This is a genomic window from Pseudomonas sp. SWRI18 (genome assembly GCF_014268345.1).
GTDB classification, from domain to species: domain Bacteria; phylum Pseudomonadota; class Gammaproteobacteria; order Pseudomonadales; family Pseudomonadaceae; genus Aquipseudomonas; species Aquipseudomonas cedrina.
Genome location: NZ_JACCQQ010000021.1, coordinates 55,314 through 110,390, shown reverse-complemented (window position 1 = coordinate 110,390; position 55,077 = coordinate 55,314). Strand labels below are relative to the sequence as shown.

The 55,077-nt window shown below is 59.2% G+C and carries 54 protein-coding genes, 2 tRNA genes and 1 pseudogene (1 of these 57 cut by a window edge); 23 read left to right on the top strand and 34 right to left on the bottom strand.

Features of this window, described 5'->3' with window-relative positions; translation table 11 throughout:
• Positions 1-64: 64 nt before the first annotated feature.
• The 5 genes and pseudogenes from H0Z09_RS21350 to H0Z09_RS21330 form a co-directional block, all read right to left on the bottom strand.
• Positions 65-565 (bottom strand): methylated-DNA--[protein]-cysteine S-methyltransferase, encoded by a 501-nt coding sequence (locus H0Z09_RS21350; protein ID WP_186693257.1) that lies wholly within the window; start codon positions 563-565, stop codon positions 65-67.
• 89 nt (positions 566-654) lie between these two features.
• Complete coding sequence (locus H0Z09_RS21345) at positions 655-978, bottom strand: hypothetical protein (RefSeq protein ID WP_186693256.1); 324 nt, start codon at positions 976-978, stop codon at positions 655-657.
• 78 nt (positions 979-1,056) lie between these two features.
• The gene (locus tag H0Z09_RS21340; protein ID WP_186693255.1) at positions 1,057-1,467 is read right to left on the bottom strand and encodes a type II toxin-antitoxin system HicB family antitoxin; all 411 of its coding nucleotides are present in this window, start codon (positions 1,465-1,467) and stop codon (positions 1,057-1,059) included.
• 22 nt (positions 1,468-1,489) lie between these two features.
• Positions 1,490-1,603 (bottom strand): annotated as a pseudogene (locus tag H0Z09_RS21335) (type II toxin-antitoxin system HicA family toxin); the annotation flags it as partial.
• Positions 1,604-1,621: 18 nt separating this feature from the next.
• A complete protein-coding gene (locus tag H0Z09_RS21330) occupies positions 1,622-1,930 on the bottom strand; it encodes an addiction module antidote protein (protein ID WP_186693254.1) in 309 nt (102 codons plus the stop codon).
• 443 nt (positions 1,931-2,373) lie between these two features.
• Here H0Z09_RS21330 and H0Z09_RS21325 point away from each other — a divergent pair, with 443 nt between their 5' ends.
• Complete coding sequence (locus tag H0Z09_RS21325; protein ID WP_076950179.1) at positions 2,374-2,613, top strand: DUF6124 family protein; 240 nt, start codon at positions 2,374-2,376, stop codon at positions 2,611-2,613.
• A gap of 80 nt (positions 2,614-2,693) precedes the next feature.
• Here H0Z09_RS21325 and H0Z09_RS21320 read toward each other — a convergent pair whose 3' ends face one another.
• From H0Z09_RS21320 to H0Z09_RS21295, 6 genes are all read right to left on the bottom strand, one after another.
• On the bottom strand, positions 2,694-2,999 hold the full coding sequence (locus H0Z09_RS21320) for a DUF6482 family protein (RefSeq protein ID WP_186693253.1): 306 nt from the start codon (positions 2,997-2,999) through the stop codon (positions 2,694-2,696).
• 196 nt (positions 3,000-3,195) lie between these two features.
• Positions 3,196-3,269, bottom strand: a tRNA-Gly gene (locus H0Z09_RS21315).
• Positions 3,270-3,631: 362 nt separating this feature from the next.
• Positions 3,632-4,516, bottom strand: coding sequence for an alpha/beta hydrolase (locus H0Z09_RS21310; protein ID WP_186693252.1), 885 nt, complete (start codon positions 4,514-4,516; stop codon positions 3,632-3,634).
• 111 nt (positions 4,517-4,627) lie between these two features.
• On the bottom strand, positions 4,628-5,320 hold the full coding sequence (locus H0Z09_RS21305) for a pseudouridine synthase (protein ID WP_186693250.1): 693 nt from the start codon (positions 5,318-5,320) through the stop codon (positions 4,628-4,630).
• Positions 5,320-5,532 carry a cysteine-rich CWC family protein gene (locus H0Z09_RS21300; protein ID WP_186693249.1) on the bottom strand — a complete coding sequence of 71 codons (213 nt, stop codon included), beginning with the start codon at positions 5,530-5,532 and terminating at the stop codon, positions 5,320-5,322. The genes H0Z09_RS21305 and H0Z09_RS21300 overlap by 1 nt, the downstream gene beginning before the upstream one ends.
• An 83-nt stretch (positions 5,533-5,615) precedes the next feature.
• Positions 5,616-7,238 (bottom strand): methyl-accepting chemotaxis protein, encoded by a 1,623-nt coding sequence (locus H0Z09_RS21295; protein ID WP_186693248.1) that lies wholly within the window; start codon positions 7,236-7,238, stop codon positions 5,616-5,618.
• 263 nt (positions 7,239-7,501) lie between these two features.
• On the opposite strand from H0Z09_RS21295, the gene H0Z09_RS21290 reads away from it, so the two are divergent.
• The gene (locus H0Z09_RS21290) at positions 7,502-7,864 is read left to right on the top strand and encodes a hypothetical protein (protein ID WP_076950190.1); all 363 of its coding nucleotides are present in this window, start codon (positions 7,502-7,504) and stop codon (positions 7,862-7,864) included.
• A gap of 54 nt (positions 7,865-7,918) precedes the next feature.
• Here the strand turns inward: H0Z09_RS21290 and H0Z09_RS21285 are convergent, their stop codons facing one another.
• The gene (locus H0Z09_RS21285; RefSeq protein ID WP_186693247.1) at positions 7,919-9,031 is read right to left on the bottom strand and encodes an enoyl-CoA hydratase/isomerase family protein; all 1,113 of its coding nucleotides are present in this window, start codon (positions 9,029-9,031) and stop codon (positions 7,919-7,921) included.
• A 134-nt stretch (positions 9,032-9,165) separates the two neighbouring features.
• On the opposite strand from H0Z09_RS21285, the gene ung reads away from it, so the two are divergent.
• The 4 genes from ung to H0Z09_RS21265 all read left to right on the top strand — a co-directional run bounded on the left by ung (position 9,166) and on the right by H0Z09_RS21265 (position 16,805).
• A complete protein-coding gene (ung, locus tag H0Z09_RS21280; protein WP_186693246.1) occupies positions 9,166-9,858 on the top strand; it encodes a uracil-DNA glycosylase in 693 nt (230 codons plus the stop codon).
• A gap of 158 nt (positions 9,859-10,016) precedes the next feature.
• Positions 10,017-11,975: a hypothetical protein gene (locus H0Z09_RS21275; protein WP_186693245.1), complete on the top strand. Its 1,959-nt coding sequence runs from the start codon at positions 10,017-10,019 to the stop codon at positions 11,973-11,975.
• A gap of 334 nt (positions 11,976-12,309) precedes the next feature.
• On the top strand, positions 12,310-14,325 hold the full coding sequence (locus H0Z09_RS21270) for a hypothetical protein (protein ID WP_186693244.1): 2,016 nt from the start codon (positions 12,310-12,312) through the stop codon (positions 14,323-14,325).
• Between the two features lie 227 nt (positions 14,326-14,552).
• On the top strand, positions 14,553-16,805 hold the full coding sequence (locus H0Z09_RS21265) for an autotransporter outer membrane beta-barrel domain-containing protein (RefSeq protein WP_186693243.1): 2,253 nt from the start codon (positions 14,553-14,555) through the stop codon (positions 16,803-16,805).
• 523 nt (positions 16,806-17,328) lie between these two features.
• On the opposite strand, the gene H0Z09_RS21255 is transcribed toward H0Z09_RS21265, so the two are convergent.
• The 5 genes from H0Z09_RS21255 to H0Z09_RS21235 all read right to left on the bottom strand — a co-directional run bounded on the left by H0Z09_RS21255 (position 17,329) and on the right by H0Z09_RS21235 (position 24,725).
• Positions 17,329-20,481 (bottom strand): hypothetical protein, encoded by a 3,153-nt coding sequence (locus H0Z09_RS21255; protein ID WP_186693241.1) that lies wholly within the window; start codon positions 20,479-20,481, stop codon positions 17,329-17,331.
• Positions 20,482-20,622: 141 nt separating this feature from the next.
• Complete coding sequence (locus H0Z09_RS21250; protein ID WP_186693240.1) at positions 20,623-21,651, bottom strand: AbrB family transcriptional regulator; 1,029 nt, start codon at positions 21,649-21,651, stop codon at positions 20,623-20,625.
• Positions 21,644-23,158 carry a tripartite tricarboxylate transporter permease gene (locus tag H0Z09_RS21245; protein WP_186693239.1) on the bottom strand — a complete coding sequence of 505 codons (1,515 nt, stop codon included), beginning with the start codon at positions 23,156-23,158 and terminating at the stop codon, positions 21,644-21,646. The genes H0Z09_RS21250 and H0Z09_RS21245 overlap by 8 nt, the downstream gene beginning before the upstream one ends.
• A 1-nt stretch (position 23,159) precedes the next feature.
• Positions 23,160-23,618, bottom strand: a complete 459-nt coding sequence (locus H0Z09_RS21240) for a tripartite tricarboxylate transporter TctB family protein (RefSeq protein ID WP_186693238.1) — start codon at positions 23,616-23,618, stop codon at positions 23,160-23,162.
• Positions 23,619-23,741: 123 nt separating this feature from the next.
• Complete coding sequence (locus tag H0Z09_RS21235) at positions 23,742-24,725, bottom strand: tripartite tricarboxylate transporter substrate binding protein (RefSeq protein WP_186693236.1); 984 nt, start codon at positions 24,723-24,725, stop codon at positions 23,742-23,744.
• A 230-nt stretch (positions 24,726-24,955) separates the two neighbouring features.
• Between H0Z09_RS21235 and H0Z09_RS21230 the strand changes: the two genes are divergently transcribed.
• Both H0Z09_RS21230 and H0Z09_RS21225 read left to right on the top strand, forming a co-directional pair.
• Entirely contained in the window at positions 24,956-25,627 is a 672-nt protein-coding gene (locus H0Z09_RS21230) for a response regulator (protein WP_186693234.1), read from the top strand.
• Entirely contained in the window at positions 25,620-27,005 is a 1,386-nt protein-coding gene (locus tag H0Z09_RS21225; RefSeq protein ID WP_186693232.1) for a sensor histidine kinase, read from the top strand. Before H0Z09_RS21230 ends, H0Z09_RS21225 begins: the two co-directional genes overlap by 8 nt.
• On the opposite strand, the gene H0Z09_RS21220 is transcribed toward H0Z09_RS21225, so the two are convergent.
• A complete protein-coding gene (locus H0Z09_RS21220; RefSeq protein ID WP_186693229.1) occupies positions 27,006-27,827 on the bottom strand; it encodes an HDOD domain-containing protein in 822 nt (273 codons plus the stop codon).
• A 36-nt stretch (positions 27,828-27,863) separates the two neighbouring features.
• Positions 27,864-28,805 carry a folate-binding protein YgfZ gene (locus H0Z09_RS21215; protein ID WP_186693205.1) on the bottom strand — a complete coding sequence of 314 codons (942 nt, stop codon included), beginning with the start codon at positions 28,803-28,805 and terminating at the stop codon, positions 27,864-27,866.
• A 139-nt stretch (positions 28,806-28,944) separates the two neighbouring features.
• On the opposite strand from H0Z09_RS21215, the gene H0Z09_RS21210 reads away from it, so the two are divergent.
• Together H0Z09_RS21210 and H0Z09_RS21205 are read left to right on the top strand one after the other, a co-directional pair.
• Entirely contained in the window at positions 28,945-29,199 is a 255-nt protein-coding gene (locus H0Z09_RS21210; RefSeq protein WP_076950210.1) for a succinate dehydrogenase assembly factor 2, read from the top strand.
• Positions 29,183-29,629: a protein YgfX gene (locus H0Z09_RS21205; RefSeq protein WP_186693202.1), complete on the top strand. Its 447-nt coding sequence runs from the start codon at positions 29,183-29,185 to the stop codon at positions 29,627-29,629. The genes H0Z09_RS21210 and H0Z09_RS21205 overlap by 17 nt, the downstream gene beginning before the upstream one ends.
• Here H0Z09_RS21205 and nadB read toward each other — a convergent pair.
• A complete protein-coding gene (gene nadB, locus H0Z09_RS21200; RefSeq protein WP_186693200.1) occupies positions 29,598-31,214 on the bottom strand; it encodes an L-aspartate oxidase in 1,617 nt (538 codons plus the stop codon). The two genes, H0Z09_RS21205 and nadB, sit on opposite strands and share 32 nt — an antisense overlap.
• Positions 31,215-31,677: 463 nt before the next feature.
• On the opposite strand from nadB, the gene rpoE reads away from it, so the two are divergent.
• From rpoE to H0Z09_RS21180, 4 genes are all read left to right on the top strand, one after another.
• Complete coding sequence (gene rpoE, locus H0Z09_RS21195) at positions 31,678-32,259, top strand: RNA polymerase sigma factor RpoE (protein ID WP_003172477.1); 582 nt, start codon at positions 31,678-31,680, stop codon at positions 32,257-32,259.
• 32 nt (positions 32,260-32,291) lie between these two features.
• Positions 32,292-32,879: an RseA family anti-sigma factor gene (locus tag H0Z09_RS21190; RefSeq protein WP_016975168.1), complete on the top strand. Its 588-nt coding sequence runs from the start codon at positions 32,292-32,294 to the stop codon at positions 32,877-32,879.
• Positions 32,880-32,894: 15 nt separating this feature from the next.
• Complete coding sequence (locus H0Z09_RS21185) at positions 32,895-33,857, top strand: MucB/RseB C-terminal domain-containing protein (protein ID WP_186693198.1); 963 nt, start codon at positions 32,895-32,897, stop codon at positions 33,855-33,857.
• Between the two features lie 224 nt (positions 33,858-34,081).
• On the top strand, positions 34,082-35,518 hold the full coding sequence (locus tag H0Z09_RS21180; protein ID WP_186693196.1) for a DegQ family serine endoprotease: 1,437 nt from the start codon (positions 34,082-34,084) through the stop codon (positions 35,516-35,518).
• A 61-nt stretch (positions 35,519-35,579) separates the two neighbouring features.
• Here the strand turns inward: H0Z09_RS21180 and H0Z09_RS21175 are convergent, their stop codons facing one another.
• Positions 35,580-37,013 (bottom strand): M48 family metalloprotease, encoded by a 1,434-nt coding sequence (locus H0Z09_RS21175; RefSeq protein ID WP_076950216.1) that lies wholly within the window; start codon positions 37,011-37,013, stop codon positions 35,580-35,582.
• Positions 37,014-37,107: 94 nt separating this feature from the next.
• Between H0Z09_RS21175 and H0Z09_RS21170 the strand changes: the two genes are divergently transcribed.
• On the top strand, positions 37,108-37,347 hold the full coding sequence (locus tag H0Z09_RS21170) for a sulfurtransferase TusA family protein (RefSeq protein ID WP_010212198.1): 240 nt from the start codon (positions 37,108-37,110) through the stop codon (positions 37,345-37,347).
• A 29-nt stretch (positions 37,348-37,376) separates the two neighbouring features.
• Positions 37,377-38,447, top strand: a complete 1,071-nt coding sequence (locus tag H0Z09_RS21165) for an AI-2E family transporter (protein ID WP_186693194.1) — start codon at positions 37,377-37,379, stop codon at positions 38,445-38,447.
• Between the two features lie 148 nt (positions 38,448-38,595).
• Here H0Z09_RS21165 and H0Z09_RS21160 read toward each other — a convergent pair whose 3' ends face one another.
• Both H0Z09_RS21160 and H0Z09_RS21155 read right to left on the bottom strand, forming a co-directional pair.
• Positions 38,596-39,069 carry a peroxiredoxin gene (locus tag H0Z09_RS21160; RefSeq protein WP_076950219.1) on the bottom strand — a complete coding sequence of 158 codons (474 nt, stop codon included), beginning with the start codon at positions 39,067-39,069 and terminating at the stop codon, positions 38,596-38,598.
• Between the two features lie 10 nt (positions 39,070-39,079).
• Positions 39,080-39,640, bottom strand: coding sequence for a glycine cleavage system protein R (locus H0Z09_RS21155; protein ID WP_012722773.1), 561 nt, complete (start codon positions 39,638-39,640; stop codon positions 39,080-39,082).
• A 273-nt stretch (positions 39,641-39,913) separates the two neighbouring features.
• Here H0Z09_RS21155 and dapA point away from each other — a divergent pair, with 273 nt between their 5' ends.
• From dapA to H0Z09_RS21130, 5 genes are all read left to right on the top strand, one after another.
• The gene (dapA, locus tag H0Z09_RS21150; protein ID WP_186693192.1) at positions 39,914-40,792 is read left to right on the top strand and encodes a 4-hydroxy-tetrahydrodipicolinate synthase; all 879 of its coding nucleotides are present in this window, start codon (positions 39,914-39,916) and stop codon (positions 40,790-40,792) included.
• 17 nt (positions 40,793-40,809) lie between these two features.
• Positions 40,810-41,925 (top strand): outer membrane protein assembly factor BamC, encoded by a 1,116-nt coding sequence (gene bamC / locus H0Z09_RS21145; protein WP_076950221.1) that lies wholly within the window; start codon positions 40,810-40,812, stop codon positions 41,923-41,925.
• 4 nt (positions 41,926-41,929) lie between these two features.
• Complete coding sequence (locus H0Z09_RS21140; RefSeq protein ID WP_186693189.1) at positions 41,930-42,688, top strand: MBL fold metallo-hydrolase; 759 nt, start codon at positions 41,930-41,932, stop codon at positions 42,686-42,688.
• A gap of 27 nt (positions 42,689-42,715) precedes the next feature.
• On the top strand, positions 42,716-43,429 hold the full coding sequence (gene purC / locus H0Z09_RS21135) for a phosphoribosylaminoimidazolesuccinocarboxamide synthase (protein ID WP_027604309.1): 714 nt from the start codon (positions 42,716-42,718) through the stop codon (positions 43,427-43,429).
• Between the two features lie 83 nt (positions 43,430-43,512).
• Positions 43,513-43,602 (top strand) — tRNA-Ser (locus H0Z09_RS21130).
• 80 nt (positions 43,603-43,682) lie between these two features.
• Here H0Z09_RS21130 and H0Z09_RS21125 read toward each other — a convergent pair.
• From H0Z09_RS21125 to H0Z09_RS21105, 5 genes are all read right to left on the bottom strand, one after another.
• Positions 43,683-43,970, bottom strand: coding sequence for a type II toxin-antitoxin system RelE/ParE family toxin (locus H0Z09_RS21125; protein WP_186693187.1), 288 nt, complete (start codon positions 43,968-43,970; stop codon positions 43,683-43,685).
• The gene (locus H0Z09_RS21120; RefSeq protein WP_186693185.1) at positions 43,960-44,199 is read right to left on the bottom strand and encodes a type II toxin-antitoxin system RelB/DinJ family antitoxin; all 240 of its coding nucleotides are present in this window, start codon (positions 44,197-44,199) and stop codon (positions 43,960-43,962) included. Before H0Z09_RS21120 ends, H0Z09_RS21125 begins: the two co-directional genes overlap by 11 nt.
• A 454-nt stretch (positions 44,200-44,653) precedes the next feature.
• On the bottom strand, positions 44,654-45,880 hold the full coding sequence (locus H0Z09_RS21115) for an MFS transporter (RefSeq protein ID WP_186693183.1): 1,227 nt from the start codon (positions 45,878-45,880) through the stop codon (positions 44,654-44,656).
• A 234-nt stretch (positions 45,881-46,114) separates the two neighbouring features.
• A complete protein-coding gene (locus H0Z09_RS21110; protein ID WP_186693181.1) occupies positions 46,115-46,486 on the bottom strand; it encodes a transcriptional regulator in 372 nt (123 codons plus the stop codon).
• A 3-nt stretch (positions 46,487-46,489) separates the two neighbouring features.
• Complete coding sequence (locus tag H0Z09_RS21105) at positions 46,490-46,792, bottom strand: type II toxin-antitoxin system HigB family toxin (protein WP_124357462.1); 303 nt, start codon at positions 46,790-46,792, stop codon at positions 46,490-46,492.
• Between the two features lie 302 nt (positions 46,793-47,094).
• Here H0Z09_RS21105 and H0Z09_RS21100 point away from each other — a divergent pair, with 302 nt between their 5' ends.
• On the top strand, positions 47,095-48,720 hold the full coding sequence (locus tag H0Z09_RS21100; RefSeq protein WP_186693179.1) for a methyl-accepting chemotaxis protein: 1,626 nt from the start codon (positions 47,095-47,097) through the stop codon (positions 48,718-48,720).
• A gap of 9 nt (positions 48,721-48,729) precedes the next feature.
• Here the strand turns inward: H0Z09_RS21100 and H0Z09_RS21095 are convergent, their stop codons facing one another.
• Genes H0Z09_RS21095 through H0Z09_RS21070 form a run of 6 tightly spaced genes read right to left on the bottom strand, consistent with a single transcriptional unit; the run spans position 48,730 to position 54,116 of the window.
• A complete protein-coding gene (locus H0Z09_RS21095; RefSeq protein WP_186693177.1) occupies positions 48,730-50,655 on the bottom strand; it encodes a response regulator in 1,926 nt (641 codons plus the stop codon).
• The gene (locus H0Z09_RS21090) at positions 50,645-51,508 is read right to left on the bottom strand and encodes an ATP-binding protein (RefSeq protein ID WP_186693175.1); all 864 of its coding nucleotides are present in this window, start codon (positions 51,506-51,508) and stop codon (positions 50,645-50,647) included. The genes H0Z09_RS21095 and H0Z09_RS21090 overlap by 11 nt, the downstream gene beginning before the upstream one ends.
• A complete protein-coding gene (locus H0Z09_RS21085; protein WP_186693172.1) occupies positions 51,501-52,508 on the bottom strand; it encodes an ATP-binding protein in 1,008 nt (335 codons plus the stop codon). The genes H0Z09_RS21090 and H0Z09_RS21085 overlap by 8 nt, the downstream gene beginning before the upstream one ends.
• Complete coding sequence (locus H0Z09_RS21080; RefSeq protein WP_076950232.1) at positions 52,499-52,903, bottom strand: ATP-binding protein; 405 nt, start codon at positions 52,901-52,903, stop codon at positions 52,499-52,501. The genes H0Z09_RS21085 and H0Z09_RS21080 overlap by 10 nt, the downstream gene beginning before the upstream one ends.
• Entirely contained in the window at positions 52,900-53,262 is a 363-nt protein-coding gene (locus tag H0Z09_RS21075) for an STAS domain-containing protein (protein WP_017254285.1), read from the bottom strand. The genes H0Z09_RS21080 and H0Z09_RS21075 overlap by 4 nt, the downstream gene beginning before the upstream one ends.
• A 2-nt stretch (positions 53,263-53,264) precedes the next feature.
• The gene (locus tag H0Z09_RS21070; RefSeq protein WP_186693170.1) at positions 53,265-54,116 is read right to left on the bottom strand and encodes an RsbRD N-terminal domain-containing protein; all 852 of its coding nucleotides are present in this window, start codon (positions 54,114-54,116) and stop codon (positions 53,265-53,267) included.
• A 292-nt stretch (positions 54,117-54,408) separates the two neighbouring features.
• Here H0Z09_RS21070 and H0Z09_RS21065 point away from each other — a divergent pair, with 292 nt between their 5' ends.
• Positions 54,409-55,077, top strand: partial view of a LysR family transcriptional regulator gene (locus H0Z09_RS21065; RefSeq protein ID WP_076950506.1) — the 5' portion only. 234 nt of this gene lie beyond the right edge of the window; 669 of the gene's 903 nt are visible here — the first part of the coding sequence; the start codon lies at positions 54,409-54,411; the stop codon falls past the right edge of the window.

Here is a 55,077-nt window from a genome sequence, read left to right as displayed (position 1 = left end):
AGGGACTCTTTGAAATTTCTTTTTACATTTACCCCCACGACAGCGCTCTACATCGCCTACCGACTTAAAAGGCCAGTTCGGCCTGACCGAAGCCTTCGAGCGCCAGCAGATACTGCTTGGCTGCCAGGCCCCCGGCGAACCCCGTCAGCCCACCCGATGCGCCGATGACACGGTGACACGGCGCAATGATCGAGATCGGGTTGCGCCCATTGGCTGCGCCCACTGCGCGTACCGCAGTCGGGTTGCCGATCTGTCGGGCAATCTGGCTGTAGCTGCGGGTTTCGCCAAAGGGAATCGTCAGCAACGCTTGCCAGACTTGTTTCTGGAACGCGGTGCCGGTGAAGTCCAATTCCAGCTCGAAACGGTCACGGCTACCGGCAAAATACTCTTGCAACTGGCGTTCGGTTTCCACCAGCACCGGGTTGCCCTTGGCCTCGCGCAATTCACCCAGGCGCACACGGTTGGCGCGCTCTGTTTCCCACAGGATGGCGCCGAGTTTTCCATTGCGCGCCACCAGGGTGAGTTGGCCGACCGGGGAGGGCATGAGCGTGTATTCGTAGGGCATGGGCTTAGTCCTTGAAGAAGGTGCGGTGCCACTATCCAACGTACGAACCTGGCGTAAAAGCTGTTTCTTGCGGTGAAATTCCACGACCGTTAGAAGCGCCAGTGGGGCCAGTTATTCGACCCATATACCCAGGCGATATTGAAGACAAACCAGGCTATGGAGGCCGTCCCCATTGCGACCAGCGAGCCCAAATTGAGCAGCGCCATGATGGTCGCGCCGATTGCCAGGCCTCGGCTGGCATGCCGCCACGCGTACCAGGCACCATAGAGGGATCCCGCGACGGCGGCTATCGCTGCATAGCGGCCCAGGCCGAAGGGCATCCGCATCAGTGGGAGAAGCAGTGGGATGATCAGCACGAACCCCACGACTTTTCTGAGCGTGCGTGTCGATGTTTTTTGTACCTTCGGGAGCATTCTGGTTTTGTCCTTTGGCTGCCAGGTGTTTCCCATACTGATAGGCTAATTTTCTCATACTTGTAGGGATTGGCTTAATCAGTGTTCCTGCTGAAGCACCTTCAGCGCTGCCGACGCCAGAAATCCCGAACGGCTTTTTTCTTCAGGATGGTGCAATACATATTCATCGATGCGATTGAGCAGATACCCAGGCAGGGTGATATTGAGCTTCTGTGCCTTGCCCAGGTACTTGGTGACATCGATGTCCACCACGGCCCACGTGCAGCCTGCGTACTGGGGGTTGGCGGCATGCAAGGTGACCTTTTGCGCGCTGGGAATCGGCGCACCGTCTTCCGCGAGAAGCTCGAAGTGTCCCTCGATGGCTTCGCGGGCCATCGCCATGGCGTCGTCCAGGTCGTCGCCGGCAGAATAGCAGCCCGGAATATCCGGCACCTCCACGCCCCATGCGTGGTCTTCGTCGCCGGTTGAAATTGCAATCGGGTAAAGCATGTCTGTTGTCCTCCTCGGACGGTTAACTCAACAGAGCCTGTTTCAAAATGCTCTTGGCTGTCTTGTCCAGCAGGTCCTTCTTTGGATGAGGAATCGTCACCAGCCCCGGTTTCGTCGGATGCTTGAAGTGCTGGTGAGGGATGCGGGGAAACGCTCAAACGATTGAGTGGCCGGCAATATGTCCAGCCCGGGCAAACAGGTCGATACCTAAGGAGTGGAGTACTTTGAGTACGGTGTCAAAGCGCGGTTTTGCGCCTGGAGCAAACGCTTTGTAAAGGCTCTCACGACCCATGCCGGCATCGGCGGCAACTTTTGTCATTCCTCGGGCTTTAGCCACATAGTCGATGGCGCGAAGAAATTCTTCATTGTCGCCTTCGGCCAGCATCTGGGAGAGGTATTCGCTGATGGCCTCGTCGCTGTCAAGCAGCTCTGCCATATCAAATGTCGTCAATGCTTGGGTCATGATCAGGCCTCCTTAGCTATTTTTTGGCTTTACGGATATCAGCATCTTGGGAGAATGCGGTGGGAGTAATTCGGTTTCAAACGTTCTTAGGAGATTTCCTGTTGCCAAAATTTGCAGCAGAAGCGGGCGGCACAAGAGCGGTGTTGAACCTTGCGGCATTGCCTACACAACGATCAGAATCGTCCGAGTTGTGCGCCTTGGGCGACCTCTTTAAGGTTCGTCTGCCGCTGCCCATCAGCGGTCGGGTTTAGTAGCCCGTTGAAAATTTATCCGGCGTACGGCTGTCCTTATCGTCAGGCACTTTCATGCCTGTACTTATGGTAGTTGTACGTAGGGCGTCTTCGGGCGCGCCGGTTTTTTCGGATGAATTTCCCCGGTCTACTAACCTGCGTACAGCTGCCACCCTAACCCTTCGGGTGGCGGTCCTTACCGAGGATCAACAGATGTGTAATGACTCATGTAATCCATCCGTAAAACTGTTCAGCGTCCGTCCCGAAGCCAACACCGAAGCATTGCTCGCCAACGCCTACGAAACCATCGCCGGCGCCGGAGCCATGACCAATGAGTTCGCCGAAACCCTGCCTTCCCAGCAGCGCTACCTGGCCCTGGCTATCCAGCAAATGATCGAGTTGGGGCTGATGCTGGTGGAAGCGGCGCAGGACCGCGTGGACCGCGCCGCGTAAGTCATTTCGCGCAGTGCCCAGGCTTGCCTTCCCAGGCCGCCCATACCAAGGGGGAGGGGAGCCAAAAAACGCCGCGCACCTTAAAGGGACGAGGCCAGCGTAAACGGAATGCGCAGCGCGCCGATCGGCCCTTCTCGAACGCCGCACATTTCATCGTGCGCGCACTGCTGCACCAGCACGCAGGGAAACGGCGGGACCCGTTGCAACAGGTCGCGCAAATGCGTGGTGGAGCCGATACGCAGCGGCTTGGCATCATCGCCCAGCAACGTCACCACGCCGCGATCCAGCCTGACCCGCGCGATGTAGAAGCCACCCTCCAGCGACAGTAGCTCCAGCTCACGAACCTCTCCTTTTACCGCGGATTCAGTCAGCATGTGCACGTTCATGATTCACCTCACTGCGGGTCAGTTGATCATTCGACGATGGGTTGAAGGATGGTTGTACAAAAATACTGATTTGTACAGGTTTGTGCGGCGTGCGGCTGACGTACCTTAAATCGCGGCCATAAAAAAACCGGCCTCAAAGGACCGGTTTTTTCATGCACTGCGCATCAAGATAGCTGACGCGCAATGAGAATCTGAGTGGAGCGGGTAGAGGGAATCGAACCCTCAACTAAAGCTTGGGAAGCTTTCGTTTTGCCACTAAACTATACCCGCTCAGAGCGGCTGACTTTGTACCAGATGTTCGCCGTGATTTGAAGTTTTTCTTCAAAAATGTGTGGGTTGCGGCGCTTAAGGCACACCTTATTGATGCTATCGCAGCATAGGTATCTACATATTTTTTGTAGTGAGCGGGCTTGGCGAATCGTCGCACCGCCCGCGCTGGGCTGCGAAGCGGCCCCAAACCAAGCTAATTGGATTTGTCTGAAACTGCGCGGCGTCTTTATTGAGGCGGCTTCGCCACCTAGCGCGGGACAAGCCCGCTCACTACAGGGAATTGTCAGCCTCTGAAAGTTGTGTAGATACCTATGGCTATCGCAGGCAAGCCAGCTCCCACCGTGCCAGCGGAAAATCGCGTTTCAAAGGGCAAAGGCCTGCTGCGTCTGGTCCTGTTGATAACGCGACCGGTTGACCCGCCGCTGCGCCGTCAAGAAGCCCACCACCGCATCCCGGCTGTCCCGACACGCCGCCTTGTGCTCCATGTCCAGAAAGTGCCCGGTGGCCTGGATGGTGCTGAAGCTGCTGTTCGCCACATGCTGGCCAAACAGCTTGGCATCCTGGGCGCTGGTGTACTCGTCCCATTCGCCGTTGAGAAACAACACCGGAATGTCGATCTGCTTCGCCGCCTTGAGGTAGCACGAGCGATCGCTGTTCAACACATGGCTGATGTGAAAACGAATCTGCCCGTATTCGTGCTCGGCCAGGCTGCTTACGTGTTTGTGATTAAAGCGTTTGAACAGCGACGGCAGATGTTTGCCGAGGGTGCTGTTGACCAGGTGCCCGACGCGGTCGCGGTCGAGGTTGCCGAGGTAGTCGACGCCGCGTTCAAGGTAGTCACGCATCGGTGCGTTGATCACCGGTGAGAACGAACTGATCACCGCCTTTTCCACACGGCGAGGGCGGTGGGCGAGGGCGACCAAGGCTGCAGCGCCGCCCCAGGAGAAGGACAGCACATGTTCGGCGGCGAAGTGGTCGATGAGCTCCAGCAGGAGCAGGCCTTCGACTTCCTTTGTCAGCATCTGCTCATGGCGGTTATGGATTTTGGAACGGCCAGCGTAGGGCTGGTCGTACAACACCACATTGAACTGCGGGTACAGGCTTTTCACGGTCTGGCCGAAGGACGCCGTGGTTGCCATGGAGCCGTTGACCAGGATGATGGTCTTTGCAGCAGCGTCCGTGCGATAGCACTCCGTGTAAACCCGATACTGACCCTGTATATCCAACACTGCGATTTCTGGCCTCATGTCGTCAGACTCCTGGCAAGCGGGTAGTGCGCGCAGATCACTTTGCACGTGCTTTATGACAGGTAGGCATACGCCTGGGAGAGGGAGGGTGCGTGGCGTTCCGAACGGTCGTCAGATTTGCCGGATTTCTTCGTCGGTCAGCGTCCGGTACTCGCCCGGTGCCAGTTCTGCGTCCAGCACCAACGGGCCCATCCGCTCGCGATGCAGGCTGACCACCTTGTTGTCGAAATGCCCGAACATGCGTTTGACCTGATGATAGCGCCCTTCGATGATGCTCAACCGCGCAGTCCTCGGCCCCAGCAGCGCCAGCTCGGCGGGTTGGGTGGTGAGGTCTTCGAAAGCGAAATACAGGCCTTCGGCAAACGTCGTTGCGTATTGCGCGCCAATGTCTTGCTCGGTCCCCACGAGGTAGACCTTGGGCAACTTGGTCTGCGGTTGCGTCAGGCGCCGCGACCACTGGCCGTCGTTGGTGATCAGCATCAGGCCGGTGGTGTTGAAATCCAGACGTCCGGCGATGTGCAGTTCGGCCTTGTCCGGCTCATCCAATAAGTCGAGCACGGTCGGGTGTTGCGGATCCGCCGTGGCGCTCACGCAACCCTTGGGTTTATGCAGCATGAAATAACGCGCGGGTTTACCCGCTTGCAGCACTTCGTTGTCAACGCATACATGGCTGAATTCGCGCACCTCATGATGAGGATCGCTGACCGCCACGCCATCGACCCACACCCGCCCTTCAACCAGCAACAGGCGCACTTGCCTGCGATTGAACCGCGGCAAATTACTGAGGAAGCGATCCACCCGCATTACGTCGGCTCAGCCCCACGCAATTGCTCATCGACCTGGGCGCAACGCGGGCACAAACAGGCTTTATTGCGCAGCTCAGGGGGCAGCGCTTGGAGCACGGCCTTGTCGATGGTGACGCTGTAGCACCAGCACGCCTGGTGGACGGTACGTGGGGCGGCCAGGGTGCAGTCGTTGCGGCCGCCGCAGGCGGGGCAGAGGGTTGGCGTGGTCATGGTCGGTTCGGGCCGGATCGGGCAAGGTTGCGGATACTCTCCGCGAGCCTCGCACGATACAGGGCCGGCCCGGCCCAGGCTACTCAGAGCTGGAACTTGCTGACCAATACATTGAACGAGGTGGCCAGGCGAGACAGGTCCTGGCTGGACGCATTGGTCTGGTGGGCACCGGCGGCCGTCTGGCTGGACAGGTCCTGGATATTCAGCAGGTTGCGGTCCACTTCACGGGCGACCTGGGCCTGCTCCTCCGAGGCCGAGGCGATCACCAGGTTGCGTTCGTTGATCATCGCCACACTGGCGGTGATCCGCTGCAATGCCTGGCCGGCATTCTGTGCCAGGGTCTGGGTGTTGTTGGCCCAGGTCAGGCTCTTGTTCATCGCCGCCACCGCTTCATCGGCGCCGGTCTGGACTTCACCGATCATCTTCTCAATGTCGACGGTGGACACTTGCGTACGGTGGGCCAGCGCCCGCACCTCATCGGCAACCACCGCAAAACCCCGGCCCTGCTCACCCGCGCGGGCCGCTTCGATGGCGGCGTTGAGCGCCAACAGGTTGGTCTGGTCGGCGATGCCTCGGATCACATCGATCACCTTGCCGATTTCCCGTACCTGTCCGGCCAGATCGGCCACCGATTGTGTGGAGTCGTTGATCTCTCCCACCATTGCGCTCATGCCGGACACGGCCTGTTCCACTTGCTGGCGGCCGTCCTCGGCTTCGGTGGTGGCCTGGCGCGACGCTTCTGAGGTGGAGACGGCGTTGCTCGCCACTTCGTCCACCGCGGCGGTCATCTGGTTGACGGCGGTGGCGGCTTGTTGGATTTCGTCATTCTGGCGCGTCAGGCCGCGGCTGCTTTCATCGGTGACCGCGCTCAACTCTTCGGCGGCAGAGGCCAACTGGTCGGAGGCGTTGGCGATTTCCACGAGGGTACTTTTCAAGCCGCCCTGCATATCCGACAGCGCCATCAGCAGTTGCCCGGCTTCGTCGGTGCGCTCGGTGATGATGGCCTGGGTCAGGTCGCCCTGGGCAATGCGTTGCGCGCTCTGCACGGCCTGGGCGATGGGGCGCGTGATCAGGCGGGTGATCAACACGCCAACGGTGATGGCAATAATGAAGGCCAGGACAATGCCGCTGATCATCCACGTCAACGCACTGGCGCGCAGCGCGTCGGCGGCGATGGCGCCTTCCTTGATCTGACGGTCATTGGACTCGATCATCATGCGGATCAGCTCGCGCGCCTGCCGGAAGAGTTCATTGTTGGTGGTGTTGAGCAGGGTACGGGCCTGGTCGACCTGGCCGCCGTCAAGCAGCGACATGATGCGTTCGGAGCTGCTGATGTAGGTGGGCCAGATCTGGTCGAGTTTGTCGCCCGCCGCCCGTTCGTCGTTTTCCAGCGGCGTTGCACGGTATGTTGCATACGCCGCCTGGCTGCGCTTGAGCTCGTTGGTGGTGTCCTGGCGCACGCGATCGCGGTCCTGGGACGCAACGTCGCCTTTGCTGGCGTCCATCAACCGGTACAGGCCGCGGTTATGGGCCACCAGACCATTGAGCGTAGTCCCCGTATTACTCACGGAAACCAGGTTGTTGGAGAAGGTCAGCTCCAAGGCGGTGGCCAGGCGCACCACCCCTTTGATGCCCAGCAGGCCTACCCCGAGGGTGACCACCGCGCACAGGAGAAAAGAGAGCAGCAGTTTGGTTGAGATTTTCATGCGGTCGAGTCCGGCAATAGTTGCGAAGGGCGCACGCTAGAGCCTCCCTGGCTTCGTGCGATATCATAGTGACATCATCGCAATTGATAAAGTTGCTCGCCAGGAAAATTTACTGAATCGATAAACCTGGCGTAGATGTATCAAGCTGTTGCTAGAACGCACCAGATTCTGTTTTTGATGTCAGATACTTCGTCATTCAGTGAAAGCTGAATGCCGCACTCCAGCGTCGCTGGAGGTGCTCTTCCGCGGTCCAGGAGGCCGCCATGTATCGACGACTGCTGCTCAGCGCTTTACTCGGTCTGACCCTTTGCGCTTGCGTTCCCTATTACGAAGGAGGCCAGAGTTATTACCGTTCCGAGGTCTACACCTCTCCGGCGCCGGTGTATTACTACGGCGGTGGCACCGCGTACCCGTACCGCCGGGACTATTACCCCGCGCCACGCTATTACGCGCCGCAACCACGCTATTACTCCGCGCCGCGCTATTACCAGCCGGCACCGCGCTACTACGGGCCACGCGCGGGTTATCGGCCTTATCCGAACCAGGGATGGGGCGGTGATCGGTGGGGTAACGGCGGACACGGTCGCGGTTCAGACCACGGACGAGGGCGCGGCGGTCACCGCTGAGTCCCACCTAAAAAAGCGGCGCTTGAAGCGCCGCCTTTTCATAGGCGAACTTAATCAGTAATCAGACAGGTCCGCCAAGGGATGGCGGCCTTCCCATGCCTTGCTGAAGTGCGCCTGCACCACAGCCTTCGGAATCGTGTTGATATCCGGCCAATGCCAATGCGGCGTCTGGTCCTTGTCGATCAACCGCGCGCGCACCCCTTCGCTGAATTCCGGGTGACGGCAGCAATTGAGGCTCAGGGTGTATTCCATCTGGAACACCTCGGCCAGGGACAGGTGCCGGGCGCGCTGGATCTGTTCCCACACCAGGTGCGCGGTCAGCGGGCAGCCTTCGCTCAGGGTCTTGCCGGCACGGCTGAACAGTGGATCGGCATGCTCGCGCAGTTGGCTCAATGCGCGCCACGCACCCTGCACATCGCCCACATCCAGCCATTCGTCGATCTGCTCGCGGCGCGGCAGCCATTGCGCTTGCGGCTGCTGGCCGACGGCTTCCTGCGCCAGTGCCTTGAGCAGGCTATTGAGTTGCATCGAGGTCTGCTCCTGCCAGTTCAGTTGCAGCAGGCCGTCGAGCAGTTCGTCTTGGTGGTCGTCGCGCAGGAAGCGGTCGGCCAGGCCCAGGTCCAGCGCGTCTCGGCCGTTGATGTGGGCCCCGGTCAGACCCAGGAACAAGCCGAGTTTGCCCGGCAGGCGCGACAGGAACCAACTGGCGCCGACATCCGGATACAACCCGATGCTGATCTCCGGCATGGCCAAGCGGCTGCTCGGCGTGACGATGCGCACCGACGCACTTTGCAGCAGGCCCATGCCGCCGCCCAGCACGTAGCCGTGGCCCCAGCAGATCACAGGTTTTGGGTAGGTATGCAGGGAATAGTCCAGGCGGTACTCCGCCGCAAAGAACTGCGCAGCCAGCGCCGGTACGGTGCCTGGCTGTTCCCGACATGCTTGCGCCAGGCTACGCACTTCGCCTCCGGCGCAAAACGCCTTGGGGCCATTACCACGCAGCAGCACACAGACGATGTTCGGGTCTTTGGCCCAGGTACCCAGGCGTTCGCTCAGGGCCAGGATCATCGGCAAGGAAAGGGCATTCAGGGATGTTTCAGCGTCGAGGCTGGCGATGCCGACGCGGGCACCGTCGCTGCCGGTCAGTTCTTCGAAGTGCAGGTTCATCGTGACCTCAATCGAGAAGGTGAAGGATGAGTATGATCGCTTGGCAGGAAAGTGCCGGGGTGTGTCAGATCAATTGACAAGCGGGGTCGGCTTTCCTAGGGTTCGCCTCATTCTTTTTACAAGACAATTCAACTATGACCGAAGAAGACCGTATCAAACTCGAACCCAGCTGGAAACACGCGCTGCGCGATGAGTTCGACAAGCCTTACATGGCCCAGTTGCGCGAGTTCCTGCGCCAGGAACACGCCGCCGGCAAAGAGATCTACCCGCCTGGCCCGCTGATTTTCAACGCGCTCAACTCCACGCCGCTGGACAAGGTGAAAGTGGTGATCCTGGGCCAGGACCCGTATCACGGGCCCGGCCAGGCCCACGGGCTGTGCTTCTCGGTGCAACCGGGCGTGCCGGCGCCACCGTCCCTGGTCAATATCTTCAAGGAACTCAAGCGCGACCTGAACATCGACATCCCCAACCACGGCTACCTGCAAAGTTGGGCCGATCAGGGCGTGCTGATGCTCAATACCACCATGACGGTTGAACGCGCCAACGCCAACGCCCATGCGGGCAAGGGCTGGCAGTTCTTTACCGATCGGATTATCGAGGTGGTCAGCGAGCATCAGCCGCATCTGGTCTTCCTGTTGTGGGGCGCGCATGCCCAGAGCAAGCAGAAGCTGATCGATGCCACCAAGCACCTGGTGTTGACCTCGGTGCATCCGTCGCCGTTGTCGGCGTATCGCGGGTTTCTGGGCTGTGGGCATTTCAGTCGCACCAACAAGTTTCTTGAGCAAAATGGCGAGACGCCGATCAATTGGGCGTTGCCACCTCTCTGAGTCTCTTGGGGCGGCGGACTGCCGTTCATCGCTCAAGGCTCGGACCTGTTATTTCTGACAGTATCCGAGTACTTTTTTTGCGCATTCAATAAGTATCCGGACCTGAGCGCGATGATCGCCCGGGTCGATCCTCGATTGATTGCTCAAGGAGTGTGACCATGTCTGATTCGAACGTGCCCTCAGGCCGGCGGCGCCCTCATTGGCCAAGACCGGCCCTGAAGTGCAGATGCCCCTCGGTGCGCGATGACCCGGTGATACTTGAGCTGGACGCGCCTAACCCTACCCAGGCACTGGATTTAGAGTGGGACGAAGCGGCTCGGACCTTGCCGCTTGTACGCCATGATCAGAATCTTGAAGTCACGATTGCACGTGTCTGGCCGTTCAACCTCCATGAGGAGGACATGGTGACAACGGTGGAATACCGTTGGGATGGCGTACCTGTGCATTCCTACACTATTCAAGGTCCGTACAGCCCTGACCACTACTTTCCGTTGGTGCAGTACTTGCCCAAATCGATCTTGTCAACCGAGGGCATCCGCCGGCTGACTTATAATGTCAGCGCCAGATTGATTGGGCCGACCGACTCATTTCCAACCTTCGTCAATGTCGACAAAACTGCTCCGAATGGCGGTAACCCTGGCCCGGATGTGCAGGTGGATGACGAGGCTCGCCATGAGGTGACAGATGAGTATTTGGTGACGCACGGTGGCATACCTTTTTGGCTGGCGCCTTGGTTTGATATGCGTATTGGCGATTTGATCCACGTCTTTTACGGAACACTTCCCGATGTAAACTTGGCCGCCACCTTTGTTATTACGAGAGCGCATGTGCAAGGCGCGCCCATCGCATTCACCCTTCCTGAGGCGCACGTGCGTGCCAGCGGTCGCGGTGACAGGTTCGTGTCCTGCCGGCTTGAGGATCGAGGCGGCAATGTGGGGCAGTTTTCTAATGCACTCAAGCTCAAGGCCTCACCGGTTGTATTGCCGGACCTGCCTCGTGCGTACATTGAACCGGCTGAGCAGAGTGGGGTGCTCTTTTTTGAAGATACCTGGCCCCCAAACAAACTGGCTATCACCGTCCCTCAAATAGATGACGCAGAAGCGGGGGACATGATTTTCCCCTATTGGAACACTCATCCTCTGGAGGTCATGACGGTGGGCGAAGTGCAGCAATGGCCGATGCGGGGGGGTGTGCCGTGGCTTGTTTTTGCTGCCGAAGGTTTCCAGAATCTCTACCCCTTGCGTGTGCGCTATCTATACAAAAGAGGTGCAGTTTCCAAGTCTTCCCCGGATAGCTTTTACCATGTCGAACCGAGGGTATTCGCCCCGGATCCCAGCGGGTTTACCCCGATTAATGGCCGGTTGGCCAAGCCGATCGTAAAGGGCGTGACAGGCGACAACGTACTGACCTCCGAAGATGGCCCCGGGCCTGTGCCCGTAGAGGTGCGCTTGCCTGTGAACCCGGAACCTGGCAAGCGCCTGGAACTGTGCTGGAACAGCGACGACGTCATCGTTGCCGCCTATGACGTGCAGCAGGGGGACAAGGAGGGGATGCTGGTCACTCTTTGGGTTCTCTGGGCTGTGGCGTCGTCCACCAACGTCGCTGAGGTTTATTACTGGACATACGGTAAGAACCCGCAGCGCAGTCCCTCAACGTGGGTAACGGTGAATCTCGATACCCTGACCGGATTGAAGAGCCCGCAATTATTGAATAACAGCACCGTTGACATGATCGCATGCGGAACTGTTCCAGAGCCTTATGTGGGGGTGTTCATCGGTGTGCTCTGGAACTTTATTCATTTCGAGCCTGGAGATCTCCTGCGTTTATATTGGATAAGTTACCCGTCGAAAAACGCCAGTGGTGACCCCTTTGATGGTACGAATGTATTTTTTGACCATGTGCTGACAGCGGATGATCGGGACAGGGGCCAAGTGGAAATCCAAATCCTGCCATTCAGCCCCCTGATCACTCTCCCTGGGTTGGTGAAGGATTTTGGCTCTGCGGTTACAAGGTATCGGCTGTTTAAGGCAACAGGGGGAACCGGGTTATCCTCCAGAAAACTTATATACGTTAACCTCAAAATACCGGGTGGTGGTACTTGTCTGGGGCCTGCATAACGACGGTGCGTGAAAATTTTAACTAAAATGACAGAGGGCGAAAGCCCTCTTTTTTTTTGGTTGGATAAAGATTGGCGATTTTTAAACCAGGCGAGTAGTAAGCATCAGAAAAAATTTAGATCGAGTAGCATTAACGGTAAGCGCTTTTGTACGGGTTGGCGATTAAAACAGTTGATAAGCTCGGGTATCAGTTAGAAGCACACTTTGTGCGTTTGCGCAGCTGTCAAGGTTAACAGGCTGTGCATTCAGGGTGAAAGAGGTCTAATTAAACTGTCATTCGTCTCGCGTCTCGGGCGATGAACTCGAACAGTCCCTCATTCACTGGAGTAAAGACATGGCTAAGTCGAACAGCACGCAAAAAGCCTCAACCGAGAAAACAAAGAAGTCAAAAGGCGAGGGCGGTACCAAAAATTACATCGACCCCTTGGTGAGTCCTGTTCCCCATGGTCTTGCGCCCCCCGGACCTAGGGCTGTGGATGATTTGATAGTTACCAATGCCCTTCCTCCAGTGATCGGTTTGCCGGATAATCTGATGGAGACTATAGTTGCGCAAACCCAAGGTATTGATATGGAAGTGGAAATGTGGACGGACACATTTCCGCTTCCTATAGGTAATCCCGACCAGTTTCAGCTCTATAAAGATGGTGTGCCTTACGGTGCTCCCATAATGCGAGCGAAACCATTGGCGGATCTGGATTGGCCAATGAAATTAAATGCCAAAGGCGACGATGTAGCGAATCATGCGGAGTATAAGTTTCATTATGAAATTGTTCTGGGGTCGGGTGGTAATGAGCAGTCCGCCACTACACGTGTGAACGTCGATACTATTGGCCCTGCCGGTGGCATTTTATTGGATGCTGTGACGCTGACAGGCGGTGCGGTGGGTGGGAAAGTCACGCTCGAGTCGTTGGCAGCGAATGGGGATAAACTCGAAGTTACTGTTCCGGGGCGTTTGATTGCACGTCCCAAGGATGAACTGTGGTTATATAAGAATGTTACCGATGAGGATCCAATAAAAATTGTTGCTGATCTGCCAGTTGATACTTTGCCTGTCGTTATTTCTCTCGATAAGGATGAGGTCGTCGGTGAGGGGTCACGTGTAGACCACATGTCGTATCGTTACTTTGACTACTCCGAGAACTCAACGATTTATCCGACAAAGTTGAGAGAGGTTGAGTATGTGTTAACGCCTCAGCCGATGAACTTGACTGACCCGGCGGCACCGACGGCACCGTGGGACCTTCGAGAAGCGCAGTTGAAATTGACGGAAGTGCATATTTTTGGCTGGGACAATTATAGAAGTGGCCAAACCCTGAACATCGACTTGGGTGGTCACGTGTTCCCGGCTGCAGTGTCAGAAGAGCCGACGCTTGCAAACCCCGCAAAAATTGAAATCAAATGGCTCGATCTCTTTATGGTCTATGGAATCACCGCTGCAGGTACAGCCAATCTTCGTTACCAAGTGGTCGATGGCGGCACTCCTTCAGCATGGTCCAACTCTATTTCGGTGGCTGCAAACTTCAGATCAGCCGCTGGAGACCCTGGAGGCCCCGGCCCGGTCAGGGATTACCTGCCGAAGATTACAGTCGAATCCTCCGATGGGCTCACAAACGAGATCGGGCCAGGCGATACCGGCGACGCTACTGCCGAATTTGATGTGTATACGGGAGCGGTGGCGGGGCACCAGCTTCAGATTTACTGGGATGGAATACCGATTTTCACCCCCACTCCTCATACCGTGACACAGGCGGAGATTGACTCAGGGACGTTTACCTTCGTTATTACTGCTGCGATCATCGCCGCAGGCGGTAACGGACTGGACAAACCCGTCTGGTACAGCCTGACGGATGGTGTGACCCCCAACATGGACACCTCTCTGTCTACGCTGGTTGATGTGTTTGCCAGTGAACTGACAGACCTGAAACCAGCGGAATTCCCTAAATCCGTAAGTGCGGGCGGCACCTTGCGCTCGATCAGTTGCAAGCAATTTGTTGAGCTTGGCATCGACACCAGAATCAAGGATGCGGTGAATCTGAAAACAGGCGACACGATCAGGCGTTTCTGGACCCTGTATGGAGAGGGCTTGACGTCCACCAACAAACTGGTCGAAGCAGAAATTCTTCCTCCGACTGTGGTCGCAAATGATCACAGCCTTCCGGGTCACAATGGCGAAGAATTCGTCGTGGATTTCACCACCTATATCCAGCCAGCGATTTTGGGGCGTGCCGAGTTCCATTACGAAGTACTCAAGGCTGATGGAGTGACGAAGGGCAAGTCTGTGCCGACGATCCTCTATATAAGCCGTCGTAACGCCGATAACACCATTTGCGGCAGTCCGCCTGCTCCTTGAAACCTCCCGAGGTACGATCCGTCATTGCCAGCATCGACGGTTCGTACCTTTTTACCTATCTGATCAAAACCAGTTCTTAAGCGTGATTAGGATAAGTCCTACGCGCCTGAGGACTTGGCCTACATGAACCTCCCTGCCTGATCCGTACCCTTGCCGCTTCTGAAAGCCCGAGTCGATGGTCCTTTAAATCGCCTGGCTTGTTCAGTCACCGACTAGAGGTACTTACCATGTCTATTGAAAAAAACTTTCGTGTTTCCCGATTGTCGCTTGCTATCAAAGTACTGGCGGTCATGCCTTTCACTATGGCTGCGACGCAAGCCTATGCGAAGAATATCTTCCCTGGACAGAACGTAGTCATCGACGCCGACTCGTTGGTTGACCGCTACAACCTGACTGAGGCAACCCTGACGTCAAATGGCGCGAGAATGCTGGGCGTCAAGGCTTATGACTCGACGTTCACCATGAACGGAGGCACCGTCTATAACACTGCGGGCAGTGAAGTCGGCGTGGCGCTTTATGGCAGCCAGGGCACCTTGCGCGATGCCTCGATTTCCAGCGGCGGGGCCGAAGGCTTGATTGTCGGGACTGCTTCGGAGCGTCCGTCGGCAGCGGAGGTTTTCAATAGCGATATCACAGGCGCCACAGATGGCGTCGTGCTCAGCGGTGCCAGTACATTGACGCTGCACGACACCCAGGTCAGCGGTGCAAACGCTGGCTTGAGAGCGTACGACGGACAACTCACCACGCAGGGCGGGCGGATCTACGGCGGGACCAATGGCATCGTCGCGTATCGCCTGCCTACGGTGGATAACCCCTCGGTACTGAACCTGAACCAGACTGAAGTGGTGGGCGGCACGGGGGCCGCGATCCTGGTGGACTATCCGGGTGGCACCCAAATCAATATCAACCATGGCACTACCCTGAACGGCGGCAACGGCAACATGCTCGAAATCGCCCATGGCGGTGCGGCCGACGTGAATGTCTACGACAGCGCCTTGAACGGCAATATCCAAGTCGGCAAAGACAGCGCCCTGGACCTGAACATGGATTTCGCCTTCATGAACGGCGATATCATCAACAGCGGCGGCACCGCCAATGTTGGTCTGAACAACGGCTCAGTGCTGACCGGGCGCCTGGACAATGTCGACAAACTGTCGGTCAACAGCGACGCCACTTGGGTAATGGTGGATGGCCAACAGGCGCTCAATGCGTTGTCGATGAATGGCGGTAACGTGAAGTTCGGCGACTCGGCCGCCTTTTATCAGTTGGACGTGGCCAACCTGTCCGGCACCGGCGGCACGTTCATCATGAAGGCGGATTTCGGCTCGTTGACCGGCGACTTCCTGAACGTAACGGGCACCTCAGCAGGTAACCATCAGTTGCTGCTCGCCGCCACGGGGGCCGACCCGTTGAACGAGCGCCTGCACATGGTGCACACCGCCGACGGTGTGGCGAATTTCAGCCTGGTGGGCGGTCGGGTCGATCGCGGTACCTATTCCTACGACCTGGCAGCGGATAACCAGAATCACGACTGGTACCTTGACCCGGACAGCAAGGTCATCAGCCCGAGCACCAACTCTGTATTGGCCTTGTTCAACGCGGCGCCGAGTGTGTTGTTGGGCGAAATGACCAACCTGCGTACGCGCATGGGTGAGTTGCGTTTCAATGGCGGCCAGACCGCCGGCTTGTGGACCCGCGCCTATGGCAATAAGTATGAAGTGTCCAACGACAAGACGGGCTTGGGCTATAACCAGAACCAGCGCGGCTTTACCCTGGGTGCGGATGCGCCGCTGGAGGCTGGCGATGGGCAATGGCTGATCGGCGCAATGGCCGGCCACAGCCAATCGGACCTGGACCTGAACCTGGGCAGCAAAGCTACTATCAACAGTTACTACCTGGGCGGCTACGCAACGTGGCTGGACAGCGAAAGCGGCTTTTACTTCGACGGCGTGCTCAAGTTCAACCGCTTGCACAATGAATCCAATGTGGCCATGAGCGACGGCAAGAAGAGTAAAGGCAACTACACGCAAAACGCCATGGGCGCCTCGGCGGAGTTCGGCCGTCATATCACGCTGGATGACGGCTATTTCGTCGAACCCTACGGCCAATTGGCGGCGGTGATCACCCAGGCCCAGAGCTACACACTGGACAACGGCCTGCAGGCCAAGGGTGACCGTTCGAGTTCGGTGATCGGTGAGTTGGGCGTCACTGCCGGCAATAACATCCAACTCGACAGCGGCGGCGTGCTGCAGCCTTACTTGAAAGCCGCGGTCGCCCATGAGTTTGACCAGAGCAACAAGGTGTTCGTCAACGACAACGCGTTCAACAACGACTTGTCGGGTTCACGATTGAAACTGGGGGCGGGTGTGGCGCTGTCGGTATCGCAGGCATTGAGCGTGCATGCGGACGTGGAGCGCAGCGTGGGCAAGAATATCAAGCAACCCCTGGGTGTGAATGTGGGGCTTCGCTACGCGTTCTAAGTGTCGTCGGGGCTGATTTCCGTTCGTCAGGCAAACCGCTAACCTGTCAAATCTGACAGTAGGCGGTTTGTTTTTTTGGGTGCTAACTGGATGGGCCTTCCTTATCAGGAGATTCCCATGCATCATTTTATTAGTAAAAAAACTATGCGTACTGTCCCCAAGGTTTTACTGGCAGCAGGCATGGCTGTACTGCTTGCCGCTTGTTCCAGTGGACCTTCCGAGACGGTCTCAAGTGAGTACCCCGGACTTGATCCTGCCTGCACTAGCGCAGGTTATTTCAAAAGCATATCGCCCGGTTGGTATTATCGGTGTGTGTGGAACGGCAGTATCAATCGGTGGATAAAATACCCAAACCAATGCCCGGCTGGGCAAGAGTTTGATGAAGCCCTTAAACGCTGCTTACCCAGGACGTAACACATTGAAAGGCCTCTCTTCCTGACGGTAGAGAGGCCTTTTTTATTGCCTTAAGAATCGTGGTGTCAGGTGGCAATATCACCACCCAGCAGCGTTTTTAACAATAAGCCTATGGCTGCTCCACAACCAAAATATCATCCAGTGAAAACTCTGCCCCTGAGTAGGTACTCTTGAAGTAGATGCGCACAGGCAAGAACTGAGAGGGAACTCCGGCAGGCAATGAAAAGGTCCTCGAATGTGAGGTCCACACACCTGGGTTAATATGGACGAACGTCTGTGACTGAGTGCCGAACTCTATGAAAACCTGGGGTTGATAGGGGTTCAGGTCCACCTTCATCTTGAAGCTCAAGTCGTAGGTTTTACCGCTCTTGATATAAAAGGTTTTAATGACGCCGGGAGCGACAGGGCTGCCGTTATTCAGTTTTACATACCAGAAATTATTGTTATTGATATTTCTGATTACGCCGGTACCGTTGATGATATTGACCCATCCGTTCCAGGACAATAATTCAAAGTCTGTCAAATCATAGAGCCGAAGCGCTTTGATGATGTAGGTGCTCAACGGAAAGGACTTGGCGTTCAGTTCATTTGAATTACCATCGAAAGTGACGGCTGCCTTTGCCGTAACCTGGCTGTCATCTGCGAGTGCGGTAAACCAACTGCGCATTGCCTTTTCATTCACTATCCCGTTGTCGGCTTGGGTTTGGTCGATCGGATGGCCGTTCAACAGTGTTAAGGGTATTGCACCAACACTATGGAGCCTGAGCCAGATCCGTTGGTCTTTTCTGCTCAACGGCCACCGCGCCAAGTCCACCCAGCAGTCGGTGTTGAATGTGTTCAAGTCCACGATTGAGCCGGGTTTCAGGCCATTGAGTCTTGGCTGCGGCAGTGGATTGCCGCCGGGTAGTTCATCGAAGTCCAGTACGCGCAGATTCAGTACCCTGGAGTCATCGGTGACGCCGTTGGTGGTGACATGATACAGAAGACGCAGGACGCTCCCAACGTGGTCACCGATCACACTGTTGGAGAACTTGAAATCGACGAAACCTGTGGTGGGGTTGCCGTATTGGGGCGTTATGGACGGCAGCGTCGCACCGGGTTTGCCCAGCAGTTCGAGCTTAATCAGATCGTTCGAAGACATCGGTGCAAACTGCACGCGCGCCGTCACCTCGGGAGTGTTGTCAGCAATCACCGGGCTGATCGTCGCGTTTTCGTCGTCCACCGGCGTGCTGTTGTAAACGAGGGGCGCAGGTAGATGGCGCACTGCGAGGATTTTCATGGGCACGGTGTACGAAAAGCGTGTTGCAACGCTTGGGCGGGAGCGGTCGTAGAAAATATTCATGAATTGATTGAGCAGGATGTACTGGCGCTCGAGCGTGAAAGGCAGCGGCCGGTCTTTCCAAGTGTCTGAGACAAAGAAGGGTTGCGGCGGAGCGCTTCCTCTGTCGCCTTCAGCATGCAAGGTGACCGTATCCCCCACTTTGATATCCTTGTTGGAATCGACCTCAATGGTGGCATCGCCGGTGGATTGGCTCGGATCAAACACGTAATCAGGCGGCGGCGCTTCATGCACCCTTGGTTCGGGCAGTGCGGCCTCGGAGGCACCGACATAAACCGTTGTATCCGGGGATGGCCGTATTCCCTCGCTATTCTCACTGGTATACGAGGCTGTCAGGCTGCCCCCTGCCAATTTGGCAATATCACCCTCGGGGCCATTGATAATCGAGAACACCACATTGCCCGCGCCTGCATTCTTGGATTCTTCGTGGTAGTAAAACTTGCCGTTAGGGTAGCGGCCCAGCAGCTTCAGCGTGATGCGGTCAAAGAAATCCTGTCCGTGAGATTTACGGATGTCAATGTTAACGATGGGGGTATCAGCAGGCAGTATTTCACCGACAGCCTCCCGAAATATCGGGGCGTAGAGCCCACCGGGAAGGGCGCTGCCGATCACTCTGACCTGGGTGAGGTGTGAGCCTCTATTCGGCGCGCCAAAGCGAATGCGCTCATAGCGAAGTCGAGCCTGCCCTCCGATCAACGGGACCAGGTCGCCTACCGGGCATGGAATTTTGAGCTGGCGCGTCGTGGTGGATGTCAGGGGATCGGAACTGTAGGTTTTCTTCACCGTTTGCCCATACACCGTCCTGCCGGTGAGGGTCACCTTGATCACGTCGCCCAACAGGTAGGCGTTACCCGCGATTAGAATGATGATTGTCACGAAGGCACCAACGACCTCGTCGAGGTTGAGGATGTCTTCCGGAGCCTCATCGAAGAAGCAGTGGGGCAACAATGGCTCTGAACCATCGTTCAAGAATACCTGGATGAATTCGGGGAGCGACCAGCCGTCCGAATAGTTTCCGCACTCATCAATCACGTTCCACTCAGCGACGTGAGAGCCGCTGCCGATCTGGCGCCAATGTTCAATGCAAAGCCTGAAGACAATGTCGTCAAAGTTATCCGCTTCTGGCTGCGACACCTCGTGCTTGAATAATGCGTCGCCGATTTTAAGGCGAACAACATCACGCACGGCCCGATGGGTACGGGGTGACAATGAGGTATCGGCGGGGTAGAAGGGGACGCGAATCTCTATGCAGTTTTGCGCGTCGTCTTCTGTAACGCCATAGTCGAGAAATTCTTGGGGAATGATCGGCTTGAGCAGGTTCGTGTTTACAAAACTGTGGTCGTCCGGGTTTTTCCCGGCAGGTTTCACCTTATCGACCTTCAGCGTGAATTTTCTGGTTTCTCCTACCGCATTGCCGAGGCGTGTGACCTTGATGAACGAGGTGACAATGCCATCGGTGATCACATTCTGGGGTACGAACAGCACAATCAACTCGGCGTTATCCACTTCATGCTGATGGATGGTGGTGGACGCGACGGCTTTGGTCAGATCACCAAAGAACAGTTCCACGAAATCCAGCGCTGCCATTTCCAGAAATGGCAGCAAGGCGATCAGTAGCCCCTCGATATGGGTCGTTATTGCGGCGAGATTGATACCTGCATCGACGCCTTGCACCGGCTGGGTACTTGCGGGGATATACAATACCAAGTCTTCGAGGCGAACCTTTTTGAAGGCTTGCGTCGAGTTGAGAGATACGTCCGAGGGGCGTGGCACCAGGTAACGAGGATCAATGAAAGTACGCCGTGCAGCCTGTTTCTTTTTTTGTTGTTGCTTGGAGGCGTACGGTGCAAGCAGTGATCGCCCCTGTGCAAGCTTGATCAAGCGTTGGCCGGGCGGCGTGGAAGATTCTTCTTCGTTATCCATGGTAGAACCCTCTGCAGTCAGTGAGGAACTCAATGTCTACGGCCCATTTACTGAGTGGGAGTAGCTGCGAAGAGGTGTAACGCGGAACTCGGGGGGCAACCAGCTGTGAGAATTGACAGTGCCGACAAACGGTAACGGTTGTCAGGGTTGACGATTCCAATACCGGAACAATGGCTCCGCCAGAAACAGTACAAATAACAATCGCATCACCTGCATGGCCGTGACCAGTGGTACCGACAATTGCAGGGTTTCGGCGGTGAGGCTCATTTCGGCAATACCGCCGGGCATCATGCCCAGGGTCAGCGAGCGCAGGTCCAGGTGGGTCAGGGCACTCAGGCCCACAGCCGCCAATGTCGCCAGCGCCATGGTCAAGGCGGTACCGATCAAGGTGCGCACCATGAACGCGGGGGCACGACGGAAGAACTGACGATTGAAGTGGCAGCCCAACCCGCTGCCGATCAACCACTGGCCAATCTGGCTGCCGCCGTCGGGCAAGCCGATATGCAAGTCCCAGACGACACTGGCCGTCGCACTCACCAGCAACGGCCCGAACAGCCAGGGATTGGGCTGGCGCAAACGCTGCCAGCCCCAGGCCACCAGCGCGCCCATCGGAAACAGCATCAACAGCCAAGTCCAGCTCACCGGTGCCGGGTGAAACTGCGGTGTCCCGCCTTCAAGCAAATACTTGAAGATCGCCGGCACACACAGCACCACCACCAGCACCCGCAGACTTTGCCCCGCCGCCACACGGCTGAGCACCGCGCCGTTGCGCGCACCGAGGTTGACCATCTCACCGGAACCGCCCGGCATGCTCGAGAAAAACGCCGTGGCACGGTCTTCGCCACTGCGGCGCATCAACCACACACCGACCACGCTCGACAGGCTGGTGACCAGCGCGCCGAAAAAGATCAAGCCGAAGTGGCTCATCACCTGCTCGATCACCATCGGCGTGAAGTGCAGGCCGATGCCGATGCCCACCACCCATTGGCCGCACTTGCGCCCGCCGGGGATCTCCGCCAACTGCCACGGCGTAAGGCAACGCACCAGGATGATCGCCAGCAACGAGCCGACCATGTACGGCAAAGGCCAGCCGACGAGGCTGGCCAGGTAACCGCCGGCCAGGCCGACCAGCGGTGTTCCCCACCAATGTTTAAAAGTGACCTCAGACATCGGGCAGGGCACGACGCTGCAAGGCACGTTTACGGTAGATGCGCACCAGCGGGAACATCAGCATCAACGCGGTCAGTACCCATACACCAAAGGTGATCGGGCTCGACCACAGGATCTCCAGCGCGCCGTTGGAGATCGACAGCGCCCGGCGCAGGTTCTGCTCCATCAGGCCGCCGAGGATAAAGCCCAGCAGCACCGGCGACAGCGGGAAGTCGAGCTTGCGCAGGATGTAGCCGAAGATGCCGATGCCGACCATCAGGAACAGGTCGAAAGTGGTGGCATGCACCGCGTATACACCGATCGCGGTGATGATGGCGATCACCGGCACCAGCGCCCAGTTCGGCACGGCGAGGATACGGGTGAAGATGCGGATCATCGGGATGTTGAGGATCACCAGCATGATGTTGGCAATAAACAACGAGGCGATCAGGCCCCAGACAATGTCCGGTTGCTGTTGGAACAGCAGCGGGCCGGGCGTGATGTTGTACAGCGACAGGGCGCCGATCATCACGGCGGTGGTGCCCGAGCCGGGCACGCCCAGGGTCAGCATCGGCACCAGCGCACCGCAGGCAGAGGCGCCGATCGCGGTTTCCGGCGCGGCGAGACCGCGCATGTCGCCCTGGCCGAATGTACCGCTGGCACCGGCCAGGCGTTTCTCGGTCATGTAGGCAACGGCCGAGGCCAACGTAGCACCCGCGCCCGGCAGCACACCCATGATGAAGCCGAGCAGGCCGCAACGGATGTTGACTACGAAAACGGAAGACGCTTCCTTCAGGTTGAACATCATCCGTCCGGTGGCTTTCACGGCTTCCTGGCCACGGTGGGTTTTTTCCAGCAGCAACAGGATCTCGCTGATGGAGAACAGACCCAGCACCAACACCACGAACTGGATGCCGTCGGTCAGGTGAATGTTATCCCCGGTAAAACGGTACACGCCGCTGTTGGCGTCGATGCCCACGGCCGACAGGAACAGGCCGATCAATGCCGCCACGAACGTCTTCAAGGGTTTGTCACCGGCCATGCCGCCCAGACAGACAATCGCAAAGACCATCAGTACGAAATATTCCGCCGGGCCGAAGGCAATCGCCCATTTGGCCAGCAGCGGCGCAAACAGCACCATGCCGCAGGTGGCGATGAATGCCCCGATGAACGAGCTCCAGGCCGACAACGACAGGGCCACGCCGGCCAGGCCTTTGCGGGCCATCGGGTAGCCGTCGAGGGTGGTCATCACGGTGGAGGCTTCGCCCGGAATGTTCAGCAGGATCGAGCTGATACGCCCGCCGTACTCGCAGCCCAGATACACGGCGGCCAGCAGGATCAGCGCCGACTCCGGCGGCAGGCCGAGGGCGAAGGCGATGGGGATCAACAGCGCCACGCCGTTGATCGGCCCCAGGCCTGGCAACAGGCCGACCACGGTGCCGATCAAGGTGCCGCACAACGCGGTTATGAGGTTGTAAGGGGACAGTGCAACGCCGAAGCCCTGGCCCAAGTAGCCGAAAGTATCCATGTCAGTTCTCCAGAACGTCGAGCAGGCCAAGGGGCAGCGGCACATCCATGACTTTATCGAACAGCAGATACAGACCGATGGCCATCAGGCCGACGATCACCACGCTGGGCAACCAGCGGCCGCCATACAAGCGTGCCATCGGGATGCCGATCAGCAGGCTGCTGAGGATGAAACCCAGGGGTTCGAAGGTGCCGGCGAACACGATCAACAGCGCGACGCACACGCCGATCTTGACCAGAGTGTCGCGGTCCAGCGCCGGTTCTTCTTCGGTGTGTTTGGTCGCTTGCGGGCGAATCAGCATGTAGATCAGCGCCAGGCTCATCAGCCCGAGCATCAGCAGCGGAAAGGCGCGTGGCCCGACCGGCTCGTAGGAAAAGGCTGCCTGATACGGCCAGGCCATCAGCGCCAGGCCGGCACAGACCAGCAGCAGCACGGCGGCAAAAATGCGTTGTATGAGCATAGGAAACTCCAAGGCTACGCTTGCAGAAGCGAGCTCGCGAAGAACTCAACGACCGTGCATTCAGAAAACGCGCGTGATCGTTGAGGTTTTTCGCGAGCAAGCCCGCTCCCACAGGGAGGACGGTTACTGGATCAGGCCGAACTCTTTGGCCAGTACTTTGTAGTCCGCCACCTGTTTCTTCACGTAGGTGTCCAGCTCCGGGCCGGTCATGGCGAACGGGAACAGCTCGCGCTGGTCACGCAGCTTGGCGAACTCTTCGGAGGCCAACAGCTTGTCGAAGGCGTCTTTCCACCAGGCGTAGTCGGCATCGCTGACTTTTGGCCCGAGGTAGAAACCGCGCACCACTGGCCAGACGATGTCGTAGCCTTGCTCTTTGGCGGTCGGAATGTTCTTCATTTCCGGCTCGTCCAGGCGTTTCTCCGAGAACACCGCCAGCAGGCGCATATCGCCGCTCAGGATGTGCGGCATGGAGTCGGAGATGTCGGTACTGCCCACCTGGATATGACCACCGAGCAGGGCGGTGGCGATTTCACCGCCGCCTTCCAGCGCCACGTAACGCAGCTCGCGTGGGTTGATCCCGGCGGCCTTGGCGATCAGCGCGGTTTGCATCCAGTCCTGGCTGCCGACGGTGCCGCCGGAACCGATCACGACGCTGCCCGGATCTTTCTTCAAGGCTTGGACCAGATCGTCGAGGGTCTTGTAGGGCGAATCGGCTTTCACGGCGATGGCACCGTAGCTGGTGCCGACTGCTGCCACCCAACGCACGGCGCTCTCATCGAAGCGCCCGAATTTGCCCTGTGCCAGGTTCAACAATGAACCGCTGGACCACGCCACCAGGGTGCCGCCGTCCGCCGGGCGCTGGGCGACCACGGCGTTGTACGCCACCGCGCCTACGCCACCTGGCATGTAGGTCACGCGCATCGGCTTGCTCAACAGTTTCTCGTTGACCAGTGCGCTTTGCACCAGTTTGCAGGTCAGGTCGAAACCGCCGCCAGGGGAGGCCGGGGCGATGCATTCGGGGCGCTTGGGTTCTTCGGCGGCCAGCAGGTGGCCGGCGAACAGCATGCAGCCGGCAGCGAGGGCGAGTTTACGTAGGGGGAACGTCATGTGTGTCTCCATTTATTGTTCTTATTTGGCGAAAACGCTTCGAGGCGTTTTTCGGGTGCTATCGCTCAATAGCTTGGCGGGCGTAACCTGCCGTCGCCTGATGCTAAACGGCGAAGCTTTCAGTAACCTTTCAACTGCCTTTCACTGTTTTCGGGCTTCACAGGGCAGTCGGCGCCTGTAAACTGCCTCGCAAAGCGTGGCGCCGACCACCCCGAATAAGGTAGAAATCCATGCGTGTCCTTCTGGTAGAAGACCACCTGCAGCTCGCCGAAAGTGTGGCCCAGGCGCTCAAGAGCACGGGTTTGACCGTCGATGTGCTGCACGATGGCGTGGCCGCGGACCTGGCCCTGAGCAGCGAGGAATACGCAGCGGTCATCCTCGATGTGGGCTTGCCGCGCATGGACGGTTTCGAGGTGCTCGCACGTTTGCGGGGCCGTGGAAAAAACTTGCCGGTGCTGATGCTGACCGCGCGCAGTGATGTGAAGGACCGCGTTCACGGCCTTAACCTGGGGGCTGACGACTACCTCGCCAAACCTTTCGAGTTGACTGAGTTGGAAGCGCGGGTCAAGGCACTGCTGCGACGCAGTGTGTTGGGCGGTGAGCGTCAGCAGACCTGCGGCGTGCTGGTTTACGACCTAGATACCCGGCGGTTCACCGTGGGCGGCGAGTTGATGACGCTCACCTCCAGGGAGCAAGCGGTGCTTGAAGCGCTGATCGCCCGCCCAGGACGGGTGATGAGCAAGGAACAGCTGGCTTCCCAGGTGTTCGGCCTGGACGAAGAGGCCAGCCCCGATGCCATCGAAATCTACGTGCACCGTCTACGCAAGAAACTCGACGGCCAGCCTATCGCCATCGTGACCTTCCGGGGCCTCGGCTATTTGCTGGAAGCCCGCGATGCATAAGCCCAGCAGCCTGCGCTGGCGGCTAGTATGGAACCTGGCGTTGCTGCTGGTGCTGCTGATGTTGGCCAGCGGCATGAGTGCCTACTGGAATGGCCGCGAGGCCGCCGACACCGCCTACGACCGTACGCTGCTGGCCTCGGCGCGCACCATCGCCGCCGGCTTGACCGAGGTGGACGGCACCTTGAGCGCCAATGTGCCCTATGTGGCCCTGGACACCTTTGCCTACGACAGCGCCGGGCGCATTTATTATCAGGTCAATGACATCGACCAGAAGCTGATCTCCGGCTACGAAAACCTTCCCGGCCCGCCACCCGGCACGCCGCGCACCGACGATTATCCGGCGCTGGCGCGCTTCTACGACGCTGTCTACCAGGGCCAGCAGGTGCGCGTGGTCAGCTTGCTCAAGGCCGTATCCGAACCGAACATGAACGGCATGGCCGAAATCCGTGTCGCCGAGACCGATGAAGCGCGCGTGAGCATGGCCCGCAGCCTGATGGCCGATACCTTGCTGCGCCTGGGTATGCTCGCCATCGGCGCCTTGTTGCTGGTGTGGTTTGCCGTGAGTGCGGCGCTGCGTCCGCTGGAGCGCCTGCGCACGGCGGTGGAAGAGCGCCAGCCCGATGACTTGCGGCCGCTGCCCTTGGTGGAAGTACAGGATGAGTTTGGCCCGCTGGTGCGCTCCCTCAACCACTTCACCGAGCGCCTGCGCGGCCAGTTCGAACGCCAGGCGCAATTCATTGCCGATGCGGCCCATGAACTGCGCACGCCGCTGGCCGCGCTCAAGGCCCGGCTGGAGCTGGGTTTGCGCGCAGAGGAACCCGCCATCTGGCGCAACACGCTGGAAACCGCGGCCCAGGGCACTGACCGCCTGACGCATCTGGCCAATCAACTGTTGTCCCTGGCGCGTATTGAAAACGGCGCCCGGGCAATTGCCGAAGGCGGCGCGCAGCTGCTCGATCTCAGCCAGCTGGCCCGGGAGTTGGGCATGGCCATGGCGCCGCTGGCTCACGCACGTGGCGTGGCACTGGCGCTGGAAGCCGACGAGCCGGTGTGGCTGCGTGGAGAGCCCACCCTGTTGAACGAGTTGCTGAGCAACCTGGTGGACAATGCCTTGGCGCACACGCCGCCCGGCGGCAACGTGATCCTGCGGGTGACGGCGCCGGCGGTGCTGGAAGTTGAAGACGATGGCCCCGGTATCCCGCTGGATGAACGGGACCGGGTGTTCGAGCGTTTTTATCGCCGCAGTCAGCAGGGCATGGGCTCGGGGCTGGGGTTGGCGATTGTCGGTGAAATCTGCCGGGCGCATCTGGCGCAGATCAGCCTGCACGATGGCGAGCAGGCAGGGTTGAAAGTGCGGGTGAGTTTTATCGCGGGCTGATCAGTAGAACATCGAGCGGGCTTCATCCAGCTCGGTGCGCAGTTTTTCGCTGTAGGGGTCAACCCGCAGCTTTTTCATTGCAGGCACGCTGGAAACGTCCACTTTTGCCAGTGGGTGATCGGTGCCGCGATGGCAATACAGCACGGCGACCTGTACCAGGTCGATGTAATCGAGGCTGGCCGAGTCGCGCTCCAGGTCCAGGTACAGGCCAGGCAATTTCGCCAGCATCTCCGGAAAGTCCCAGACGCCCAGCAGCTTGTCGCCCAGCAGCGGATGAATGCTCTCTATCACGTGGTTGAGGCTGACCGGGTCCGCGAGCAACTCGTAGTGTTCTTCGGCATAGGTCAGGATCGGCAGTACGCCGATCTGGTGCACCAGGCCGCCAAGGGCTGCCTGGTCCGGCTTGAGCTGGCTGTGGCTGCGGCACAGGGCGTAACTCACCCCGGCGACTTCCAGGCTGCGGCGCCACACATCACGCATCTTTTGCTCGACTACGTCGGAGCGGGCGTGGAAAATCTGCTCCATCACCAGGCCGATCGCCAGGTTGCTGCTGTAGTTGGTGCCCAGTCGGGTGATGGCGGTGTGCAGGTCGGTGACTTCCTGGGTGGCGCGCAGCAAAGGGCTGTTGACTACTTTGATCAGGCGCGCCGACAGTGCGGTATCGCGACCGATGACTTTGCTCAAGTGGCTGATGCTGATGTCCGGGTCTTCGGCGGCCTGGCGAATGTTCAGGGCCACTTCCGGCAATGTCGGCAGAACCAGGTCATCGTTGTCGATGGCCTTCACCAAAGCCTGTTGGACTCTTTCCGCCAGCTTGTTCATTCATGATCTCTAGGGTGTTGCAAAAAGGTACGGCGATTAACGCTGGATCTCTCGATCGCGGTCGAGCGTGTAAGGAAGGTCTAGCAGTTGCAAACCCGGGCCTTCCAGTGTGCCTATGTGCACATCGCCACTATCGGCAGCTTCGGCTTGCAACACGGCAAGAAGTTCAATGCCCAGGTCAGCGTTCGCTGCGATCACCACTTCGCCGATCGAGCTGTTGTGGCTGGGTGAAAACAGCGGCGTGCCTGGCTCGGGTAGTTGCGCCGCATCAAGGCGCAGGCGGTACAGGCGACGCTTGAGTTTGCCCAGGTACTGCATGCGAGCGACGATTTCCTGGCCGGTGTAGCAGCCCTTCTTGAAGCTGACGCCGCCCACGGCTTGCAGGTTGAGCATCTGTGGGATGAACAATTCGCGTGTCTGCGGCATGACCTGGCCGATGCCGGCGCGGATTTGACCCAGTAGCCATTCATTCAAGTCAGCTTGTTGCAGGTATTCGGCCAGTTGGCTGCGCACGCTCTCGGCTTGCTCGGCTGGCGCCCAGAGTTCGGCCCGGCCAGGGGAGACGCGAATGGCGATCAGTGCATCGCTGCGGGCGACGCTGTCGGTCTCGGCCGGCAACTCAAGGCCAAGGCTGGCCAGGGCCGAGTCGGCATTCATCAGGCCAAAACGCACCCAGGCGGCGCTTTCGTCGGTGAGTTTGGATTTGGAGAACACTGCGTATTTCTTCAGGTCCGCCAGTTGTGGCTCCAGCAGCTCGGTGGCCATGGCCAGTAACACGCCGTCACCTTGCAGCAAAATGCGGAAACTGGACTGCATGCGCCCTTTTTGTGTGCAGCGCGCGCCGAGGCTGGCCTGGGTATCGCTCAGGTAGTTGAGGTTACATGTCAGTTGGCCCTGAAGGAATTTGGACGCGTCGGCGCCGCGGACGGCGAGAATACCTTCGTGGGACAGGGGGCAGAAGAAAGCAGAGTCAGCCATGGGTCATCGCAGGTTAAAAAGTCATGGGTGCATCATAGAGGGGCGCCCGGCAAATGGATAGTTTCGTCGCGGGCGACCAAAGCCGACTGTTCCGGTGCCGTCGGGGCTGTATACTTGCGCCCTATTTGAGGAGTGCTCCATGGTCGAAGAAGTCGAAATCAATCGTCTCTACTGGCACAGCCGTCGCGGCATGCTGGAGTTGGACGTGTTGCTGGTGCCTTTTACCAAAGAGGTCTACGCGACGCTCGATCAGGTAGATCGCGACCTGTATGTACGGCTGCTGGAATGCGAAGACCAGGACATGTTCGGCTGGTTCATGGAGCGTGCCGAGTCCGAAGACCCGGAGCTGCAGCGCATGGTCCGGATGATTCTGGATCGTGTCCAGCCCAAGTAGTGTTTTCGAATGCCGCTGGCAGGCCTCACGGCTGTTGCTGGCGGCGTATCTCCTCGCCCAGCTGTTCGCGTTGGGTGCGCTGTCGGCGATTGAGTTGCCTTATTCGAGCCTGGGCATGCTGTTGTGTATAGCGCACGCCACCTGGGTCTTGCCGCGTTTTATCCTGTTGACTCACCGTTCGTCCGTCCGTGGCCTGCGCCGTGATGCGGATGGCTGGCAGCTATTCAGCGCTGAGCGCGGTTGGCACGGCGTGCAGTTGCGTCCCGACAGCCTGGCCTTGCCTTTGATCGTGGTGCTGCGTTATCGCGTGCCGGGGGAGTGGCGGGTGCGCACGATCTGCGTACCCAGGGACGCGCAAAGCGCCGATGTGCACCGGCGCCTGCGGGTACGCCTGAAGTTCAGCCGCCGTAGGTGGCTGGCACCAGGATAGTGTCGCGGGCCTCGGGCAGCATCTGCGGATAGTCAAGGGTGTAATGCAGACCCCGGCTTTCCTTGCGCTCCATGGCCGAGCGGATCATCAGTTCGGCGACCTGGGCCAGGTTACGCAGCTCGATCAGGTCGCGGCTGACCTTGTAGTTGCTGTAGAACTCGTCGATCTCATCCAGCAGCAAGCGCACGCGGTGCTGCGCCCGTTGCAGGCGTTTGTTGGTGCGCACGATTCCCACGTAGTCCCACATGAAGCGGCGCAGCTCGTCCCAGTTGTGCGCGATGATTACATCCTCGTCCGAATCGGTCACCTGGCTGGCGTCCCAGCGGGGCAGGGCGGCCGGCACCGGAATGCGTGGCAGCTGTTCGAGAATGTCCGCCGCCGCGGATCGCGCATAGACGAAACATTCAAGCAACGAGTTGCTGGCCATGCGGTTGGCGCCGTGCAGGCCGGTGAAGCTGGTTTCGCCGATCGCGTAGAGGCCGGGTACGTCGGTGCGGCCGTGTCTGTCGACCATCACGCCGCCGCAGGTGTAGTGCGCGGCCGGCACTACGGGGATCGGGCCTTTGGTGATGTCGATGTTGAAGGCCAGGCAGCGCTCGTACACCGTGGGGAAGTGGGTCTTGATGAAAGCCTCGGGCTTGTGGCTGATGTCCAGGTAGACACAGTCGACGCCCAGGCGCTTCATTTCGTGGTCGATGGCGCGGGCGACGATATCGCGGGGCGCGAGCTCGGCGCGCGGGTCGAAGCGCTGCATGAAGCGTTCGCCGTTGGGTAGCTTCAGGTGCGCGCCTTCGCCGCGCAGGGCTTCGGTGATCAGGAAGCTCTTGGCCTGCGGGTGATACAGGCAAGTGGGATGGAACTGGTTGAATTCCAGGTTGGCCACGCGGCAGCCGGAGCGCCAGGCCATGGCGATGCCGTCGCCACAGGCGCCGTCCGGGTTACTGGTGTAGAGGTAGACCTTGGCCGCGCCACCTGAAGCCAGCACAGTGAAGCGCGCGCCGTAGGTGTCGACTTCTCCGCTGCCACGGTTGAGCACGTAGGCGCCGAGGCAGCGTTCTCCGTCCAGGCCCAGACGTTTTTCGGTGATCAGGTCAACGGCGACACGCTGTTCCAGCAACTCGATGTTGGGGCGTTGCCGGGCTTGTTCGAGCAGCGTCGTGAAAATCGCAGCGCCGGTGGCGTCGGCGGCGTGGATGATTCGGCGATGGCTGTGGCCGCCTTCGCGGGTCAGGTGGAATTCGAAACCGCCGTCGTCGCTGCCCGCGTGTTCGTCACGCGTGAACGGCACGCCCTGGTCGATCAGCCATTGGATGGCTTCGCGGCTGTGCTCCACGGTGAAGCGTACCGCTTCTTCATCACACAGGCCGCCGCCGGCGTTAAGGGTGTCTTCGACATGGGACTGCACCGTATCGGTGTCGTCCAGCACGGCGGCAACACCGCCTTGGGCCCAGAACGTCGAGCCGTTGGCCAGGTCGCCTTTGCTCAGCACTGCAATGCGCAGGTGGCTGGGAAGGGTCAGCGCAAGGCTCAAGCCGGCCGCGCCGCTGCCGATCACCAGGACATCGTGTTGTAACTGTTGGCTCATTTGAGGGATTCCGCAAAAAGCGATCCGAAGGGTTGGCGCAAACAGGGCGCCTGGATCGGCGAATCAAAGGGTCACACGGGCCACTAGTATATAGAGGGGTGGAGCGGCACAATAGCCGGGCATTCGTGGCAATCTGAGATTACGGTGCACAGCTCGGGTGAAATTGGCCGGTTTTGGGACGGGAACTTTTTGCATGAGCCCTGACTCAATAGCAGGTTGCCCGAAAGCTGGGAAAACGTTGAGTTTATTGGCCCGTCGGGAGCATTGGACGCGTCAGAAAAACCGGCGACAAGATTATTCGCGCAGCCGGCGTTGCCCGCGCTGCGTTTTTCGTGTGTGCCAAATCAGTGCGTGCCGGAAACTTGCTTGAAGGGGGAGAACTTTTGCGAAAAGACCGAGTCTATGTTTGCAAGCCTGATCGTTTAGTTATGCAAGCCTCCTACGAGCACAACGAGGAGTGTTCATGCTAACCCAGGAAGAGGATCAGCAGCTGGTCGAGCGCGTACAACGTGGCGACAAGCGAGCTTTTGATCTGCTAGTGCTGAAATACCAGCACAAAATTCTCGGGTTGATCGTGCGGTTTGTGCACGACACCCATGAAGCGCAGGACGTTGCACAGGAAGCCTTTATCAAGGCTTACCGTGCACTTGGTAACTTTCGCGGTGATAGTGCGTTTTACACGTGGCTATACCGAATCGCCATCAACACGGCGAAGAACTATCTGGTGTCTCGCGGACGCCGCCCACCGGATAGCGATGTAAGTTCAGAAGATGCGGAATTTTACGATGGTGATCACGGGCTCAAGGATCTCGAGTCCCCGGAGCGTGCATTGCTGCGCGACGAGATCGAAGGCACCGTTCATCGCACAATTCAGCAACTGCCAGAAGATTTGCGTACGGCGTTAACTTTACGTGAATTCGATGGTCTGAGTTACGAAGACATTGCGAGCGTCATGCAGTGTCCGGTGGGGACTGTAAGGTCACGGATTTTCCGGGCCCGGGAAGCCATCGATAAAGCCTTGCAACCGTTGTTGCAAGAGAACTAAAGACAGCGGCGACAGCCAAGAGAGGAACCGCCATGAGTCGTGATGCCCTGCAGGAATCGCTGTCCGCAGTGATGGATAACGAAGCGGATGAACTGGAACTTCGTCGAGTGCTCAACGCATTTGATGATGCCGAAACCCGTGATACCTGGTCTCGTTACCAAGTCGCTCGGGCGGTGATGCACAAGGATCTTCTAATCCCTCGTCTGGATATTGCTGCGGCCGTTTCTGCCGCGCTGGCTGATGAAGCCGTTCCGGCAAAAGCTGCTCGTGGTCCTTGGCGTAGCCTGGGTCGCCTGGCAGTCGCTGCCTCGGTAACTGTTGCCGTGCTGGCGGGTGTTCGCCTGTACAACCAGGACGAAATCGCCGGTGCCGAACTGGCCCAGCAGACTCAGCAGCCGGTCATGGCCGGTCCGCAAGTCAAAGGCCCGGCGGTACTGGCCGGCTACAAGGAAAGCTCCGACACCACCGGGCCTATGGCCAATGGCGTCTTGCAAGGGCAATCCGGCTGGCAAGACCAGCGTCTTCCAGGCTACCTGCGCCAACACGCACAGGAATCGGCCCTGAAAGGCACTGAAACCGCTCTGCCCTATGCTCGCGCAGCAAGTCTGGAAAACCGCTAATCCGTAAGGAGCTCTATGCGAGCCATACCGCTCCTTACGCTTTTGCTCAGTGGTTGCTTAGCACTCCCCGCCCATGCCGATGAAGCCCAAGACTGGCTGACTCGACTTGGGCGTGCAGAGCAGCAGCAAAGCTTTCAAGGTACGTTCGTCTACGAACGTAACGGCAGTTTCTCCACCCATGACATCTGGCACAGAGTCCAGAATGGCCAGGTCCGTGAGCGGCTATTGCAGCTCGATGGTTCTGCCCAGGAAGTCGTGCGCGTGGATGGCCGCACGCAATGCGTCAGCGGCACCCTTGTCGCAGGCCTTGGCAATTCCCGTGACGCACCCTCGCGTGCGCTGGATCCGCAAAAACTTAATCAATTCTACGAACTGGCCGTCATTGGCAAATCCCGTGTGGCCGGTCGAAATGCGGTGATCGTTTCGATCACGCCGCGTGATCAATACCGCTACGGTTTTGAACTGCACCTGGACCGTGAAACCGCGCTGCCGCTCAAATCCTTGCTCTTGAATGATAAAGACCAGTTGCTTGAGCGCTTCCAGTTCACGCGATTGAATACGTCCGTCGTGCCTGACGACCGCGATCTGCTGCCCAGTGCCGAATGTGCACCGATTACCGTGGCGAGTAGCAAGGCACCCAAGGTACAGTCCACCGAGACGTGGCATATGGAATGGTTGCCGCCAGGTTTTCAACTGACCACCAGCAGCGCCCGTAAGGACGCCCAGACCAAAACGACGGTAGACAGCCTGATGTATAGCGACGGGCTGGCGCGTTTCTCTGTGTTCCTTGAGCCGGTCAGCGATGGGGGCGTCACGGAGGCTCGCACGCAACTGGGCCCGACGGTGGCCGTTTCCCGCCGCCTGAACACCGTAGATGGCGAAATGATGGTCACGGTGGTGGGCGAGATCCCTGTCGGCACCGCTGAACGTATCGCGTTGTCGGTGCGCGGTGAAAAAAAGCCAGCCGTGAATCGTTAATCTTATGTTCATCCTGACGTTTCACTGTAGGCGCATGGCAGGTGGGGTGCCGAGAGCATGAAATGTCTGGATCAGTATTTTCACTTGCAAAAATCACTCACGTTTTTTATAGGTCAGGGCTTGTCGGCGCTGGCCTTGTTTTGTTCGCGGAACAAAGATGCCGGTCGTATTGCGGCGTTTCTTGAACCCTGTCGCTCAACCCTGCTCGTCGTAACGGGAGCTGTATGTCGATACCACGCTTGAAGTCCTATCTATCCATAATCGCCACGGTATTGGTGCTGGGCCAGGCCTTGCCTGCGCAAGCAGTCGAGTTGCCTGACTTCACCCAATTGGTCGAGCAGGCCTCGCCAGCTGTGGTGAATATCAGCACCACGCAAAAACTGCCGGATCGCAAAGTCTCCAACCAGCCAATGCCTGACCTTGAAGGCCTGCCGCCAATGCTGCGCGAGTTCTTCGAGCGCGGCATGCCCCAACCGCGCACGCCCCGTGGCGGTGGTGGCCAGCGTGAAGCGCAGTCCCTGGGTTCCGGCTTCATCATTTCGCCGGACGGCTACATCCTCACCAACAACCACGTGATTGCCGACGCCGACGAGATCCTGGTGCGCCTGGCTGATCGCAGTGAGCTCAAAGCCAAGCTGGTCGGCACCGATCCACGTTCCGATGTGGCCTTGCTGAAAATTGAAGGCAAGGACCTGCCGGTGCTGAAACTGGGTAAATCCCAGGACCTGAAAGCCGGGCAATGGGTCGTCGCCATCGGTTCGCCGTTTGGCTTCGACCATACCGTGACCCAGGGTATCGTCAGCGCCATCGGCCGCAGCCTGCCGAACGAAAACTATGTGCCGTTCATCCAGACCGATGTGCCGATCAACCCGGGTAACTCCGGTGGCCCACTGTTTAACCTGGCGGGCGAAGTGGTTGGGATCAACTCGCAGATCTACACCCGTTCCGGTGGTTTCATGGGGGTGTCTTTCGCCATCCCGATTGACGTCGCCATGGACGTTTCCAACCAGCTCAAAAGCGGTGGCAAGGTCAGTCGCGGCTGGTTGGGCGTGGTGATCCAGGAAGTGAACAAGGATCTGGCTGAATCCTTCGGCCTCGATAAGCCGGCCGGTGCCCTGGTCGCGCAGATTCAGGACGACGGCCCGGCAGCCAAAGGTGGCCTGCAGGTCGGCGACGTGATCCTGAGCATGAACGGCCAGCCGATCGTCATGTCGGCCGACCTGCCGCATCTGGTGGGCGCGCTCAAGGCTGGCAGCAAGGCCAAGCTGGAAGTGATCCGCGATGGCAAGCGCCAGAACGTTGAACTGACCGTTGGCGCCATCCCTGAAGAGGGCGCAACCCTGGATGCCCTGGGCAACGCCAAGCCGGGTGCCGAGCGCAGCAGCAATCGCCTGGGCATTGCCGTGGCCGAGCTGACCCCTGAGCAGAAGAAGACCTTCGACCTCAAGAGCGGCGTCGTGATCAAGGAAGTGCAGGACGGTCCTGCTTCGCTGATCGGCCTGCAGCCCGGTGACGTGATCACTCACCTGAACAATCAGGCGATCGACAGCACCAAGCAGTTCACCGACATCGCCAAGGCGTTGCCGAAGAATCGTTCGGTGTCGATGCGCGTATTGCGTCAGGGACGTGCAAGCTTCATTACGTTCAAGCTGGCCGAGTAACTCGGTAAAAAAAGCCCCGCCTTCGTTTAACGAAAGCGGGGCTTTTTTGTGCGCGATGGGTTTAGCTCATCATGCCTTTGACCAGGCGTTCCTGCTCGATCAGCTCACGCTGGCGTGCGTCGATACGAGAAGACAGGGGGAAATTGCTGCCGGCCCTGCGCTTGGCAAAATCCAACTGCTGGATCGCTTGCTGAAAATCGCCCACCAGCGCGAAATACTCGGCACGCGCTTGATGCAGGCCAATGATGTTGCCGGACAAACCGCGTGTCTCGGCGACCTGGTACCAGACGTCGGGGTCGTCGGGACGGGATTTGAGCAGTGCATCCAGGGCTTTCTCGGCATCGGCCGTACGGTTCTGCTTGAGCAACAGGTCGACCCGAATCTGGTTCAGTGGATAGTTGCCGGGATACTGGGTGAGCAGCCGATCCGTGCGTTGCTGGGCATCAGGCAGGCGATTGTTGTCGATATCCAGCTGGATCTGCGCCAGGTTGTAGGTGATGTCGTTTGGTGCCTTAGCGAGCAGCGGTGCCAGGTTGTCCCGCGCCTGCTTGAACTGAGAGGCTTTGATCTGGGCGATGGCCAGGCCGTAACGCGCTACATCGTTCTTCGGGTTCTCGTCCAGCTGCGCCTGGAAACGCTTGGCGGCCAGGCCTGACGTGTCTTCGTACTGCAACTGCACCCGTGCGCGAATCAACTGATAGCGCAGGCTGTCTTCCTTGCCGCCGGGTTTGGCTTGTTCGGCGCGGTTACGGGTGTCGGCTATCCGTGATTCGGTGACCGGGTGCGTCAGCAGGAACTCCGGTGGCTTGGCGTCGAAGCGGTATTGGCGGCCCAGGCGCTCGAACATGGTCGGCATCGAGCGTGGGTCGTAGCCGGCCTTTTCCAGGTTGACGATACCGATGCGGTCGGCCTCTTGTTCATTTTGCCGAGAGAACCTGCGCTGTTCCTGGATCGCGGCGGCCTGGGTGCCGGCAATCGCCGCGATGCCCGCATCGCCAGCACCGGCCGCCGCCGCAATGATGCCGCCAAGCAGCGCTGCCATCATTGGGATCTGCATGCGCTGCTGCGCTTCCACGCCACGGGCGAAGTGACGCTGGGACAAGTGCGCCAGTTCATGGGCCAGTACCGAGGCGTATTCCCCTTCGGTCTGGGCATTGAGGAACAGCCCGCCGTTCACCCCTACAATGCCGCCTGGCGCTGCAAAGGCGTTGAGTTGCGGGCTGTTGATCAGGATGAACTCCAGGCGCCGGTCATTGACCTGGCTGGTTTCCACCAGTTTGTACACGCTGGTTTCGACGTAATCCTTGAGCTGCGGGTCGTTGAGTTGCGAGACCTGCCCGCGCAGGTAGGCCAGCCATGCGCGACCCAACTGGTATTCCTGTTGTGGCGAGACAATGGCAGAACTGGCGTCGCCAAGTGACGGCAGGTCGTCGGCGAAGCCTGGGGAGGCCAGCAGGCAAGCCAGCGTCAGCAGGGTGGGGCGCAAAAAAGTCATGCACAGAGCCTTTCGACAAAGAGCTTACTGTAGCCGGACACTGAGCTTCGGACCAGATATTCTAAGCGCCCGAATGCGTGCCCGGAGTAAAACCATGACCGACGCTGTAGCCTTTGATGCCGAACTTGACGCCAGCGGTCTCAATTGCCCATTACCCTTGCTCAAGGCCAAGCTGGAGCTCAATCGCTTGGCCAGTGGCGCGGTGCTCAAGGTGATCGCTACGGATGCGGGCTCCCAGCGGGACTTTCGCACGTTTGCCAAACTGGCCGGCCACACCCTGTTGCATGAAGAAGACGCCGCCGGTGTGTACCGTTACTGGTTGCGCAAGGCCTGAACCGTTTGCCCATCCTCCGAGGTTGATTGATGTTCAAAGTGTTACGAGACTGGATCCAGCGCTACTTCTCCGATGAAGAAGCGGTGGTGCTGGCGGTCCTGCTGTTTCTCGCCTTTACGGCCGTGCTCACCTTGGGTGGCATGCTGGCGCCGGTGCTGGCGGGGATGGTGCTGGCGTACCTGATGCAGGGCCTGGTCACTACCCTGGAACGCTTGCGCTTGCCGGGCGGGGCGGCCGTGGGGCTGGTGTTCGCTTTGTTCATGGGGCTGCTGGTGCTGTTTATCGTGGTGGTGTTGCCGTTGCTATGGCACCAGTTGATTACCCTGTTCAATGAATTGCCGGGCATGCTCGCCAAATGGCAGTCGCTGTTGCTGCTGTTGCCGGAGCGCTACCCGCACCTGGTCTCGGATGAGCAGGTGCTGCAAGCCATCGAAGTGGCGCGCGGCGAGATCGGAAAGTTCGGGCAATGGGCGTTGACCTTTTCCCTGTCCAGCCTGCCGCTGCTGGTCAATATCATGATCTATCTGGTGCTGGTACCGATCCTGGTGTTCTTCTTCCTCAAGGACCGCGTGATGATCGGCAGCTGGGTGCGGGGCTACCTGCCGCGCGAACGTGCACTGATCACTCGCGTTGCCGAGGAAATGAACCGGCAGATCGCCAACTACATTCGTGGCAAGGTGATCGAAATCATCATCTGTGGAGGCGTGACCTACATCGCTTTTATCGCCCTGGACCTGAACTACGCGGCCCTACTGGCGTTGCTGGTGGGAATATCGGTAGTGGTGCCGTACGTCGGCGCCGTGGTGGTGACAGTACCCGTGACCTTGATCGCATTGTTTCAGTGGGGCTGGAGCGACCAGTTCATCTACTTGATGGCGGTATACGGGATCATCCAGACCCTGGACGGCAACGTGCTGGTGCCGCTGCTGTTCTCGGAGGCCGTCAACTTGCACCCGGTGGCGATCATCTGCGCGGTGCTGTTGTTTGGTGGGCTATGGGGATTCTGGGGCGTGTTTTTTGCGATACCCCTTGCGACGCTGTTCAAGGCAGTGCTGGATGCTTGGCCGCGCAAGGAGCCGGTTGTAGCACCGCTGCTGTAACGACATCCCGTCATTTGTAGTGAGCGGGCTTGCCCCGCGCTGGGTTGCGAAGCAGCCCTAAAACCTGCGACCGCGTTTTATCTGGAAGAATGCGGCAGCCGTATCGGATCGCTTCGCAACCCAGCGCGGGGCAAGCCCGCTCACTACATCAACCCTTGTCCAGCGCCTGGGCCGCTGCCAGAACAGCATCCACATGCCCCGGCACTTTCACACCGCGCCATTCCTGGCGCAACACGCCCTCCTTGTCGATCAGGAAAGTGCTGCGATCCACGCCCAGGTATTCCTTGCCGTACAGCTTCTTCAGCTTGATCACATCAAACAACTGGCAAACCGCTTCATCCTTGTCGCTGATCAGCTCGAAGGGGAATGCCTGCTTGCCCTTGAAATTCTCATGAGACTTCAAGCTGTCGCGCGACACGCCGAACACCTCGGTGTTGGCGGCCTTGAACGCTTCATGTTGATCCCGAAAACCCTGGCCCTGAGTGGTGCAGCCCGGCGTGCTGTCCTTTGGGTAGAAGTAGATCACCACCTGCTTGCCCTTGAGTGCGGCCAGGCTGAAGGTCTGGCCGCTGGTGGCCTGGGCTTCGAAATCGGCGACCGGTGTATCGATGACTACCGCCATGAAAACTTCCTTACATTGGGTTCTGTGGGCGCCATGGTTCGATCAGTGCGTCGAGGTTCAACGCATCGGCGAAATCCAGGAACTGGTCGCGCAACCAGCTGATCTGCACGCCGGCCGGCAAAGTGACGGTGAACGTGGCGTTCAGCATGGTGCCGCCGGTCTGCGGAGCCAGGTAGGTGTCGCAGGTCAGGTTCTCCAGTTCGACGTTGTGGTCGATAAAGAACTGGCACAGCTCGTTGACGATGTCCGAACGATAGGCCGAGCTGACATACGCCACGTAGGGCAGGGCCTGTGGCCGGTTCTCGAGGGCGGCGCTGCGCACCACGTTGACCGTGAAGTCATGCTTCTTGGCCAGGCCCGGCAGGCCGGTCTCCAGGCGCGCCAGGGCATCCCAGGTGCCGGAGATCTGCAAGACCAGCGCACTGCACTCGCCATGGCGGGTCAGGCGCGACGTTACGACGGCGCAGCGGTTTTCATGGCTGGCGCGGCACAGGACGTTGGTCAGCTCCATGGGGTTGGCGCCGAGGGCACTGATAACAAGGAATTGTTCGCGAACTGTGGGGGTGGACATGCAGCCTTCCTAAAACGATGAGCGGTCGATACCGTGGGGGCCGTATCGATCAAAGGATCAAGGGTAGCGAAAAGCGCCGCCAAGGGATAGGAGGTGGCGGTTTCATTGCGTGATCGGTCCTATTTCATCGTGCTTCATGGCCTGGTTTGGTCCGATGATGGCCTTGTCCAGCGTTTAGTTGCGCCAGAACGCATCCTCAGGCGGTACTTCGCTTGTGCAAGCATCTTGGCGCCAGTACCATTACCGCTCTCTTTTTCCGGCAGGAGCGGTTGCATGATTGCGGGCAGTATGGTGGCACTGGTCACACCCATGGATGCACAAGGTCGTCTTGACTGGGACAGCCTGGGCAAACTGGTGGACTTCCACCTGCAAGAAGGCACCAACGCCATCGTGGCGGTCGGCACCACCGGTGAATCGGCCACCCTCGATGTGGAAGAGCACATCCAGGTGATCGAGTTCGTGGTCAAGCGCGTCGCGGGCCGTATTGCCGTGATCGCCGGTACGGGCGCCAACTCGACGCGTGAAGCCATCGAGCTGACCAAAAACGCCAAAAAGGCCGGCGCCGATGCCTGCCTGCTGGTGACCCCGTATTACAACAAGCCGACCCAGGAAGGCCTGTACCAGCACTTTTGCGCCATTGCCGAAGCCGTCAATATCCCGCAGATCCTCTATAACGTACCGGGTCGTACCGCGTGCGATATGAAGGCCGAGACCGTGATCCGCCTGTCCACCGTGCCGAACATCATCGGCATCAAGGAAGCTACGGGCGACCTGCAGCGCGCCAAGGACATCCTGGCCGGCGTGAGCAGCGACTTCCTGTTGTATTCCGGTGACGACGCCACCGCCGTGGAACTGATCCTGCTGGGTGGCAAAGGCAACATCTCCGTGACTGCCAACGTGGCCCCGCGCGCCATGAGCGACATGTGCGCCGCCGCCATCGCCGGCGACGCCGTGACCGCCCGTGCCATCCACGAAAAGCTGATGCCGCTCAACAAGACACTGTTTATCGAATCCAACCCTATTCCCGTGAAATGGGCGCTGACTGAAATGGGCATGATGCCGGACGGTATCCGTCTGCCGCTCACCCGTCTCAGTGAAGCCTGTCACGAACCGCTGCGACAGGCCCTGCGCCAGTCCGGCGTCCTGGTTTAATTGAGGAAGCACTACGCATGAAGCGATTGGCCGGACTTTCCGCACTTGCCTTGATTATCTCCAGCACCAGTGGCTGCGGTTGGATCTGGGGCCCGGAAGGCTACTTCCGTGACCGCGGTAGCGATTACCTGGAAGCCCAACCCACCAAACCCATGGAATTGCCGCCGGGCGTCAATGTCGCCAAGCGCCTTGACCCGTTGCTGCCGATCCCGCGCAACGTCGCCGACGACACCACCAAGGGTGAGTACGTGGTACCGCGTCCGCAGCCGATCGCGTCCGTGGCGGATGCCAGCGACTACAGCCTGCAGAAGAGCGGTGACTCCCGCTGGATCGTGGCCCAGCGCCCACCTGCCGAAGTCTGGCCGGTGGCCGTGCAGTTCTTTCAGGACAATGGTTTTCGCATCGACGAACAGCGCCCGCAGACCGGTGAGTTCACCACCGCATGGCAGCAGGGCAGCGAACTGTCGGCCACCATGGCCAAGCGTTTGCAGGCCGGCGGTGTAGCCGCCGACAGCGAAGCCCGCGTGCGTGTGCGCATCGAGCCAGGCGTACAGCGCAATACCAGTGAAGTCTACGTGGTCAGCGCCGAGCGTCCCGCCGGCAGCACGGCCAACGTTGAATTCACCAACCGCTCGGTCAATACCGGCGTCGACTCGGCACTGGTCGACGAAATGCTGGCCAGCATGAGCCGTATCTCTGAGAAGGGTGGTTCGGTATCCCTGCTCGCGGCACGCGATTACGACACCCCGAGCCGTGTCAGCCTCACCGAAGACGGCAGCGGTAACGTGGTGCTCAACCTGGGTGAAGACCTCGACCGTGCCTGGGCCAGTGTGGGTCGCGCGCTGGAGCAGGGCCCATGGCGTGTTGAAGACATCAACCGCAGCCTGGGCCTGTACTACATCAACGTGGCTGAGAAGGCCGAGCGTAAAGATGAAGAGCCCGGTTTCTTCGGCAAGCTGTTCGGCAGCCAGCCGACCAAGGAAGAGATCGAGACCCGCGCCGAGCGTTACCAGGTTCGTTTGAGCAAGGTAGGCGACGCCGTGCAAGTCACCGTCGAGAAAAACATCAATACCGTTGCGCCCGCTGAAACAGCGCGCAAAGTATTGGGCGTGATTCAGGACAACCTGGGCTGATCCGATGCGTTTTGCCGTTCTCGGCAGCGGTAGCCAAGGGAACGGCACGCTGGTCGCACATGACGACACGTATGTGCTGGTGGATTGTGGTTTCTCGTTACGGGAAACCGAGCGGCGCCTGCTGCGGCTGGGGGTTCACCCCGCACAGCTGAGCGCGATTCTGGTGACCCACGAACATGCCGACCACGTGCATGGCGTGGGTTTGCTGTCTCGGCGCTACAATCTTCCGGTCTACCTCAGTCGCGGCACCTTGCGCGGGATGCGCAAACCCATTGAACCTGCGGGTTTCCTGGCCGGTGGCGAGCAACTGCAGGTCGGTGCCCTGAGCATCGATGTCATCGCCGTGGCGCACGACGCCCAGGAGCCGACGCAGTATGTGTTCAGTGACGGTGAGCGGCGCTTCGGCGTACTCACCGACCTGGGCTCCTACTGCGCCAAGGTGCTGGACGGTTACCGGAACCTCGATGCGTTGATGATCGAGTCCAACCACTGCCGTGACCTGCTGGCCCGCGGTCATTACCCGTACTTTCTCAAGCAGCGGGTGGGCGGCGAACTGGGGCATTTGAACAACCATCAGGCGGCGTACCTGGTGTATGAGTTGGGCTGGCAAGACTTGCAACACCTGGTCCTGGCCCACCTGAGCAGCAAGAACAACCTGCCGACGCTTGCCCGGCAATGTTTTGTCGACACCCTCGGGTGCGACCCGGACTGGCTGCAACTGGCCGATCAAGATTCAGGGCTCGACTGGCGACACATCGCCTAGCCCACCATTTAGCAAGCGGAGCCCATCATGGAAAAACGTGAAGAACTCTACCGCGGCAAAGCCAAGTCGGTGTACAAGACCGACGACGCCAACCGCCTGATCCTGCTGTTTCGCAACGACACCTCGGCGTTCGACGGCAAGCGCATCGAACAGCTTGATCGCAAGGGCATGGTGAACAACAAGTTCAACGCCTTCATCATGCAGAAGCTCGAAGCGGCCGGTATCCCGACTCAATTCGACAAACTGCTGGGCGACAACGAGTGCCTGGTCAAAAAGCTCGACATGATCCCGGTGGAATGCGTCGTGCGTAACTACGCCGCCGGCAGCCTGGTCAAGCGCCTGGGCGTGGAGGAGGGCCTCAAGCTCAACCCCTACACCTTCGAACTGTTCCTGAAGGACGACGCCAAGGGTGACCCGTTCATCAATGAATCCCACGTCGTGGCGTTCGGCTGGGGCACCGCTGAGCAACTGGCTCGCATGAAGGAGTTGTCCCTCAAGGTCAATGACGTGCTGAGCAAGCTGTTCGACGACGCAGGCCTCTTGCTGGTGGACTTCAAGCTCGAATTCGGCGTGTTCCACGACGGCTCCATCGTCCTGGGCGACGAATTCAGCCCGGACGGTTGCCGCCTATGGGACAAGGACACCAAGAAAAAGATGGACAAAGACCGCTTCCGCCAAGGCCTGGGTGACGTGATCGAAGCCTACGAAGAAGTCGCCAAGCGCCTCGGCGTACCGCTTTAATCGACGCAAGCATCTGATAGCACGGAAAAAAATCGCCTCGGCGCTTTGCATCCTCGAATCATGCTGTTATGATGCGCGCCGTTGGAGAGATGCCAGAGTGGCCGAATGGGACGGATTCGAAATCCGTTGTACCTTCACCGGTACCTAGGGTTCGAATCCCTATCTCTCCGCCATACATAAAAAAGCCCCGTAGCTGAATAAGCTCCGGGGCTTTTTCGTTTGGGCGTCTTTGTAAAGGACTATCAACCTACGGTTAGCTCAAGCGCTCAGTCGCCTTCCGATACGCCTGATCATGCTCCCGCTTATTTACGGCCACCACGACGACGGTAATTTCCTGATCGACCACTTGATATACCAGCCTGTAACCGCTACTGCGTAATTTGATCTTGTAGCAGTCAGGCAGACCATGCAGGCGATTGGCTTCATTGCGGGGATTGTTCAGAATCTCCGCCAGCTTCTTCTTGAACTGCTGACGGAGGGTGTCGCCTAGTTTTTGCCATTCCTTCAATGCGCGCGCATCAAAATCAAGGCTATAGGTCATCTAAAGAAATCTTCACTCGCTGGGGCGATGCCAAGCGTTCCCGTACAGTGGCCATCAAGGCTTCATCTTCCTCCGTCATCAGCACGGGCTTGAATGGCAGCTGACCACGCTCGGCTACGTACTGCAGCGCCTGACGCATCAGCTCGGAGGGCGTGACGCCGAGCTTCTCCAATTCGAGGTAGGCGCGAGCTTTCAGGTCGTCATCAATACGAACGTTGATAGATGCCATGGGAAAGGTCCTCGTGTAATGACGTTGGTCATTACATTGGATCAGGTGCGTTCCTTTGGCAAGTCTGTCTGGACATACGGCAATCGCTTTCATTCGTTGACCCTACTTTTTATCCTTCGGTTTTGCTGACGGCTTTTTATCCGTTTCCTTAACCGTCTCTCTTGGCCTTTTCTTTGCCTCACCCTCTGTCACGTATTCCCCTGTGACCGCATCTCGATATCTCGTTGGCATATAAGCTCCCTGGCAATAGTCGCCACGTCGGCGACCCTTTTGAGGCTAGCTCAGAGGCTTACGCACACAAGCTTCACGGTGGCAATTCTCGTTACCGGGTTTTTCCGAAATAATTACTGACCCGGAACAAAAAAAGCCTGCTGAACTCAACGTTCAGCAGGCTTTGTAATGAGCGTTTTCAGGCTCTGAAAATTGTGTGGATGCCTATGCCAGTGGACACCTGTCAGACCGGCTGCGCCACCATGCGATTGCTAATGTTACGCCCCAGCACCAACACCGTGACGAAACCCACGCCCACCAGCGCCGTAGCCAGGCTCAATAACACCGAGGTGCCAAGGTGGTCGACGATCTGTCCACCAAAGAACGAGCCCAGCGCAATGATCACTTGGAACAACGCAACGAACAACGGCATGCCACGTTCCACATCCTTGGGCGCGACCACGAACATCCAGATACTGGCGCACGCCGGGAAGGCGCCGAAGGCGAAGCCCCACAACGCGATCAGCATCGTGGCGCCGATCATGCCGGTGGCGAAGTAGGGGAACAGGGCGGTGCTGGTGCCGATCATCAGCGCGACCAGCAGCAAGGTGTGACGTACGCTGCGGTTGGCGGCGAAACCGGCAAAGATGTTACCCGCGACCCCGGCCACGCCAAACATCAGCAACAGCGAACCGATCGTCGGCCCGTCGAAGCCGGCGCTGTTCTTGAAGAACGGCGCGACATAGGTGTACGCGGCAAAGTGCGCAAGGCCGATCAGCAATACGGCGATCAGTCCGACCCTGGCACGTGGGTTGATAAACAGCGCCGGCAGGTCACTGACCAGAATGGCCTTCTCCGGGTAGAGTCGGGGCAACAGGAAGACCTGCGCCAGCAGGACCGGTATGCCCAGCACCGCCGTGACCAGGAAGGTCATGCGCCAGCCCATCAAGCCACTCAGCCAGGTGCCGACGGGTACGCCCAGTACGGTGGCGAGGGTCACGCCCATCATGATGATCGAGGTGGCTTTGGCGACGTCCACGCCCCTGGGGGCCAGGCGGCCGCTGAGGGCGATGGCCGTCGCCCAGAAACCGCCAATGCTGATGCCCAGCAACACGCGGCCGAACAGCAGCAGGCTGAAGTCACTGGCGAAGGCCACGACCAGGTTGGCGATGATCATCACCAGCGTCAGGCCGATCAGCAGATAGCGGCGATCCATCTTGCCGATGACCACAGACAGCAGCGGCGCGGCGAGGGCGGCCATGATGCCCGGCAGGGTCACCATCAGGCCCGCGTGGCCGGCGCTGATGCCGAGGTCGCTGGCAACGTCGTTGAGCACGCCCACCGGCAGAAACTCGCTGGTCACCAGAGCAAAGGCGCCCACGGCGACCGAGAGAATTGCCAGCCACTGCTGTTTGACACTCTGTTGGTTATGTTCGGGAAGGCCGCGAGGGGCCTGGGTGGCGCTTGGCATGGAGTCAGGTTCCGGGGTGAACGTCGCCTGAAGCCAGGCGAAGGGGAGGGAATTTGGAGCCGATTATAGAAACCTGTTGTGGTAATTGAGCAGGCGCTCGGTTCGATAGTAATCATCAGTGCAATCGATGCGTCTGGATTCAGTCGTTACGCAGGCTACAAACGTGCCCTTGAGTGTCGCGCTGCTTGAACAGACAAAGCGCTTCGCTCTACGGGCTTTTTCGTACCTTCGATTTCACGCATTTTTTACCGGCCGAATCAGGCTCCCGGCCGGAATTCCAAACATTTCATGCAGTTTCCAAATCATTGGCAAAGTAAGTGCGCGTTTTCCATTAAGCACTTCATAGACCCGGTTTTGACGGCCAATGGCGGGCACCAGATCTGCTGGCGAAAGACCAGACTGTTCCATTCTGAAACGAATGGCGTCGACGGGGGTGGGCAGGTCAATCGGGAAGTGCTTGGCCTCATAGGCTTCAATCAGGGTGATCATCACGTCGAAGTAATCACCTTCTGGCGTACCGGGTTCCGGTTCGTCATCGAACAGCGGCGAGACTGACTTCAGTGCGTCTTTATAGTCTTGCTCGGTATGGATGGGGCGGATATTCATGGGTTACTCCGTTTCAACGGTGTCGGCGTCAATCGCGTCGTACTGCTTATGCGTACCGACGAACTTGATGTAGAGAGCGCCGTAGCGATAGGCCACTGCGACCACGAGCCGATAGTCGTTGTCTTTTATATTGAAGACGACTCTGCGGCTCTTGAGGACGCTTGCATGACGAAACTGTTCCTTGATGTCAGCCGGGGTGGACCAATCGGCATTTTTTGCCTCATCTATCCAGGCCAGTAGCGATTGCTCGGCGTCCGGGTACTTGCGCCAAAAGGTTTTGAGTTGGCTGATCGCGATGATTCTCATGAGGAAATCCTAGTCCCACGATGGGACTTATGCAAGCTCGTATTATTGGTGACGGTTGTTTCCGGGTAGCCGCCTTAGGTCAGAAAAGGTTTTGCCGCATAAGAAATCTCCGTTGTAACGGTGAAGGAATACGTTCCGAACCCAGTATTGCCCTCAAGTAGCTTTTTGCTCGTCAACAGGTCAAATAACTCCCTGATATTCATGACAATTAATTTCCCTTCCACCTACGCTCTAAAGTCCCGCCTGCGCAGGCCGAAACCCTCTCATACGACGTCATATCCCCAATACGAGATCTCCCCGAAATGTCCCTTCGCAACCTGTCCATCGCTCGCCGTGCGGGTCTGGGTTTTGCCTTGATCGCTTTGCTCGTGGCCCTGCTGGGTTTTTTTGCGCTGTCGAACATGGCAAGCATTCGCGCCAGTGCGGTGCAGGTTGAAAGCGGGCTGGTGCCCAAGATGCGGCTGGTGGCGGACATTCGCGAAATCATGCTGCGCATTCGGACGATCTCGTTGCGCATGGCGCTGGACCCGAATCCGGCCAGCATCCCGCAATACCGCAGCCAGATGGACACCCGCAGCCAGGACCTGACCAAACGGCTGGGCGAACTCGATGCGGTCATCGATACCCCGCAAGTGCGCGCGCTCTACGATCAATTCCAGGGTTCGCTGCGTCAGTACCAACAGGGGCTGGCTCAATCCTTCGTGCTTGCCGACAAGCAGCAGGTTACCGAGCTGAACAAGTTGCTGCTGGTGGACATGAAAACCGTGATCGATGGCTCCGGTGCGCAGCTCAATGCACTGGCTGACTACTACAACGCGCAGATCAACCAGCAGGGCCAACTGGCCGAGTCGCAGTACAGCCGCTCGCGCACCATGGTGTTTGGCTTCGTACTCCTGGCCGCGTTGAGCACCGTGGCGCTGGCCTGGTTGCTGACGCGCAGCATTGTCGGCCCGCTGAGCCATGCGGTGCGGGCTGCCGAAAACGTGGCTCAAGGCGACCTGACCCAGACGGTGGACGTTACCGGTGATGACGAAGTGACGCGTCTGCTGGTTGCACTCAAGAGCATGCAGGCCAACCTGCGCGGGACCTTGCAGCTGATCCGCCAGTCAGCGGGGCAGATGGCCTCATCCGCCACTGACCTCAATGGCATCACTGATCAAAGCAGCCGCAACCTGCAAAAGCAGACCGCCGAAATCGAGCAGGCCGCTACCGCCGTCAATGAGATGACGTCCGCGGCGGACGAAGTGGCGCGCAACGCAGTGTCCACCTCCGAGTCCACGCGTATATCCAATGAAACGGCGCGCGAAGGCCAGCATCGCGTTGGCGAAACCGTCAGCGCCATCCAGGCTCTGAGCACGAACATAGGTGAGACTTCGACGCTGGTGCAGAACCTCGCCGAACAATCGCGTGATATCGGCAAGGTGCTCGACGTGATTCGCTCCATTGCCGAACAGACCAACCTGCTGGCCCTCAATGCCGCCATCGAGGCTGCGCGGGCCGGTGAGTCCGGGCGCGGCTTTGCGGTCGTTGCCGATGAAGTGCGCGCGCTGGCGCATCGTACCCAGCAATCCACCCTGGAAATCGACCAGATGGTCACAGCGATGCGCACAGGCTCGGATCACGCGCTGACCTCAATGCAGTCGAGTACCCAGCGCGCCACCGATACCCTGGCCTTGGCCGAAGGGGCGGGTGGCGCGTTGAGCCAGATCACCGACTCCATCGACCAGATCCATCAACGCAACCTGGTGATTGCCAGCGCCGCGGAAGAACAGGCGCAAGTGGCCAAGGAAGTCGACCGCAACATCGTCAACATTCGCGACTTGTCTGCCCAATCCTCATCCGGCGCCGGGCAGATCAATGGATCGAGTCGCGAACTGGCCCAGTTGGCGGCTTCGCTGAACGAGGCGGTGGCGCGGTTCCAGCTGTAATCAGCGGCGCTAGGACTTTGCTTCCAGGCCCTGGCGAATCTTCTCAAGCAGCTCATCGATGTGAAACGGCTTGGTGATCAGGTCCATGCCTTCACCCAGGAAGTTTTGTCGATTGGCTGCATTCTCGGCGTAGCCGGTCATGAACAGGATCGGCAAATCGTTGCGCAGGCCACGGGCGAAGTCGGCCAATTCACGGCCGGTCATGTAGGGCAGGCCGACATCGGTGAGCAGCAGGTTAATCGTCACGTCGGTCTTCAAGCTAGCGATCGCTTCGTCACCGTCGGCTGCCAGGCTGCAGCGGTAACCGGCGTCTGCCAGCACTTCGGCGACAAAGCTGCGCACCGAGGGCATGTCTTCGACGATCAATATGTGCTCACCGTTGCTTTTGCCTGGCTTCGCCAGCGTCCTGGTGGCCACCGAAGCGGGACCCTCGGCCGCCGGGAGCATGATTGTCACTTCGGTGCCTTGGCGGGTGACGCTGCGGATCTGCGCATCACCGCCGGACTGGCGTGCGAAACCGTAGATGGTCGACAGGCCCAGGCCGGTGCCCTGACCTACGGGTTTGGTGGTGAAGAAGGGATCGAACACCTTGTCGATGACGCTGTGCTCGATGCCCACGCCGTTATCACGTACCGACAGCGCGATGTAGGGGCCGTTTTCCAGCTTGAGGTTGCCGTTGGAGTAGGCCGGGTAAGTGGTCACCCAGATGTTGCCGCCTTTGGGCAATGCATCGCGGGCGTTGATCACCAGGTTCAGCACCGCGCTTTCCAGTTGGATCGGGTCGACCATCGCCACGGCAGAGTTGTTGGTCAGCTCCAGTTTCAGGGCTATGTGTTCGCCGATGGTGCGCACCAGCAATTCTTCCAGGGAGAGGATATGCGCGTTGATGTCGATCGGCCGCGTGTCCAGCGGCTGCTGGCGGGCGAACGCGAGCAGGCGGTTGGTCAGGCCGGCGGCGCTCAGGGCTGAACTGAGCGCGGCGTCGGCATAGCCCAGGACCTTGTCGGTGCGCTGGCTTTCGATGCGCTTCTTGATCAGCTCCAGACTGGTGATGATACCGGTGAGCAAATTGTTGAAGTCATGGGCGATGCCACCGGTGAGTTTGCCCAGGGCATCCATTTTCTGCGCCTGCAGCAGTTGCGCTTCAGTGCGTGCCAGGCGGGTCGCCGCGTTGGCCAGTTCGGCCTGCTGGTGGCGCTCGCGATGACGGTGTTCAGTGACGTCCTCGACAAATACCAGGCTCAGCTCGGCACGGTCATAGGGCGAAATCTGCCATTCGGTTTCGCGCAATTGACCGTCGACTTTCATCTGCAAGGTGCCTTTCCAGCGTTCACCGGCCGCCAGGCGCAGGCACAGTTCCTGGATGACCGCATACTGGTCGCCGGCGAAGCATTCAAGCAGCGCATCGGGGTTGAGGTTGTCGTGAATCAACTGGGCGAACGCATGGTTGCATTCGTGGACCTTCAGTTGCGCGTCGATCACGGCAATCGGCGCGCTGATGTTAAAGAAGATCTCTCGAAAACGTGCCTCGCTTTCCCGCAGCGCGTATTCGGTGTCGCGCACACGCAAAAGGGTGCGCAGGGTCGCAAGCAGGACCTCGGGGTCGATCGGGTGGATCAGGTAGGCGTCAGCCCCGGCGTCGAGGCCGGTGATGATGTCGCCGGTCTCGATGGAGGCCGCCGAAACATGCACCACGGGCAGCAAGGCCGTGTTCGGGTCGGTGCGCAAACGGCGCACGATATCGAAGCCGCTCATGTCGGGCAGGTTGACGTCGAGGATCAGCGCATCGATTTTTCCAGTGGCGATCAGGTCCAGCCCGTCCTGGCCCGTGCCGGCTTCAAGCACCTGGTAGTGATGGCGTTCGAGGCGCCGGCGCAGGGCGTAGCGCGTGGCGGCATTGTCGTCGACGATCAGCAGTTGGATATCACGTTTCATCGACGTTCTCGCTGGAGATGGACAGAGGAATAACCACAAAGAACAGCGAGCCCACGCCGGGCGTGCTTTCAACGCCTACCCGGCCACCCAGCAACTCGGCGAAACGCTTGCACAACGACAAGCCCAGGCCCGTGCCGCGCAGGCGTTTCTGCAACGGTGAGTCAATCTGGGAAAAGTCCTCGAACAGGTTGTTGTGCAACTCGGCGGGTATGCCCAGGCCGGTGTCCTGCACCGCAAAACGGATCTCGTGTTCGCTCTCCATGCGCGCCGACACCCGCACTTCACCTTGCAGGGTGAATTTAAGCGCATTGGAAATAAAGTTGCGCAGTATCTGCGCGAGTTTCTTGTCATCGGTGTAGAGCTTGGGCAAGCCGGAAGGCTTCTCGAAGATCAGGTCGACCGATGATGCGTCGACAATCGGGCGGAACATCCCGCGCAACGCCGAGAACAGGTCGAACATATCGAACCAGCCCGGGGAAATAGTGATACGCCCGGCCTCGATCTTGGCCAGGTCGAGCAAGTCGTCGACCATCTCGCGCAATTCGCGCGCCGAGGTGCGGATGAACCCCACCTGAGTGTGTTGCTCCGGGCTCAACGGGCCGTCCAGCTCGTCGGCAAGCAGGCTGGTGATGCTCAGGATCGAGCCCAGGGGTGTGCGGAACTCGTGGCTCATATACGACAGGAAACGACTCTTGAGGTCTGACGCCTGGCGCAGTTGATCGGCTTGCATGTCCAGCTCGGCATACAGCGCCAGCACGCCCTGGTTGGTTTCATCCAATTCCGTGCGCAAGGCATCCGCTTCTTGGCGTAGGCGTTGGATTTCAGCGGCGAGCGAGGCAGTGGTTTCAGCCATCGATGGCCTCCAGGGCAATCACGAAGACGGTAACGTCATCCCGGCCGCGGCAGAAGTCACGGTGCAGGATGGCAGCGATCAGGGCAGGGTGGCGGTGGACGAGCCCTGGGTAGTCCGAAAGGTTCCAGCGTGATTGCAGGCCGTCGCTGTAAAGGATCAGCAACTGATTGGCCACCTGAGCATAGTCGAAGGGTTGAGCCTTGCGAAACTGCACGCCGATGATACCGGGGTGGGACGCCAGGCCGCGCGACTTGTCGGGCCCGATCAGGCTTCCGCCGATATTGCCCACGCCGGTGAAGCGGAGCGTGTCGGCCACGGCATCGTACTGTGCCACCGCCATGGCGGCACCCCGGGTACCGTTCATGCCGACGTGCATGTCGTTCATCAAGGCCGTCGAATCCACGAAGGCGCTCTGTGCAAACACCGCTTCTCCCGCTCGGGCTGCCTGCTCGGCATATTCGCCATGGCCGAGGCCGTCGGCCATCATCACACTGAAGCGCCCAGGCTCGATTGCCAGGTGCCAGGCATCACCGCAGTGAGGATCGTTATGCAGCGAGTGCTGGCTGACGCCATAGCGTATATCCCTGGTCGTCACGGCGCGCGGTGTCAGCCTGGCCAGTATCGCCGCGCCGCGCTGATCGGCATGTGCATCGAACACCTGCGCCAGGCGTGATATTGCTCCAAGCCCGATACCTTGGGTACCTCCGGTGGAGAAGCCGTCGACCAGCCCGCTGTTGATATCAAAGCCTTGCCCACGGTCGATGGCGATCATCTCGACGCCGCCGTTGCCGGTGGCGCGCAGGTGCAATTCACCGTGGGTAGCATGTTTGAGGATGTTGCTGGCGAGCTCGGTGGCGACCAGCGCCACTCGCCCCGCATCGGTCTCATCGAAGCCCAATGATTGGGAAAACTGCTGGGCCGTGCGCCGGGCGTGGCCGATCTGGCTGGTATCTTCAATCAGGAGTACTTGCGTGAGCGCGCTGGGAATATTCAGGCCCATCGGGTGATCGTCACGCGGGTACCCTTGCCAGGCTCGGTGTCCAGTTCAAACTCATCCACCAGGCGCTTGGCGCCGGTGAGCCCCAGGCCAAGGCCGCTGCCGGAGGTCCAGCCGTCGGTCATCGCCAGCTTGAGGTCGGGAATGCCCGGCCCTTCGTCGCGAAACGTCAGGCGTACACCGGGGCGGTGGTCTTTCTCGATCACAGCCCAGTCCATATAACCACCGCCGCCATAGACCACGGTGTTACGCGCCAACTCACTGACCGCCGTGACCAGTTTGGTCAGGTCGATCAGGCGCATGCCGCAGTCCTGGGCCAGTTTGCGTACCAATTGTCGAGCCAGCACAACGTCCTGTTCTATCAGCACAGGGTGTGTGCCGCTGCTGGCTTGGCTCATGAGTGTTCTACCCGGTCACGCAGCAGCTTCATGCCGCGCTCGACGTTGAGTGCGGTCGCGACGCCGGGCAGGGTCATGCCCAACTCCACCAAGGTGATGGCGACCGCGGGCTGCATGCCCACCAATACGGTTTGTGCATCCATGATCCGGGACAGCCCGGAGATGGTGCCGATCATGCGGCCAATGAAGGAGTCGACCATGTCCAGCGCCGAGATATCGATGAGCACGCCGCGCGCCGAGGTACGGCTGATACGCTCGGACAGGTCGTCCTGCAAGGTCAGCGCGAGTTGGTCGTGCATGTCCACCTGGATGGTCACGAGCAAAAACTCGCCCATCTGCAAAATAGGGATGCGTTCCATGCTTAGACAGCCTTGGTAATGTTGACGCCCAGGCGTTTGAGCGCCAAGGCCAATGCATCGGCGAGGTTGGCCTTGGTCACCACGCCCTGAAGGTCCAGACCCAGGTGCACGATGGTCTGGGCGATCTGCGGACGCACGCCGCTGATGATGCAGTCAGCGCCCATCAAGCGGATGGCGGTGACGGTTTTCAGCAGATGCTGCGCGACCAGGGTATCGACGGTCGGCACGCCGGTGATGTCGATGATGGCGATTTCCGCGCCGGTGTCGACGATGCGTTGCAGCAGCGATTCCATCACGACCTGGGTGCGTTGCGAATCCAGGGTGCCGATCATCGGCAGGGCCAGTACGCCATCCCACAGCTTGACCACCGGGGTGGAGAGTTCCAGCAGTTCTTCCTGCTGGCGCTTGATTACCGACTCCCGGGATTTCTGAAAGGTACGGATGGTGTGCATGCCCAGCGCATCGAGCAGTTCGGAGATTTCCCAGAGCTGTTCGCCCAGTTGCGCCGGTTGCTCGGCGTATTCGCGCTGCAGCAATGCGAACAGTGGTCCCTTGAGAGCGAAGATAAAGCTGGCGGTCTGTTGCGAGTCCTGTCCGGCGAGGGCACGGCTGTGGGACAGTTTCTCCAGGAATACTCGGGTTTCCGCCCAGTTTTCGTGGTGGGTATTTTGCGAACCGCCTTGTTGCAACGCGGCGCTCAGCAGCCCGAGGAATTCACGGGTCTGCTGTTTGACATCGTCGCCTTTGACGTTACGCGTCGCACCCGAAGCCTCAAGGCTGGTATTCCATTCCTCAAGGAGAGCGATACGATTTTCATGCAGTGCCTGGATTGTGTTCGTTTGCAGAGTTGCCACGGGTGACCTCCTTGAGTGCCTTGGATAAGCTGCACGCAATTTATACTAATTTTAAGGATTTAGAAGTATTTCGCGGGCGTTTCCTGCCGAAGTTAGGCAGGTTTCGGCTGCGCCGTACGCTTCGGTCAATGCGGATCAGTCTGAAGCCGCGCCGCGTAGCCTTGCCCGGCATAAACACGCCCAAGGTCATGTGTAGCAAGGTTATTAGCGCCAACCGCTCCCGGCACACATGGCGCCCTATCCGCTCCCATACGATAATGTCCGCCACCTCGACCACCCTGGTTTCCCTGCCGTGATCATCAACTTCGACCTCAACGACCTCCAAGCCTTCCGCGCCGTGGTAGACAAGGGCAGTTTTCGCGGCGCCGCCGAGGCCATCCGGATCTCGCAACCGGCCCTCAGCCGGCGCATCGAAAAGCTCGAGACCGCCCTGGATGTGAAACTCTTCGAACGCACCACCCGGCGCGTCAGCCTGACCATGGTCGGCCGCGCTTTCCTGCCGAAAGTCGAACGCATGCTGGACGACCTCGATGTCGCGTTGATGGGCATCAGCAACGTCGCGTCCACGCGCATGGGCAATGTCACCATCGCCTGCGTGCCGTCGACCGCGTATTACTTCATGCCCCACGTGATCTCCGAATTCCATAAGCTGTATCCAAAGATTCGCCTGCGCGTGCTGGACGCCAGTGCCGGCGAGGTGTGCCATGCGGTGGCAAGTGGCGAGGCGGATTTCGGCGTGAGCTTCAGCGGCAGCCTGGCCGATGAAGTCGAGTTCGAACTGTTGCTGCAGGAACGCTATGTACTGGCCTGTCGCCGCGACCACCCGCTTGCCCAGCGTGACAGCGTGACCTGGGCCGAAGCCTATGAGCATGACTACATCACCGTGGACAAGACCTCCGGCAACCGCTTCCTGCTGGACCAGGCGTTGCGCGGCGTGCGCGTGAAAAAGCCGAGTATCTGC

Bases quoted from the DNA above. Each gene is read 5' to 3' on its own strand.
- H0Z09_RS21350 (WP_186693257.1), bottom strand. From the start codon at position 565: ATGCCCTACGAATACACGCTCATGCCCTCCCCGGTCGGCCAACTCACC.
- H0Z09_RS21345 (WP_186693256.1), bottom strand. From the start codon at position 978: ATGCTCCCGAAGGTACAAAAAACATCGACACGCACGCTCAGAAAAGTC.
- H0Z09_RS21265 (WP_186693243.1), top strand. From the start codon at position 14,553: ATGTCTATTGAAAAAAACTTTCGTGTTTCCCGATTGTCGCTTGCTATC.
- H0Z09_RS21140 (WP_186693189.1), top strand. From the start codon at position 41,930: ATGCGTTTTGCCGTTCTCGGCAGCGGTAGCCAAGGGAACGGCACGCTG.
- H0Z09_RS21235 (WP_186693236.1), bottom strand. From the start codon at position 24,725: ATGACGTTCCCCCTACGTAAACTCGCCCTCGCTGCCGGCTGCATGCTG.
- H0Z09_RS21330 (WP_186693254.1), bottom strand. From the start codon at position 1,930: ATGACCCAAGCATTGACGACATTTGATATGGCAGAGCTGCTTGACAGC.
- H0Z09_RS21100 (WP_186693179.1), top strand. From the start codon at position 47,095: ATGTCCCTTCGCAACCTGTCCATCGCTCGCCGTGCGGGTCTGGGTTTT.
- H0Z09_RS21110 (WP_186693181.1), bottom strand. From the start codon at position 46,486: ATGAATATCCGCCCCATCCATACCGAGCAAGACTATAAAGACGCACTG.
- H0Z09_RS21115 (WP_186693183.1), bottom strand. From the start codon at position 45,880: ATGCCAAGCGCCACCCAGGCCCCTCGCGGCCTTCCCGAACATAACCAA.
- rpoE (WP_003172477.1), top strand. From the start codon at position 31,678: ATGCTAACCCAGGAAGAGGATCAGCAGCTGGTCGAGCGCGTACAACGT.
- H0Z09_RS21175 (WP_076950216.1), bottom strand. From the start codon at position 37,013: ATGACTTTTTTGCGCCCCACCCTGCTGACGCTGGCTTGCCTGCTGGCC.
- H0Z09_RS21305 (WP_186693250.1), bottom strand. From the start codon at position 5,320: ATGCGGGTGGATCGCTTCCTCAGTAATTTGCCGCGGTTCAATCGCAGG.
- H0Z09_RS21090 (WP_186693175.1), bottom strand. From the start codon at position 51,508: ATGGCTGAAACCACTGCCTCGCTCGCCGCTGAAATCCAACGCCTACGC.
- H0Z09_RS21155 (WP_012722773.1), bottom strand. From the start codon at position 39,640: ATGTCCACCCCCACAGTTCGCGAACAATTCCTTGTTATCAGTGCCCTC.
- H0Z09_RS21340 (WP_186693255.1), bottom strand. From the start codon at position 1,467: ATGCTTTACCCGATTGCAATTTCAACCGGCGACGAAGACCACGCATGG.
- ung (WP_186693246.1), top strand. From the start codon at position 9,166: ATGACCGAAGAAGACCGTATCAAACTCGAACCCAGCTGGAAACACGCG.
- purC (WP_027604309.1), top strand. From the start codon at position 42,716: ATGGAAAAACGTGAAGAACTCTACCGCGGCAAAGCCAAGTCGGTGTAC.
- H0Z09_RS21185 (WP_186693198.1), top strand. From the start codon at position 32,895: ATGCGAGCCATACCGCTCCTTACGCTTTTGCTCAGTGGTTGCTTAGCA.
- H0Z09_RS21075 (WP_017254285.1), bottom strand. From the start codon at position 53,262: ATGGAACGCATCCCTATTTTGCAGATGGGCGAGTTTTTGCTCGTGACC.
- H0Z09_RS21295 (WP_186693248.1), bottom strand. From the start codon at position 7,238: ATGAAAATCTCAACCAAACTGCTGCTCTCTTTTCTCCTGTGCGCGGTG.
- dapA (WP_186693192.1), top strand. From the start codon at position 39,914: ATGATTGCGGGCAGTATGGTGGCACTGGTCACACCCATGGATGCACAA.
- H0Z09_RS21255 (WP_186693241.1), bottom strand. From the start codon at position 20,481: ATGGATAACGAAGAAGAATCTTCCACGCCGCCCGGCCAACGCTTGATC.
- H0Z09_RS21160 (WP_076950219.1), bottom strand. From the start codon at position 39,069: ATGGCGGTAGTCATCGATACACCGGTCGCCGATTTCGAAGCCCAGGCC.
- H0Z09_RS21095 (WP_186693177.1), bottom strand. From the start codon at position 50,655: ATGAAACGTGATATCCAACTGCTGATCGTCGACGACAATGCCGCCACG.
- H0Z09_RS21220 (WP_186693229.1), bottom strand. From the start codon at position 27,827: ATGAACAAGCTGGCGGAAAGAGTCCAACAGGCTTTGGTGAAGGCCATC.
- H0Z09_RS21275 (WP_186693245.1), top strand. From the start codon at position 10,017: ATGTCTGATTCGAACGTGCCCTCAGGCCGGCGGCGCCCTCATTGGCCA.
- H0Z09_RS21120 (WP_186693185.1), bottom strand. From the start codon at position 44,199: ATGGCATCTATCAACGTTCGTATTGATGACGACCTGAAAGCTCGCGCC.
- H0Z09_RS21225 (WP_186693232.1), top strand. From the start codon at position 25,620: ATGCATAAGCCCAGCAGCCTGCGCTGGCGGCTAGTATGGAACCTGGCG.
- H0Z09_RS21085 (WP_186693172.1), bottom strand. From the start codon at position 52,508: ATGGGCCTGAATATTCCCAGCGCGCTCACGCAAGTACTCCTGATTGAA.
- H0Z09_RS21210 (WP_076950210.1), top strand. From the start codon at position 28,945: ATGGTCGAAGAAGTCGAAATCAATCGTCTCTACTGGCACAGCCGTCGC.
- H0Z09_RS21180 (WP_186693196.1), top strand. From the start codon at position 34,082: ATGTCGATACCACGCTTGAAGTCCTATCTATCCATAATCGCCACGGTA.
- H0Z09_RS21165 (WP_186693194.1), top strand. From the start codon at position 37,377: ATGTTCAAAGTGTTACGAGACTGGATCCAGCGCTACTTCTCCGATGAA.
- H0Z09_RS21250 (WP_186693240.1), bottom strand. From the start codon at position 21,651: ATGTCTGAGGTCACTTTTAAACATTGGTGGGGAACACCGCTGGTCGGC.
- H0Z09_RS21325 (WP_076950179.1), top strand. From the start codon at position 2,374: ATGTGTAATGACTCATGTAATCCATCCGTAAAACTGTTCAGCGTCCGT.
- H0Z09_RS21215 (WP_186693205.1), bottom strand. From the start codon at position 28,805: ATGGCTGACTCTGCTTTCTTCTGCCCCCTGTCCCACGAAGGTATTCTC.
- H0Z09_RS21170 (WP_010212198.1), top strand. From the start codon at position 37,108: ATGACCGACGCTGTAGCCTTTGATGCCGAACTTGACGCCAGCGGTCTC.
- H0Z09_RS21125 (WP_186693187.1), bottom strand. From the start codon at position 43,970: ATGACCTATAGCCTTGATTTTGATGCGCGCGCATTGAAGGAATGGCAA.
- H0Z09_RS21080 (WP_076950232.1), bottom strand. From the start codon at position 52,903: ATGAGCCAAGCCAGCAGCGGCACACACCCTGTGCTGATAGAACAGGAC.
- H0Z09_RS21320 (WP_186693253.1), bottom strand. From the start codon at position 2,999: ATGAACGTGCACATGCTGACTGAATCCGCGGTAAAAGGAGAGGTTCGT.
- H0Z09_RS21245 (WP_186693239.1), bottom strand. From the start codon at position 23,158: ATGGATACTTTCGGCTACTTGGGCCAGGGCTTCGGCGTTGCACTGTCC.
- H0Z09_RS21105 (WP_124357462.1), bottom strand. From the start codon at position 46,792: ATGAGAATCATCGCGATCAGCCAACTCAAAACCTTTTGGCGCAAGTAC.
- bamC (WP_076950221.1), top strand. From the start codon at position 40,810: ATGAAGCGATTGGCCGGACTTTCCGCACTTGCCTTGATTATCTCCAGC.
- H0Z09_RS21290 (WP_076950190.1), top strand. From the start codon at position 7,502: ATGTATCGACGACTGCTGCTCAGCGCTTTACTCGGTCTGACCCTTTGC.
- nadB (WP_186693200.1), bottom strand. From the start codon at position 31,214: ATGAGCCAACAGTTACAACACGATGTCCTGGTGATCGGCAGCGGCGCG.
- H0Z09_RS21190 (WP_016975168.1), top strand. From the start codon at position 32,292: ATGAGTCGTGATGCCCTGCAGGAATCGCTGTCCGCAGTGATGGATAAC.
- H0Z09_RS21230 (WP_186693234.1), top strand. From the start codon at position 24,956: ATGCGTGTCCTTCTGGTAGAAGACCACCTGCAGCTCGCCGAAAGTGTG.
- H0Z09_RS21285 (WP_186693247.1), bottom strand. From the start codon at position 9,031: ATGAACCTGCACTTCGAAGAACTGACCGGCAGCGACGGTGCCCGCGTC.
- H0Z09_RS21310 (WP_186693252.1), bottom strand. From the start codon at position 4,516: ATGAGGCCAGAAATCGCAGTGTTGGATATACAGGGTCAGTATCGGGTT.
- H0Z09_RS21270 (WP_186693244.1), top strand. From the start codon at position 12,310: ATGGCTAAGTCGAACAGCACGCAAAAAGCCTCAACCGAGAAAACAAAG.
- H0Z09_RS21240 (WP_186693238.1), bottom strand. From the start codon at position 23,618: ATGCTCATACAACGCATTTTTGCCGCCGTGCTGCTGCTGGTCTGTGCC.
- H0Z09_RS21300 (WP_186693249.1), bottom strand. From the start codon at position 5,532: ATGACCACGCCAACCCTCTGCCCCGCCTGCGGCGGCCGCAACGACTGC.